49 protein-coding genes, 1 tRNA gene and 2 pseudogenes (1 of these 52 only partly in view) are annotated in these 51899 nt (G+C 69.7%); 27 read left to right on the forward strand and 25 right to left on the reverse strand.

Annotation, left to right across the window (positions count from 1 at the left end; all coding sequences use genetic code 11):
* The 6 genes in view from ACLQ2T_RS16385 to ACLQ2T_RS16410 are tightly spaced (at most 3 nt apart) and all read right to left on the reverse strand, a layout consistent with a single transcriptional unit that may run on beyond the window.
* Positions 1–52: the 5' end (the start) of a type II secretion system F family protein gene (locus ACLQ2T_RS16385; RefSeq protein WP_425767050.1), read on the reverse strand. The gene continues 851 nt to the left of window position 1, outside the view; only the first 52 of its 903 coding nucleotides appear in the window; the start codon lies at positions 50–52; the stop codon falls past the left edge of the window.
* Positions 53–55: 3 nt separating this feature from the next.
* Positions 56–1591 (reverse strand): CpaF family protein, encoded by a 1536-nt coding sequence (locus tag ACLQ2T_RS16390; RefSeq protein WP_425767052.1) that lies wholly within the window; start codon positions 1589–1591, stop codon positions 56–58.
* Positions 1581–2381: a ParA family protein gene (locus tag ACLQ2T_RS16395; RefSeq protein ID WP_425767054.1), complete on the reverse strand. Its 801-nt coding sequence runs from the start codon at positions 2379–2381 to the stop codon at positions 1581–1583. The genes ACLQ2T_RS16390 and ACLQ2T_RS16395 overlap by 11 nt, the downstream gene beginning before the upstream one ends.
* Entirely contained in the window at positions 2381–3043 is a 663-nt protein-coding gene (locus ACLQ2T_RS16400) for an SAF domain-containing protein (RefSeq protein ID WP_425767055.1), read from the reverse strand. Before ACLQ2T_RS16400 ends, ACLQ2T_RS16395 begins: the two co-directional genes overlap by 1 nt.
* Positions 3040–3984, reverse strand: coding sequence for a hypothetical protein (locus ACLQ2T_RS16405; protein ID WP_425767057.1), 945 nt, complete (start codon positions 3982–3984; stop codon positions 3040–3042). The genes ACLQ2T_RS16400 and ACLQ2T_RS16405 overlap by 4 nt, the downstream gene beginning before the upstream one ends.
* Entirely contained in the window at positions 3978–4547 is a 570-nt protein-coding gene (locus ACLQ2T_RS16410) for a hypothetical protein (RefSeq protein ID WP_425767059.1), read from the reverse strand. The genes ACLQ2T_RS16405 and ACLQ2T_RS16410 overlap by 7 nt, the downstream gene beginning before the upstream one ends.
* Positions 4548–5242: 695 nt before the next feature.
* On the opposite strand from ACLQ2T_RS16410, the gene ACLQ2T_RS16415 reads away from it, so the two are divergent.
* A complete protein-coding gene (locus ACLQ2T_RS16415; protein WP_425767332.1) occupies positions 5243–5950 on the forward strand; it encodes a prepilin peptidase in 708 nt (235 codons plus the stop codon).
* A 56-nt stretch (positions 5951–6006) separates the two neighbouring features.
* Positions 6007–8376 carry a glycoside hydrolase family 65 protein gene (locus tag ACLQ2T_RS16420; RefSeq protein ID WP_425767061.1) on the forward strand — a complete coding sequence of 790 codons (2370 nt, stop codon included), beginning with the start codon at positions 6007–6009 and terminating at the stop codon, positions 8374–8376.
* Positions 8377–8384: 8 nt separating this feature from the next.
* Here ACLQ2T_RS16420 and ACLQ2T_RS16425 read toward each other — a convergent pair whose 3' ends face one another.
* Entirely contained in the window at positions 8385–8852 is a 468-nt protein-coding gene (locus tag ACLQ2T_RS16425; RefSeq protein ID WP_425767062.1) for a hypothetical protein, read from the reverse strand.
* Positions 8853–8995: 143 nt separating this feature from the next.
* On the reverse strand, positions 8996–10153 hold the full coding sequence (locus ACLQ2T_RS16430; RefSeq protein ID WP_425767063.1) for an FAD-dependent oxidoreductase: 1158 nt from the start codon (positions 10151–10153) through the stop codon (positions 8996–8998).
* Between the two features lie 82 nt (positions 10154–10235).
* Here ACLQ2T_RS16430 and ACLQ2T_RS16435 point away from each other — a divergent pair, with 82 nt between their 5' ends.
* The 6 genes from ACLQ2T_RS16435 to ACLQ2T_RS16460 all read left to right on the forward strand — a co-directional run bounded on the left by ACLQ2T_RS16435 (position 10236) and on the right by ACLQ2T_RS16460 (position 15124).
* Positions 10236–10832 carry a TetR/AcrR family transcriptional regulator gene (locus ACLQ2T_RS16435; protein ID WP_425767064.1) on the forward strand — a complete coding sequence of 199 codons (597 nt, stop codon included), beginning with the start codon at positions 10236–10238 and terminating at the stop codon, positions 10830–10832.
* 113 nt (positions 10833–10945) lie between these two features.
* Positions 10946–13048 (forward strand): hypothetical protein, encoded by a 2103-nt coding sequence (locus ACLQ2T_RS16440; protein ID WP_425767065.1) that lies wholly within the window; start codon positions 10946–10948, stop codon positions 13046–13048.
* 167 nt (positions 13049–13215) lie between these two features.
* A complete protein-coding gene (locus ACLQ2T_RS16445; RefSeq protein WP_425767067.1) occupies positions 13216–13500 on the forward strand; it encodes a type II toxin-antitoxin system Phd/YefM family antitoxin in 285 nt (94 codons plus the stop codon).
* Positions 13497–13751 carry a Txe/YoeB family addiction module toxin gene (locus ACLQ2T_RS16450; RefSeq protein WP_018829754.1) on the forward strand — a complete coding sequence of 85 codons (255 nt, stop codon included), beginning with the start codon at positions 13497–13499 and terminating at the stop codon, positions 13749–13751. The genes ACLQ2T_RS16445 and ACLQ2T_RS16450 overlap by 4 nt, the downstream gene beginning before the upstream one ends.
* A gap of 747 nt (positions 13752–14498) precedes the next feature.
* Positions 14499–14753, forward strand: a complete 255-nt coding sequence (locus tag ACLQ2T_RS16455) for a type II toxin-antitoxin system Phd/YefM family antitoxin (protein WP_425767334.1) — start codon at positions 14499–14501, stop codon at positions 14751–14753.
* Positions 14750–15124, forward strand: coding sequence for a type II toxin-antitoxin system VapC family toxin (locus tag ACLQ2T_RS16460; RefSeq protein ID WP_425767069.1), 375 nt, complete (start codon positions 14750–14752; stop codon positions 15122–15124). Before ACLQ2T_RS16455 ends, ACLQ2T_RS16460 begins: the two co-directional genes overlap by 4 nt.
* 388 nt (positions 15125–15512) lie before the next feature.
* Here ACLQ2T_RS16460 and ACLQ2T_RS16465 read toward each other — a convergent pair whose 3' ends face one another.
* On the reverse strand, positions 15513–15953 hold the full coding sequence (locus tag ACLQ2T_RS16465; protein WP_425767336.1) for a hypothetical protein: 441 nt from the start codon (positions 15951–15953) through the stop codon (positions 15513–15515).
* A 451-nt stretch (positions 15954–16404) separates the two neighbouring features.
* On the opposite strand from ACLQ2T_RS16465, the gene ACLQ2T_RS16470 reads away from it, so the two are divergent.
* Complete coding sequence (locus ACLQ2T_RS16470) at positions 16405–17826, forward strand: helix-turn-helix domain-containing protein (RefSeq protein WP_425767070.1); 1422 nt, start codon at positions 16405–16407, stop codon at positions 17824–17826.
* On the opposite strand, the gene ACLQ2T_RS16475 is transcribed toward ACLQ2T_RS16470, so the two are convergent.
* Complete coding sequence (locus ACLQ2T_RS16475) at positions 17827–18393, reverse strand: NUDIX hydrolase (RefSeq protein ID WP_425767072.1); 567 nt, start codon at positions 18391–18393, stop codon at positions 17827–17829.
* 459 nt (positions 18394–18852) lie between these two features.
* Positions 18853–19200, reverse strand: a pseudogene (locus tag ACLQ2T_RS16480) (hypothetical protein); the annotation flags it as partial.
* A 159-nt stretch (positions 19201–19359) separates the two neighbouring features.
* On the opposite strand from ACLQ2T_RS16480, the gene ACLQ2T_RS16485 reads away from it, so the two are divergent.
* Positions 19360–19761: a GntR family transcriptional regulator gene (locus tag ACLQ2T_RS16485; RefSeq protein ID WP_425767074.1), complete on the forward strand. Its 402-nt coding sequence runs from the start codon at positions 19360–19362 to the stop codon at positions 19759–19761.
* 635 nt (positions 19762–20396) lie between these two features.
* Positions 20397–20945, forward strand: coding sequence for a hypothetical protein (locus ACLQ2T_RS16490; protein ID WP_425767075.1), 549 nt, complete (start codon positions 20397–20399; stop codon positions 20943–20945).
* A gap of 1025 nt (positions 20946–21970) precedes the next feature.
* Here ACLQ2T_RS16490 and ACLQ2T_RS16495 read toward each other — a convergent pair.
* Positions 21971–24823, reverse strand: coding sequence for a DNA methyltransferase (locus tag ACLQ2T_RS16495; RefSeq protein ID WP_425767338.1), 2853 nt, complete (start codon positions 24821–24823; stop codon positions 21971–21973).
* A gap of 126 nt (positions 24824–24949) precedes the next feature.
* Between ACLQ2T_RS16495 and ACLQ2T_RS16500 the strand changes: the two are divergent.
* Positions 24950–25407: pseudogene (locus tag ACLQ2T_RS16500) on the forward strand (tyrosine-type recombinase/integrase); the annotation flags it as partial.
* Between the two features lie 81 nt (positions 25408–25488).
* Here ACLQ2T_RS16500 and ACLQ2T_RS16505 read toward each other — a convergent pair.
* Positions 25489–25560, reverse strand: a tRNA-Lys gene (locus tag ACLQ2T_RS16505).
* Between the two features lie 149 nt (positions 25561–25709).
* Here ACLQ2T_RS16505 and ACLQ2T_RS16510 point away from each other — a divergent pair.
* Together ACLQ2T_RS16510 and ACLQ2T_RS16515 are read left to right on the forward strand one after the other, a co-directional pair.
* Positions 25710–26195 (forward strand): DUF1772 domain-containing protein, encoded by a 486-nt coding sequence (locus ACLQ2T_RS16510; RefSeq protein ID WP_425767077.1) that lies wholly within the window; start codon positions 25710–25712, stop codon positions 26193–26195.
* Between the two features lie 156 nt (positions 26196–26351).
* A complete protein-coding gene (locus tag ACLQ2T_RS16515) occupies positions 26352–27434 on the forward strand; it encodes an NAD-dependent epimerase/dehydratase family protein (protein ID WP_425767078.1) in 1083 nt (360 codons plus the stop codon).
* Between the two features lie 135 nt (positions 27435–27569).
* Here ACLQ2T_RS16515 and ACLQ2T_RS16520 read toward each other — a convergent pair whose 3' ends face one another.
* Complete coding sequence (locus ACLQ2T_RS16520; protein ID WP_425767079.1) at positions 27570–28289, reverse strand: PP2C family protein-serine/threonine phosphatase; 720 nt, start codon at positions 28287–28289, stop codon at positions 27570–27572.
* Positions 28290–28351: 62 nt separating this feature from the next.
* Here ACLQ2T_RS16520 and ACLQ2T_RS16525 point away from each other — a divergent pair, with 62 nt between their 5' ends.
* Positions 28352–29506: a LuxR C-terminal-related transcriptional regulator gene (locus ACLQ2T_RS16525; protein WP_425767081.1), complete on the forward strand. Its 1155-nt coding sequence runs from the start codon at positions 28352–28354 to the stop codon at positions 29504–29506.
* Positions 29507–29749: 243 nt separating this feature from the next.
* Here the strand turns inward: ACLQ2T_RS16525 and ACLQ2T_RS16530 are convergent, their stop codons facing one another.
* Positions 29750–30337, reverse strand: a complete 588-nt coding sequence (locus ACLQ2T_RS16530) for a helix-turn-helix domain-containing protein (protein WP_425767082.1) — start codon at positions 30335–30337, stop codon at positions 29750–29752.
* A 55-nt stretch (positions 30338–30392) separates the two neighbouring features.
* Between ACLQ2T_RS16530 and ACLQ2T_RS16535 the strand changes: the two genes are divergently transcribed.
* Positions 30393–31646, forward strand: coding sequence for a benzoate/H(+) symporter BenE family transporter (locus ACLQ2T_RS16535; protein ID WP_425767084.1), 1254 nt, complete (start codon positions 30393–30395; stop codon positions 31644–31646).
* A 20-nt stretch (positions 31647–31666) separates the two neighbouring features.
* On the opposite strand, the gene ACLQ2T_RS16540 is transcribed toward ACLQ2T_RS16535, so the two are convergent.
* The 4 genes from ACLQ2T_RS16540 to ACLQ2T_RS16555 form a co-directional block, all read right to left on the reverse strand.
* On the reverse strand, positions 31667–32041 hold the full coding sequence (locus tag ACLQ2T_RS16540) for a hypothetical protein (RefSeq protein WP_425767086.1): 375 nt from the start codon (positions 32039–32041) through the stop codon (positions 31667–31669).
* Between the two features lie 186 nt (positions 32042–32227).
* On the reverse strand, positions 32228–32461 hold the full coding sequence (locus ACLQ2T_RS16545) for a hypothetical protein (RefSeq protein ID WP_425767088.1): 234 nt from the start codon (positions 32459–32461) through the stop codon (positions 32228–32230).
* Positions 32462–32545: 84 nt separating this feature from the next.
* Positions 32546–33019, reverse strand: a complete 474-nt coding sequence (gene mscL / locus ACLQ2T_RS16550; protein WP_425767090.1) for a large conductance mechanosensitive channel protein MscL — start codon at positions 33017–33019, stop codon at positions 32546–32548.
* A 38-nt stretch (positions 33020–33057) separates the two neighbouring features.
* Positions 33058–33741, reverse strand: coding sequence for a FadR/GntR family transcriptional regulator (locus ACLQ2T_RS16555; RefSeq protein ID WP_425767092.1), 684 nt, complete (start codon positions 33739–33741; stop codon positions 33058–33060).
* Between the two features lie 146 nt (positions 33742–33887).
* On the opposite strand from ACLQ2T_RS16555, the gene ACLQ2T_RS16560 reads away from it, so the two are divergent.
* Positions 33888–35087, forward strand: a complete 1200-nt coding sequence (locus ACLQ2T_RS16560; protein WP_425767340.1) for an MFS transporter — start codon at positions 33888–33890, stop codon at positions 35085–35087.
* Positions 35088–35097: 10 nt separating this feature from the next.
* Here the strand turns inward: ACLQ2T_RS16560 and ACLQ2T_RS16565 are convergent, their stop codons facing one another.
* Positions 35098–35454, reverse strand: coding sequence for an STAS domain-containing protein (locus ACLQ2T_RS16565; protein ID WP_425767094.1), 357 nt, complete (start codon positions 35452–35454; stop codon positions 35098–35100).
* A gap of 165 nt (positions 35455–35619) precedes the next feature.
* Between ACLQ2T_RS16565 and ACLQ2T_RS16570 the strand changes: the two genes are divergently transcribed.
* The 7 genes from ACLQ2T_RS16570 to ACLQ2T_RS16600 all read left to right on the forward strand — a co-directional run bounded on the left by ACLQ2T_RS16570 (position 35620) and on the right by ACLQ2T_RS16600 (position 41761).
* Positions 35620–36480 (forward strand): STAS domain-containing protein, encoded by an 861-nt coding sequence (locus tag ACLQ2T_RS16570; RefSeq protein WP_425767095.1) that lies wholly within the window; start codon positions 35620–35622, stop codon positions 36478–36480.
* On the forward strand, positions 36480–36890 hold the full coding sequence (locus ACLQ2T_RS16575; RefSeq protein WP_425767097.1) for an STAS domain-containing protein: 411 nt from the start codon (positions 36480–36482) through the stop codon (positions 36888–36890). The genes ACLQ2T_RS16570 and ACLQ2T_RS16575 overlap by 1 nt, the downstream gene beginning before the upstream one ends.
* Positions 36887–37306, forward strand: a complete 420-nt coding sequence (locus tag ACLQ2T_RS16580; RefSeq protein ID WP_425767099.1) for an ATP-binding protein — start codon at positions 36887–36889, stop codon at positions 37304–37306. The genes ACLQ2T_RS16575 and ACLQ2T_RS16580 overlap by 4 nt, the downstream gene beginning before the upstream one ends.
* Positions 37294–38313: a SpoIIE family protein phosphatase gene (locus tag ACLQ2T_RS16585; protein ID WP_425767101.1), complete on the forward strand. Its 1020-nt coding sequence runs from the start codon at positions 37294–37296 to the stop codon at positions 38311–38313. The genes ACLQ2T_RS16580 and ACLQ2T_RS16585 overlap by 13 nt, the downstream gene beginning before the upstream one ends.
* Positions 38313–39662 (forward strand): sensor histidine kinase, encoded by a 1350-nt coding sequence (locus tag ACLQ2T_RS16590; protein ID WP_425767103.1) that lies wholly within the window; start codon positions 38313–38315, stop codon positions 39660–39662. The genes ACLQ2T_RS16585 and ACLQ2T_RS16590 overlap by 1 nt, the downstream gene beginning before the upstream one ends.
* 1 nt (position 39663) lies before the next feature.
* Positions 39664–41199, forward strand: coding sequence for a SpoIIE family protein phosphatase (locus ACLQ2T_RS16595; protein ID WP_425767104.1), 1536 nt, complete (start codon positions 39664–39666; stop codon positions 41197–41199).
* 181 nt (positions 41200–41380) lie between these two features.
* On the forward strand, positions 41381–41761 hold the full coding sequence (locus ACLQ2T_RS16600) for an STAS domain-containing protein (protein ID WP_425767106.1): 381 nt from the start codon (positions 41381–41383) through the stop codon (positions 41759–41761).
* Between the two features lie 19 nt (positions 41762–41780).
* Here the strand turns inward: ACLQ2T_RS16600 and ACLQ2T_RS16605 are convergent, their stop codons facing one another.
* On the reverse strand, positions 41781–42434 hold the full coding sequence (locus ACLQ2T_RS16605) for a response regulator (protein WP_425767107.1): 654 nt from the start codon (positions 42432–42434) through the stop codon (positions 41781–41783).
* Complete coding sequence (locus ACLQ2T_RS16610) at positions 42431–43720, reverse strand: histidine kinase (RefSeq protein WP_425767109.1); 1290 nt, start codon at positions 43718–43720, stop codon at positions 42431–42433. The genes ACLQ2T_RS16605 and ACLQ2T_RS16610 overlap by 4 nt, the downstream gene beginning before the upstream one ends.
* 132 nt (positions 43721–43852) lie before the next feature.
* Between ACLQ2T_RS16610 and ACLQ2T_RS16615 the strand changes: the two genes are divergently transcribed.
* Entirely contained in the window at positions 43853–44545 is a 693-nt protein-coding gene (locus tag ACLQ2T_RS16615) for a DUF998 domain-containing protein (RefSeq protein ID WP_425767110.1), read from the forward strand.
* Here ACLQ2T_RS16615 and ACLQ2T_RS16620 read toward each other — a convergent pair.
* Entirely contained in the window at positions 44489–44635 is a 147-nt protein-coding gene (locus tag ACLQ2T_RS16620; protein ID WP_425767112.1) for a hypothetical protein, read from the reverse strand. The two genes, ACLQ2T_RS16615 and ACLQ2T_RS16620, sit on opposite strands and share 57 nt — an antisense overlap.
* A gap of 100 nt (positions 44636–44735) precedes the next feature.
* On the reverse strand, positions 44736–46832 hold the full coding sequence (locus tag ACLQ2T_RS16625; RefSeq protein WP_425767113.1) for a S9 family peptidase: 2097 nt from the start codon (positions 46830–46832) through the stop codon (positions 44736–44738).
* Positions 46833–46913: 81 nt separating this feature from the next.
* On the opposite strand from ACLQ2T_RS16625, the gene ACLQ2T_RS16630 reads away from it, so the two are divergent.
* Positions 46914–48260: an FAD-binding oxidoreductase gene (locus tag ACLQ2T_RS16630; RefSeq protein ID WP_425767115.1), complete on the forward strand. Its 1347-nt coding sequence runs from the start codon at positions 46914–46916 to the stop codon at positions 48258–48260.
* 24 nt (positions 48261–48284) lie between these two features.
* On the opposite strand, the gene ACLQ2T_RS16635 is transcribed toward ACLQ2T_RS16630, so the two are convergent.
* On the reverse strand, positions 48285–50339 hold the full coding sequence (locus tag ACLQ2T_RS16635) for a SpoIIE family protein phosphatase (protein WP_425767117.1): 2055 nt from the start codon (positions 50337–50339) through the stop codon (positions 48285–48287).
* A gap of 153 nt (positions 50340–50492) precedes the next feature.
* Between ACLQ2T_RS16635 and ACLQ2T_RS16640 the strand changes: the two genes are divergently transcribed.
* A partial coding sequence (locus tag ACLQ2T_RS16640; RefSeq protein WP_425767118.1) for a HAMP domain-containing protein occupies positions 50493–51899 on the forward strand: 1407 nt, incomplete at its 3' end.

Raw genomic sequence — 51899 nt, forward strand, 5'->3', positions numbered from 1 at the left:
CCACGCAGGCCGCCCCGGAGACCACGGCGAGAAGTTCGATGTTGTCGAGCACCGCTCACCGCCGACCTAGTCGGGTCTGCTTGGGGCGGCGCCAGGCACCCTGCCCGGCCTCGATCCAGCGGCTCAGCAGCCGGGCGTCGTAGCCCACCCGCAGCAACTGGTCCCGGACCCGTTCGGGCAGGTGCCGGGGTACCGCCCGACCGTCCGGACCGGGTGCGAACACCTTCGTGGTGGTGATCCGGTTGCCGTCACCGACCCCGATCACCTCCTCGATGTGCGAGACGAACCGGTGCTTGCGCCCGCCGATGCCGGTCTCGTCCTCGACGGTGACGTAGACGATCAGGTCGAGGGCGTTGCCGGCCATCCGGCGGGCCTGGTCGACCGTCATCTCCCGACCGTGGGCCAGGGCCAGCTCGATGATCCGTTCGCTGACCCCACCCGGGGTACGGGCGTGGATCGTGCACATCGACCCCCGGCTGGTGGTCATCGCCTGGAGCATCGGCACGATCTCCCGGGACCGCACCTCACCGACGATGATCCGCAGTACCCCCATCCGCAGCGACACCGGGATCAGGTCGGCGATGCTGATCTCACCGGCCGGTCGGCCGTCGGGCCCGCGTTCACCGTGCCCCTCGCGGGCCTCGAAGCTCATCACCGCCCGGTGCCGTCCGGTCCGGCGGGCCGGCAGCAACTCGCGGCTCTCCTCCAGCAGCACGTACGGCTCGTCGGGCGGGATCTCGCTCATCAGGCCCCGGATGACCGTGGTCTTACCGGCCCCGGCCAGCCCCGCGACCATGATGTTCAACCCGGCCCGCATCGAGGCGCGGAGGAAGTCGCGCACCAGGGGGTCGATCATCTCGTCCAGGTCGGCTCGACTGCCGGCCAGGTCGTCCAGGGTCACGTCGAGGGTGTTGTGCTTGCGGATCACCGCGTACGGGCGGTGGCTGACCAGGAACACCGCCGCCAGTCGGCTGCCGTCGGGCAGTTGCAGGTCCAGGGTCGGTTTCGAGGTGGACAGGGAGCGTTCGGTGGCCCCGGCCCGGCGGGCCGCCGCCTGGAGGATCTCCACCAGCTCGTCGTCGCTGTCCGCGATCGGCTCGACCCAGTCCACCCCACCCCCGTGTCGGGTGATGCGCACCTGGTCGCAGCCGAGGATGTGGACCTCCTCGATGGTGTCGTCGACCAGCAGGGTCTGGAATCGACCGAGACCGGCCAACTCGGCGGTGACCTGGTCGAGCAGCAGCCGTTCCTCACCGGCGGCCATCGGGGTGCCGGCCCGGCGCACCGAGTCGGCGTACTCGGCGACCAGCAGCACCGCCAGCCGGGCCCGCTCGGTGTCCTCCTCGTCGACGCTGAACTCCCGGCCCCGCTGCCATCGGGTGAGCTCCTCGCTGAGCTGGCGGCGCAGCTCCCGGACCACCTGGAAGTCCACCCGTGCCCGGGGTGCGGGTTCGGTCGCCGCCGGCACCGCCGACACCGGCACCGGCGGGGCGGAGTGGGGCCGACCGTTGGGCGGGGGCAGCGGCGGGGCGATCGAGGTGGCGCCGGGTGGCTGCCGACGGGGATCCGAGGAGACCGGCTCAAAGCGCATCGGGCACCCCCTGCGAGACCGGCCAGGCCAGGCGGGCTCGGCGCCGTTCCAGCAGGGCCCCGACCGGCACCTCCAACTCGCGGGCGGCCCGCAGCAACGGCCGCCCGGCCCGCACCGTGCCGCCCAGGCTCAACACCCCGGCGGTACGCGGATCGTGCGGCAGCCGGGCGATCACCGGTAGCTGGAGGGCCTTGCTGATGTCGCCCTTGCCGTGGCCGTCGCCGATCAGCAGCAGCCGCAGGGTGCCGGGCTCCACCCGATGCTCGGCGAAGTCCCGTTCGAGGGTCTTGAGCATGGCCCGGGTGGCGGACAGGTCGGGTAGCTGAGCCCGGGTGACCACCAGCACCACCGAGGCGGCCCGCAGCAGGGGCCAGGGCGGGCCGACCACCTGGAGCCGACCACAGTCGACGATCACGTCGTACGGGGGGTCGCCGTGTTCCAGCCCGGTGAAGAAGTCCGCGAACCGCTGCCACAGCGGGATGACACTGCCGGCCTGGGCCGGGTCCACCACGCCGGGCAACAGCAGGCGTTCCCGGCGCGGCGCGTCCAGATCGACAAGCTGCGACCAGAAGGCCGTGTCCAGGTTGCCGTCGCGCAGTTCCCCGACGGCCAGTTCACCCAGGCCGCGGGGGCCCTCCAAGGCACCGCCGAGATAGCCGGCCAGGATCGAGCCGCCGGCCGGATCGCACTCGGCCAGGACCACCCGACGATGCCAGCTCAGCGCGCAGGCCAGCGCCGTGGTGGTCACCCCCGGGGAGCCCTTGGCCGAGACCAACGCGATGAGCGCCATCAGGCCGCCTTGGTCAGCACGACCGCGAGCCGGTCCTGCGCGGCCAACGCCACCACCGCCGGTACGTCCCGGACGGCCAGGGCCAGGTAGACCACCACCTCGTCGCGGCCGTCCGTGCTGACCGCGTCGGTGACGGTGGCGGTGAACCGGGTGGTGCCGGAAGAGGAGTTGCTGCTGTTGTCGTCGCGGGGGGTGCTGACCAGCAGAATCTGGTCGCCGGGGCGAAGCTTGGGGGCCGGCACCTGGGCGGTGCGCAACCCCAGGGCGATCTGCTGCTGACCCGGGCCGAGCAGGGGCTTGTCGGTGAGCTGCGCCATGGTCAGCAAGGTGCCGGGGGCCAGCGAGACAGCGGCCCGCATACCTACCACCTCGGCCAGTCGACCGGCCGGCACCGGGTCGAGCCCCTGCCCACCGGCCACCTGCACGGAGACCAGGTCACTGGCGCTGAGCACGCCGCCGACCTCAACCGTCCGGGCGATCGCCAGGTAGCTGCCGGTGGCCCGGACGGAGGTGACCGCGAAGGCCGAACCCAGCCCACCCAGGGCGATCAGCAGTACGGCCAGCCCGAGCAGCCCGGGGCGGACCCGGCGTTGCCGGACCACCTTGGGTGGGGCGACCGGTGCGTCCACTGGAGAGGGTCCGTTGCGGGTCGCCACGCTCATCGGGTCACCACCTGAAGTTCGTTGATCTGGATTTGCACCGGGCCGGTGGTGCGGGTGACCCCACCGATGCTCCCGGTCGTGCCGCTGCTGCTGCGCCAGGTGACGCTCCAGTGCGTGGTGGCCTGAACCTCGTAGGTGTCGGCCTTGGTGTAGCCGTTGTGGTAGCCGCAGTCGGGGGAGCGCTGCCCGGCGTGCCGACCCCGCCGGTCGTACGCGGTGCCCGGACCGTCGCAGGTGACCTTGTCGCCGTTGCCCATGTCCCAGACGATCCGGTCGACCTCTGCCTGGATGGTGACCGTCAGGCCCCGGTCGGAGGCGGAGGCGCTTTGCGGGCCGAAGTAGGTGGCACCTCGGCTGGCCCACATCCAGACCGGCAGCCCGACCAGCCCGGGGCCGATGTCCTTGCGGGGGGCGACGGCCGCTCGGGGGGCCAGCAGGGTGATCGAGGCGAAGGCCCGGCGGGCCAGTTCCTCCGGGTCCGGCGGAGCACCGAAGCCCGGCGGCGGCTCCTCCAACAGTTCGGTGTGTGTGCTGCCCAGCGAGATGGCGTCACAGGTGATCGTGTACCACTGCCACCCCTCGGGTGCCTCCTGCTGGGGCACGGAGAGCTGGTAGTAGCAGCCGTTGGAGCTGTTGAACCAGCCCAGGTCCGCGTCATAGCAGGGGACGGTCTGCCCCCGCCACTGGCAGACGCCGCTGCCGCCACTTCCACCACCGTTGTTCCCGCCGTCGTCGCCACCGTTGCCCCCGCCACCGGGGGTGCCCGGGTCGTCGTCCCAGACGTTGCAGTTGGGTTGGGCCGGAGGGCATTCGCCGCCGGGGTCGGCCGCACCGGCCGGCACCTGCGGGCCGGTGACCAGCAGCAGGGTCAGGGTGGCGCCGAGCAGCACCCGGCGCAGAGCCCTGCGGGGTGGCCGGTGGTGTGCCGCCCGGGTCAGCACGGCTGGTCCGGGTGGGCGGAGCCGCTGCTGATCAGCCAGCGACCGTCCGGATAGCGGGTGGCCGTGGCGGTGGCCAGGTGACGGGTGCCCCGGGTGCCCGGCACCACCTTCTTCTTGTCGGCGACGTAGACCAGTCGGTAGCCGGTGGCGTCGACGCAGTCCTGTATCTCCACGGCTGGTGGTTTCCCGTCCAGATCGATCGAGATGACCTCGGGATCGGAGCGCAGGGTTCCCGCGCTCACCGCGCCGTTGGCGCGAGCCTGCACGAGGCTCAGCCGGACCCGGGTCAGCAGGGGATCGGCCAGGAACCGGGTGAGTTCCGGATGTTGCGGGTCACTGTTGCGGCTGGCCGCGCGGGAGGCGGTCAGATAACCGGCGTACGCCTTCAGGGCCGCCTTCTCGGCGGCCTTCTCCTCGGCGGCCCGCTCGTTGCCGGTGGGCCGGTTGCGGTCCGGTAAGGAGGTGCCGGTGGCCTCCGGTGGGCCGGCGCAGGCGGTGGTCGCGCCGACCGTGGCCACCGCGACCAGGCCGGCCGTCCAGCGACTCAACTGCCGTGCTCGCACCGTGCCTCCTCGGTACCGACCCGGCGACCGCCGTCGCCGAGGTTTCGGGCGTGCGGCAGCGCGACCGGATGTTCCTCTCCAGGCCGGTCCGATACGCAGTCGCATTTGCCCTTATGGATCTTCCACAAATGCACTGTCCTGGGTGGTTATGGCCGTCGGACGTGGGTTGCGTCACATCCAAGGGGCGAGCATAAGCTGACGCCGGCCGATGCAACAGAGGCAATTCATGTGACTACTCTGAGTCATGAACGGTGGTGGTGCTCGATGGTTACCGCAGGGTTGCCCAGGCCGGTCGGGGAGGTGTTGAGAGGGCTGGGGGCCGGGCGGCGCCCGGCGGGATCCCGGCTTGGTGGACAGGGCGCGGAGGCCCTCTGGGGTGGGGTGGGAAGTGGCTTGTGGCCCGATCCGTCCCCCGATCGGGCGCGGATAATCGGCCGCCAATTGCGCGCCATGGGAATTCCATCAATGCCGGGAGGGTCGGTCGGCCCAGTCGAGATCGACCGTGAGGGTTCCGTTTCGCAACCTCCGGTTGACCACGGCGTCCGAGCGGCCAGACTACGTACCGTGTTCACTTCGGCGGGGAGGCCGGCGTGACCCGGCCCTCCGCCACCGAGCCGACGCGCTCCGACAGCCCGGCCCGCCGACCGGGCACCTCCGCCCGCCGACCGGGCACCTCCGCCCGCCGCTGGTCCCGGATGGTGGCCGGGCTGACCCTCACCCCCCTGCTGCGGTACGCCGTCGCCCGGCACGCCGTACCGTCGGGAACCGAGCGCCGCAGCGGCTGCGACGCCTGCGGCACCCCGATCCGCCTGGACCAGCCCTGGCCGGCACTGGGCCCGACCGCCCGCTGCGGCACCTGCCGCGCCCGCGTCGGCGCCCCACCGGTCACGGTGGAACTGGTCACCCTGGTCGCCGTGGCCCTGCTGCTGGTCGGTCCGCCCGCCGGAGAACTGATCGCCACGGCCTGGTGGCTGGTCTTCGCGGTGCCGCTGATCTTCATCGACCTGGCGGTACACCGGCTGCCCGACCGGCTGACCCTGCCCGCCGCCGCCGGCACCTGGCTGCTGCTCGGCCTCACCGCCCTGATCGACACCGGGCCTACCCCCTGGCTGTGGGCCACCGCCTCGGCCCTCGGCCTGGCCGGCTTCTTCGCCCTGACCACCCTGCTGTTCGGTGCCCGGGGCTTCGGTATCGGGGACGCCAAACTGGCCCTGGGAGCGGGCGCCCTGCTCGGCTGGTACGGCTGGGCGATGCCGGTGCTGGGGCTGCTGCTCGCGGTGACGATGTCCGGCCTGGTGGCCCTCGGGCTGCTGGTCACCGGTCGGGCCCGCTGGTCCTCCCACCTGCCCTTCGGGCCGTACCTGGTGCTCGGCACCCTGGGGGCACTGCTGCTGGTGTGGTGAGCGGGGCGACGGGGAACTGGGTCTCCCACCCTTTCGAACCCCCGTCAGGAGGCGTAGTGCAACGCACCCCCGACCGCTCGTCGGATCCGGACGAGTGCTGGCGGATCCGGCGTACCCACGAGGACCTGGATCGGCTCGGTGAGACCGAGTCGGCGTTCGCGTTGAGTAACGGCTGGCTGGGCTGGCGCGGCACCCTCGACGAGGGCCGACCCTGCGACATGCCCGGCAGCTACCTCAACGGCTTCTACGAGCGACGCAAGCTGAACTACCCCGAGGACGGCCACGCCTTCCCGCAGCTGTCCGACACGGTGATCAGCGCACCGAACGCCACCCTCATCCGGCTCTGGGTCGACGGCGAACCCCTGGACGTACGGACCGGGACCCTGCACGACCACGAGCAGGTGCTCGACCTGCGCGCCGGGGTGCTGCACCGCCGTACCGAATGGACCTCCCCCGGCGGGCATCCGGTCCGGATACGCAGCACCCGGCTGGTGTCCCTGCGACGTCGCCGGGTGGGGGCGGTCGAGTGGACGGTCGAAGCCCTGGAGGAGCCGGTCGAGCTGAGGATCTGCGCCGACCTGGTGGCCAACGAGTCCATCCCGGACCGCGCTGATGACCCGCGAGCCGCCGCCGTCATCGACGATCCGCTGGTCGGCGAGCTGCACCACGCCGACGGCACCACGGGGGTGCTGGTGCACCGCACCGAGCACAGCGGCCAGCGGGTCGCCGTGGCGGTGGCACACCAGCCGACGGCACCCGATCACTTCACGGACAGCGTGGACGCCACCGAGGACCGGATCCGGCTCAGCCTCACCGGTACCCTGCCCCCCGGTGAGCGGGTCACCCTGACCACCTTCGCGGCATACGAGTGGCAGCCAATCGACGGCACCTCGCCCAGCGACCTGGCCGACCAGGTGATGACCGAGGCGCAGGCCGCCCGGACGGACGGCTTCGCCGCCCTGCGCGCCGAACAACGGGCCGCCCTGGACGCCGCCTGGCGTACCGCCGATGTGCTTCTCGACGGTGACGACAAGCTGCAACAGGCGATCCGGTTCGCGATGTTCCACCTGATCCAGGCGGGCCGCCCCGACGGGGACCGGACCATCCCCGCCAAGGGGCTGACCGGCAACGGGTACGACGGCCACGTGCTCTGGGACACCGAAGGCTACGTCCTGCCGGTGCTCACCTATGTGGCGCCCGAGGTGGCCCGGGCCGCCCTGCGCTGGCGACACGCCCACCTGCCCCAGGCTGTGGAGCGTGCGGCGGAGCTGCGGCTGACCGGAGCCACCTTCCCGTGGCGCACCATCGGGGGACAGGAGTGCTCCGGGTACTGGCCCGCCGGTACGGCCGGGCTGCACGTCAACGCCGACATCGCGGATGCGGTGCTGCGCTACGTCACCGCCACCGGCGACGAGGAGTTCCTCGCCGGCCCCGGACTGGAACTGCTGGTGTGCACCGCCCGGCTGTGGGCCGGGTACGGGCACCACACCGACGACGGCCGCTTCCACATCACCGGGGTCACCGGCCCGGACGAGTACTCGGCCCTGGTCGACGACAACCTGTTCACCAACCTGATGGCCCGGCGGAACCTGCGCGGTGCCGCCGACGCGGTGCGACGCCACCCCGAGGCGGCAGGTCGGTTGGGGGTAGACCCGACGGAGGTGACCGCCTGGCGGGCCGCGGCCGACGCCATGACCCTGCCGTACGACGCCAAACGGGGGGTGCACCAGCAGTCCGCCGGCTTCACCGAGCAGCCTGAGTGGGACTTCGCCGGCACCAGCGAGGAGGACTACCCCCTCCTGCTGCACTTCCCCTACCTGGAGCTGTACCGGCACCAGGTGGTCAAGCAGGCCGACCTGGTGTTGGCGATGCAACGCTGCCCGGGGGAGTTCACCGCCGAGGAGAAGGCCGCCAACTTCGCCTACTACCAGACCCGCACGGTCCGGGACTCCTCCCTGTCCGCCAGCCCGCAGGGGGTGCTCGCCGCCGAACTGGGTCACCTGGACCTGGCGTACGACCTGTTCACCGAGTCGGTGTTGCAGGACCTGGAGGATCTTGGCGACAAGACCGGCGACGGCCTGCACCTGGCCTCCCTGGGCGGCGCCTGGCTGGCCCTGGTGCAGGGCTTCGGCGGGATGCGCGACGACCGGGAACTGCTGTCCTTCGACCCCCGGCTGCCGGACCGGATCGAGCGGCTGGCGTTCAGCCTGTGCTGGCACGGGCATCGGCTGCTGGTCACCCTCACCGCCGACCAGGCCCGCTACGAACTGCCCGACGCCCCCGCCGGAACCACCGTCGAGCTGTGGCACCACGGCGAACGGCTACGGGTCACCGCCGGAGAACCGGTGACCCGCCCGATGCCCCCGGTGCCCGACTTCGGCCCCGAACCCCCCTCCCCGGACGGCCGCCGCCCCAAGGGCCAGTAAGGCTGTCGCTACTCGCCGAGGGCTGAGCCGCCCGCCATCCGCTCCCGTACGGCGGTGAGTTCCTCGAAGGCGTACGCCCAGTTGTGGCACTTGAAGCTGCGCAGGCCTTCGATCGGGGTGCGGCAGTCGGCGCAGCGTACGCCCGCGATGGCGTCGGGGAGACCGGTGTTGACGTAGCGGCGCTCGCCGAGGATCACCGTGGCGATCATCATCGGGTCGTGCACGCCCTTCAGGGCGGAGGAGACGATGTCGTACCAGGTGATCCGGCGATCGCACTTCGGGCAGTCCGGCTGGTCGCCGCTGACCCACAGCGGAGCACCGATGGTGCGCGGTGGCATGCCGAGCAGCTTCTCGATCCGGCGTACGTCCGTCTCCGGGGTGGTCCAGCGGTGTCGGCCCGGCAGCGAGGCGGGTGAGTCGTAGACGGCCTGGAACAGCTCGGGGTCGACCTCGACGGTCTCGCGTTCGCTGGTCACGGCGTACCTCCCGGGGTTGTCGACGCCCTCACCGTGGCCACCGGCGGGCAACGGGCACAACCGGATCAACGACACGGCACCCCTACCGGCGTCGGCAGCATCTGACCGGGCAACCGGCTGCCCGCCCTCGGCGACCGGACGGGTCAGCGGTTCTGCCGTTCGACCGCGCGCCGCAGCACACCACGTACGCCGGGCAGGGTGATCGCGCGCATCGTGACCTCGTTCAGCCACACGTGTACGCGGCTGGGTGGGGCGTACTGGTGCATGCCGCGACGGGCGAGGGCCTGCCGCTTGACGACCTCCGGCCGTAGGGTGGCCTCCCAACCGGCCAGGGCGGCGGGGATGTCCTGGTCGGGTCGACTCAGGGCGGCACCGAGCCGGTCCGCGCCGGTCAGGGCCAGGGCGGCGCCGTGCCCGGCGAAGAGGGTGACGCACCAGGCGGCATCTCCGAGCAACACCACCCGACCGTCGCTCCACCGTGGCATGACCACCTGGCTGACCTGGTCGAAGTAGGCGCCGGTCGGATCTTCGGCCAACTGCCGCAGCGCCTCGGGTACGCCCCCGCCGAGGTCGGTGAAGGCCGCCGCCAAGGCGTCGGGGGCACCCTGCGCCACCTCCCGCCCCGGATCCTGGCAGCGGTAGGTGAAGAAGGCCGAGGATCGGCCCGGCCCCAGGTTGATGATCGCGGCCGTCCGGCCGGGCCCGATGAAGGTCGTCGCGGATGACTCGGGCACCTGCGCCACCGGCTCGGCGAGCGGAACCGCCGCCACCACGTACGGCAGGTCGACGCGATACTGCGCGCCGAACACGGTCGTCCGGGTGGCGGAGTGCACCCCGTCGGCGCCGACGAGCAGGTCGACCTCCTCGGTGCTGCCGTCGCTGAGCGTGACCCGTACCCGGTCAGGGTCCTGGTGGATCGCGGTGATGGTGGTGCCGAAGCGGAACTCGGTGTGTTCGCGGGCCGTGTCGTACAGCGCGGCCTCCAGGTCGCCCCGGAACACCGTCAGGGCGCGCGGACCCAGGGCGGCCTCGGCCAGGGCCGCCGGCACGGTGAACTTCGGTCGCCCGTCCGCGTGGACCAGCACGGTGGAGAAGGAGCCCAGCGCGCGGTCGGAGAGTGCGGGGAGCAGGCCGAGCCGCTGCGCGGCGTCGTACCCCGACCCGAGCAGGTTCACCAGATAACCGCTGCTGCGCCGGCCCGGGGCCCGCTCCACCACGGTCGTCCGCCAGCCGTCGCGGCCCAGCCGCGTTGCCGCGGCCAGACCGGCGATGCCCGCCCCGACGATCACCACTCGCCTCATCCGTCCCCCTTCCGAGACCCAGGAATGAGCGTACGCTCATTCCTGGCATTGTGGGCTCCGGACCGGGCCTAAGATCGCAGGTATGCCGCGCGGAGTCGCCACCCCCGAGCCTCGGCAGCACCTCTTCGCTGCCGTGGAGCGGGTCATCGTCGGCGAGGGGCCGAGCCGGCTGACCAGCCGGGCCGTGACCCGGGAAGCCGGGGTCGCCACCGGGCTGCTGTTCACCCACTTCACGAACTTCGACGACTTCCTCGTCGGCTACGCGGTCGACCGCAGCTTCCAACTAGCCAGCGCGGTGGCCGGGCTGACGGCCCGCGCCGGGACCGCGACGGTCACCGAGAACCTCAGCGAGATCGGCCAGGTGCTCCCGCCGATCACCCTGGTGACGATGACCCGGCTGATGGCGTACCGACCCGGCATCACCGCCGACGTCGAAGCGGTGCTGGGCCCCGGGAACGCCGGCCTGCAACCGGTCGAACGGGCGATCGCCGGATACCTGGCCGCCGAGCAACAGTTGGGCCGGGTGCCCGCGAGCGCCGACCCGGAGGCGCTGGCCCTGGTCGTCACCGGGGTGCTGCACCACCTGGCTTTGACCGACGGCACCGGCCCGCTGGCCGCCGGGCGTTTGCACCGCGCCATCGCGGCGCTCACCGACGGATTCCCCACCGTCGCCCAGTGACCACGGCCGGCCGAAGGGACGGCGGACAAGCATCCGCCTTGATCGGACCCGCTGGCGTCTGTCAATATCATCTCCCCCGGGTGATCATCGCCCGGTCGGTACCTGGGGGACGGATGCGCATCGGCTCGCGCTCGGCTCGACGGATCGTGGCACTGCTGACGGTCACGGCACTCGGCGGCTCCGGCGGTGCCGTAGCGGTGGTCACCCCCGTCTCGGCCGTCGGGACCACCCTGCAATCCGAGCAGACCGTACGCCCACCAACGGTTACGTCGGACGGGTATCCGATGTATCCCAACCCGCCCAAACTCGACTACACCATCGGGGTGGCGGGCACCTTTCGCTTCCTGACGCACCGCACCGACACGGTGGCCTTCGCCTGGCGGCTCGGCGACGACGGCCCCTCCGGCACCGTCCCGGCCGTCGATCGCCTGGGGTACGTGTCGATCGCCCCAACTCAGGCGGGCCTTCAGACGCTTCACGTCCGGGACGTGACCCCCGAGGGTCCGCAACCGAGCGAGACCGCCTACACGTTCGAGGTAGACGACGGCCCACGGCTGGTTGATCGCGGCGAGGACGGCGCGAAGGTGGTGGTCGGCGAGTCGCGGACGGTACGCCTGCGGCCGGGGCGGCCGGACGTCGTCTCCTACACCTACAGCCTGCGCGACCGGGTGCACGCGACGTACCGCACCGGCACGGTGGCCGCGCGCCCGGACGGGACCGCGGACCTCACCTGGACAGCCGTCCACCACCAGATCGACAACCTCCTGGTGCACAGTGTCAGCGCCGACGGCACCGTCTCCGCCAGCCGGTACGTCTCCTATTCCGTCGACGGTGCCGCGCCTACCGTGTCGCGCATCCCCGGCGTGGGCTGGGTGACACCGACCACCTTCATCGCCCGTACCCGGATGGCGAACCCCGTCGAGTACGTGGTCACCGTCAACTCCGACGAGAACAGCCGGCAGATCCTCACGCCGGCGGCCGACGGCAGCGTCACCTTCCAACTCATGCCCACCGTCAGGGGCACCCACTACATCAACGTCTTCGCCCGCGACGCCGCCGGGGTGCAGACGAACAGCGCCATCATCCTCTGGTCGGTCTCCAACCGTCCGGTGGTCACCTCGACCGACTTCCCCTCGAACGGCGTCGGCCGGGTATGGCCCGGCACCTTCACCTTCACCGCCGGCATGCCCGGCACGACGGAGTTCCGGTACCGGATCAACGGCGCCCCGTCGATCGCCGTGCCCGCCGGCCCGGACGGAACGGCGACCGTGTCCTGGACGCCGCCGACGGACGGCGCCCACGAGGTGCTCCTCTGGAGTGTGACGGCCACCGGCGCCACCTCCGACGTCACCGAACACCGCTTCCAGCTCAAACGCCGCCCGATCGCCCTCGACCACGTGGAACCGGGTTCGGTGACCACCGGCGCGGTGCACCTGCTGGAGCTGACCGGCTACGGCATGCACAGGCAGGACCTCATCGAGGTCATCCCCTCCGACGGCAAGCCGGTACCCGCGCAGGTCCACCATCTGACCGGCGGCGGCTCGATGATGCTGATCTACGCCGACCTGACCGGCGTGGCGACCGGTCCGGCGACGGTGCGGCTCACCCCACACGACGAACTCGGCCGCTCGGTGACGTGGGCCAGCAGATTCCAGATCGTCGCACCGCCCGCCCCGAAGGCCACGAAGCTGCCGACGATCACCGGCACGGTGGCCGTCGGCCGGGTCGTGAAGGCCAGCACCGGCACCTGGACCCCCAGCGCCACCTCGTACAAGTACCAGTGGGCGGCGAACGGCACCGCGATCAAGGGCGCCACCAGCGCCTCCCTCACCATCCCGGCCAAGCTGCGCGGCAAGAAGCTGACGGTCACCGTGACAGCGATCCGGCCCGGTCACCCGAACGGCAAGGCCACCTCCAAGGCCACCGTCGCGGTCGCCACGGGCAAGGCCCCCAAGGCGACCAAGAAACCCAAGATCAGCGGTACGCCCAAGGTCGGCCGGAAGGTCAAGGCCCTGGTCGGCACCTGGTCGCCGAAGGCGGACTCCTACAAGTACGAGTGGCGGCTCAACGGAAAGCTGATCAAGGGAGCGACCGGCAAGACGCTGAAGCTGACCTCGAAGATGCGCGGCAAGAAGCTCACCGTCACGGTGATCGCCCGCAAGGCCGGCCACGCCAACGGCAAGGCCACCAGCGCGAAGGTCACCGTACGCCGCTGACACGCCAACTGGTTCGCCGCGTCTGCGCTGCACCTCTCCGACGGTCTTCGGCCCGATCAACCCGCAACTGCTGGACCAGCTGGTCCAGGGTCAGACGTTGAACCATCTGACAAGCAGCCCGGCAGGGTTGTACAATTTATTGTACGTAACGTTTGGGAGGCGGCAGCATGCGCATCGTTCCCTACTCGGAAGTCCGGCAGAACCTGGCCAAGATGCTCGACCATGTCGTGGACGATGCCGAAGAAGTGGTGGTCACCCGCTCAGGCAGGGAGGCCGCGGTCATCATCTCGCTGCGTGAGTATGAGTCGTTGAAGGAGACGGCCTACCTGATGGCCAGCCCCGCCAACGCGCGTCGTCTGAATGAAGCCGTCGAAGAGCTGCGCAACGGGGGTGGGGAGATGCACGACCTGATTGACCCCGACGCCAGTTCAGGCGAGGCGTCGGCAGCGTGAAGGTCCAGTTCGCCGGCCGAGGCTGGGAAGACTATCTGACCTGGCAACGAGATCGCCAGATGCTCAGACGAGTGAACGCCTTGATCGAGGACATTCGACGCAACGGCCACCAAGGCATCGGCAAACCGGAGCAGCTCCGCGGAAACTGGGCGGGATTCTGGTCGAGGCGAATCGACCAGGAACACCGCCTTGTATACCGGATCATGGACGACACAGTGCAGATCGCGCAGTGCCGCTACCACTACGAATGAGGTACCGGACCAGTCCTTCCGCCGAGGGACACGGCCCCTGCCGTGGTCTGCGTGCCGTCGTCATGCAACTGGCCGCAGTACAACATCCCGGCCCGTCCAGCACCGCGCCGCCGTGGCCAGCCACAGTCCCGGCGAGAAGTCGAGCCGAGCGTCACGACAGGCCGCAATCAACTGGGCCACATGAAGATCAACAAGGTGGCCGCCAGGGACTCGAACCATGAACCTATGAATTGCCGGCGAACCGGCCTCCTGGCGTGTGGTGCGAGGTCATCGGGGCTGCTGGCGCGCTTCTCAGCCTGGTTGGGCTGGCACGGTTGCTGTACTTCGCTGCTGTACTGCTGGCGGTTGTCTGGTCCAGCCGATGAAGCGTCGGTGTAGTGCGCCGGCTGGTGCCCAGGGCATGTCCTCGGCGGCTTGGACGAGATAGGCACCGAGGTAGAGGGCCAGTGACACCGGAGCGCCCGCGTACTCCGCGCGTAGCTCTCGCCTGCGGGTTGGGCAGGGCCAGGGTAGATCGCAGCCGCCGCAGCTCCAGATCGGCATGACGGGGCCGTGGGTGGTCACCGCACACTGCCGAGGAACCGGGCGAGGCTCGCCTGGGCCTGGCGGCTGGTCGCCCACTCCACCTGCCAGCACGGGTACGGGGCGAGCCGCGACCCCTGATGGGTTTGGCTGGTTTTCTGGTGGCGCTCGGTGACGGACCCGGTCGGGTTGGCTAAGCTGTTAGCTAAACGAGGGGATCGCATGATGTCGGCTGAAGCTGCGCACTACAACATGCACGATGCCAAGACTCACCTGTCGCGCATCATCGAACGGGTGGAACGGGGCGAAGAGATCATCATCGACCGGGCGGGAACTCCGGTGGCGAAGGTGGTGCCGCTTGTCCGACGGGTCAACCGCACGGCAATCGGCTCCCTCGCCGGGCAACTGGACCTCTCGGGCGACTGGGACTCGCCCCAGACCAACGCCGAGATCGCCGCCGACTTCGGCATCGGCGCATGACTCTGCTGCTCGATACCCACGTCGCACTCTGGGCCATCACCGGCGACGCGACCCTTGGTACCGAACTCCTCGATCAGCTACGCCACGAGCCAGACATCTTTCTCTCCCCGGTCAGCCTCTGGGAGATCACTATCAAGCAGAGCGCCGGGAAGCTTGGAGGTCCCTCTGACCTCGCTGAGCGAGTAAGGGGCATGGGTTTTCGTGAACTTCCAGTGACCCATGCCCACGCCATCGCAGCCGGCCGCCTGCCACCCCACCACCGCGACCCCTTCGATCGCATGCTCGTGGCACAGGCGATCAGCGAGGGCCTGACGCTCGCCACTCGCGACGCGTCGATACCGCTGTACGAGGTGGACGTCCTCAAGGTGTGACCGAACGGCCCTCTCAGCGCCGGCTGATTCCGTCCGCAGGCAACCCTGAACTCTGGGATTGCCGGCGAACCGGCCTCCTGGCGTGTGGTGCGAGGTCATCCGGGCTGTTGGCGCGCACCTCGGCCGGGTTCGGCTGGCGCGGTAGCGGTACTTCGCTGCCGTACTTCCGCAGGCTGTCTGGCCCAGCCGATGAATCGTCGGTGCAGCGCGCCGGCTGGTGCCCAGGGCATATCTTCGGCGGCTTGGACGAGGTAGCCACCGAGGTAGAGAGCCAGCGACACGGGCGCGCCCGCGTACTCCGCGCGTAGCTCTCGCCTCCGAGTGGGGCAGGGCCAGGGCAGGTCGCAGCCGCCGCAGTTCCAGATCGGCATGACGGGGCCGTGGGTGGTCACTGCACACTGCCGAGGAACCGGGCGACGCTCGCGCGGGCCTGCCGGCTGGTCGCCCAGTCCACCTGCCAGCACGGGTACGGGGCCAGCCGCGCCCACCATGCCCGGCAACCGGCGCACATGCCGTCGAGCCCACGGATGTGTACGGCGAGGATCGCGTGCTCCTGGTCGTCGTTCACTGCTCCTCCTCTCCCGGCCAGTGGCCACGGTTGATGGGAATGCGGTGCCGGGCGTGGCAGGGCAGATCGGCTCCGCACCGGCAGATCCGCCGCCACTTCTGCCAGGACCAGACCGGCCGATGCCGCCGCGCGAACGTCAACGCGGTGGCGGAGAGGTACTCGTCGAACGAGACGCGCTGGCCTCTGGGAGTTGGCCGGCCGGCTGAATCGGCCACGGTTCGGCTCACCGGAGTTTCCGCCGCCCAGGCCCGTCGTACCGATCGGTCGACATGTTGAATCTCGGCCTGGGGCTGCAGGGGGAGCGCAGGCGTGCCGCCTGGTCGAGCAGCCGCCGCCGGGCCGCCGCCTGCTCGGCGTCTTGGTATCGCTGTCCGGTCCCCGGCGGGGGTGGTGACTCGGGCTGCCGCAGTAGCCACCGGATCAGCACGTACAGGTGCGGTCGGAGCGTCACGATGATCCCGCCTCCTCGCCCATTACCGGAAGGCGGACCAGACAGGAGCCTCTGAGTTGTGGCGAGTGCCCGCCCACGCCAGCCCCAGCCGCCTTGTCGGCATCGAAGAACATGTCCGAGACGATTCCGTCGGACTAGGCGTGGCGGCCATGTCGGCTGGTCATGTCACGGTGACATGGGCGGCCTCGACCTGCCCGGACAACATCCCTAGGCTCCAGATTGAGCACCATGAGTAGTCGTCCGACGACGCTTGGAGCCGCTGTGCCGCTCGATCATTTACGGATTCCCGAAGACCTCTGGTCGCACCAGGACATACGCGCGGCTCTAGCTGCCCGCGACATCGGCGCCCTGTTCCGGCTGCTTACTCGGCACACCGGCGCGAGTCAGACCCGCATCGGGGCCGCCGTCGGCCTGGAGCAGGGCTATGTCAGTCGGATCATCGCTGGCCGGAAGGTGGCCTCCATCGATGTGCTGGAGCGCATCGCCGACGGCTGCGCCATGCCTGACGAGGCACGGATGACGCTCGGCCTCGCGCCTCGCCAGCGGTCATATCGCGCGGACATGGCCGACCACCGGAACACCCGGCACAGTGATCTGCCGGCCAACCGCTCCTGGCGCGAGGATGTCCGCGCTGCCGCGCAATTGTGGGAAGGCGACGTGAACCGTCGAGAACTGCTCCGCCAAACCGTATTCAGCTCCGCCGCGTACACCCTGCCCGCCCTGCGCTGGTTCACCGCAACCAGCACGCAGCCCGTCGCGCAGGAAGGTCGCCGAACGGTCGGTCAGCCCGACATCGACACCATCCGAGAAATGACCGCCACCTACCGGCGACTCGACAACCAGCACGGCGGCGGCCACGCCCGAGCCAACGTCACCCGCTACCTCCACCACGAGGTCACGCCCTTGGTGACCGAAGGCCGATACGATCCGGCGATCGGCCGCAAGCTGCTCGCCGCCGTCGCCGAGTTGACGCAACTCGCCGGCTGGCAGGCGTACGACATGGCCGAACACGGTCTCGCCCAGCGCTACCTCACCCATGCCCTCGACCTGGCCCGAAACGCCGACGATGCCGGCCTGGGCGCCGAGATCCTCGCCGCGATGAGCCACCAAGCCACCTATCTCGGCCATACCGCCACCGCTGTCGACCTCGCCTGCGCCGCCCGGCAGACCGCCCAGCGCGCCGGAATCACCGTGCTGGCCGCCGAAGCGCTGGTCATGGAAGCCCATGCCCACGCCGCTGCCCGCGACGAACACGCCTGCGCCACCGCACTACACCAGGCAGAACAAGCCCTCGACCGGGCCGACCGCACCGACGATCCGCAGTGGCTCGGCTACTTCGACGAGGCATACCTGTCCGCCAAGTTCGGCCACTGCTTCAACGCCCTCGGCCAACACCGCCAAGCCGAACGCTTCGCCGCCCGATCCCTGCACATGGACGAACGCTACGTACGCGGCAAAGCCTTCAACCTCGCACTCCTGGCCACCACCCAAGCCCGCCACGGCGAACCCGACCGAGCCAGCGTCATCGGCGGCCAAGCCCTCACCCTGGCCACCCAACTGAAGTCCGCCCGCGCCGTCCGCTACATCCGCGACCTACAAACGGACCTCATGCCACACCGCCGCCGACCAGCCGTACGACACTTCATCACCCGGATCGATGCGGCCCTCGGCCAACGCCGCTGACTACAACTCGCCCCGGGCCTCACGCGCGACCAGCTCCAACACAGCGATCACCGTACCGGCACCTACGATCTCACCCCGGGAGACGAGATGCCGAGCCTCCTCCAATGGAATCCAGGCGACTTGCTCGGCCTCGTTGACATCCACCGGAGCATCGATGTGCTCAGCGCTCCTGGCAAGGAACAACAGGTTCTCCGCGTCCGCGGTCGCCACCCACGGCTGGAACGCCAGCAATGGCTCCACCGCACCCGGACGCCACCCGGTCTCCTCCTCAACCTCCCGGACCGCACACGCCGTCGGATCCTCGCCCTCATCGACGTAGCCGCCCGGCAGCTCCCACACCCACCGGTCGAACACAAACCGGTGCCGCCGGATCAGCAACAGTCGCCCCTGATCGTCAAGCACCGCGACCATCGCCGACCGAGGCGCCCGAATCACGTACTGCTCGAAGCGGACCCCATCCGGCAACTCCACATCAGCAACGCTCAACCGCGCCCGCCGACTACCATCCACCACCCGCTCACCGTGGATCGTCCACCGCGTCGACCCGACATCCTGTCCCTCCACCATCCGGCCAGTATCCGACCAACGGCACGAAGGCGCTTCCGCAGGCAATCCGCCGATTAGATTCCGTGCGTGACGACCTTCGCTGACCTGTGGGTTGTGGGCCGCCAGAGACTCGAACCCTGAACCTATGGATTGCCGGCGAACCGGCCTCCTGGGGTGTGGTTCGAGGTCATCCGGGCTGCTGGCGCGCTTCTCGGCCTGGTTGGGCTGGCACGGTTGCTGTACTTCGCTGCTGTACTTCCGCAGGCTGTCTGGCCCAGCCGATGAACCGGCGGTGCAGCGCGCCGGCCGGTGCCCAGGGCATGTCCTCGGCGGCCTGGACGAGGTAGGTACCGAGGTAGAGGGCCAACGAAACGGGCGCGTCCGCGTACTCCGCGCGTAGCTCTCGCCTCCGAGTGGGGCACGGCCAGGGCAGGTCGCAGCCGCCGCAGCTCCAGATCGGCATGACCGGGCCGTGGGTGGTCACCGCACACCGCCGAGGAATCGGGCGACGCTCGTGCGGGCCTGGCGGCTGGTCGCCCAGTCCACCTGCCAGCACGGGTACGGCGCCAGCCGCGACCACCAGGCGCGGCAGCCGACGCACATGCCGTCGAGCCCTCGGACGTGTACGGCGAGGATCGCGTGCTCCTGGTCGTCGTTCACTGCGCCTCCTCTCCCGGCCAGTGGCCACGGTTGATGGGGATGCGGTGCCGGGCGTGGCAGGGCAGGTCGGCTCCGCAGTGGCAGATCCGCCGCCACTTCTGCCAGGACCAGACCGGCCGGTGCCGCCGCGCAAGGGTGAGGGCGGTGGCTATCAGGTACTCCTCGTACGAAACGCGCGGCACCAGATCTCCCCTCGGGCGCGGGTCGACGGCGCGGCGGCCGGGCCTGAGCTGGTCATCCGACCGCCGCACCTGCTCGTTCACCGTACCGACGTAGCACTGTAGATACAATAAGATGTAGAACTGTTGGACACGTAGCGTCACATTCGTGATCGACCCCAGCGCGGATCGGGCCGTGTTCCGGCAGCTCGCAGACCTCCTGCGAGACCGAATCACGTCTGGCGACATCGCGCCCGGTGCGTCACTGCCAAGTGAACTGCGGCTGGCTCAGGAGCACGGGCTGAGTCGCACGAGTGTGCGGCAGGCGATAGCGATACTGCGGTCGGAAGGGCTCGTGATCGTAGAACCGCCACGCGGCACCTTCGTCCGGACCATCGAGCCGACCGAGACGGTGAAACTCCTCAAGGGCGACACCGCCTCCGCCCGCATGCCGACGCCTGCTGAACGCCGTGAGCTGGAGATCGGCGAAGGCGTCCCGGTGCTCGTGATCTTCCGCGCCGACGGCTCCCGCGAGCTATACGCAGCCGACCGCGTACGCGTGGGTCGCTAGTCCGCTCTTCGCTTGTAAGTCGCCGACCCCCACTGAGGGCATGCGGACCGGAGTTGTGGCTGCTGCGGCCTCGTGGCGGTTCATGCCGGGGAACACTTGGGAACTGTCGCCGTTCGACGTTCGGCATCGGTCCGGATCAGGGCTCCCGCTGCTTTCTCGCTGCCTTGCTGCTGCCCGACGCCTCGCCTAGAAGCTCTGTCCAGCGGGTGTGTCCGTGTCCGGCAAGTCGGCAACTCGGAGCGGCCTCCGTCGCTGCACCGCGGCCCACCAGTCTCCAGCGTGGTCGCCGGCGCATGTGCTCGGCGGAATCCTGATGCCTCGCTTACAAAGCTCTGCGCAGCCCGTCTGCGCTGGTCGGGAGCCTGCCATGCGGATTGAACGACGGCCAATGCCGGCTTGGTGCACCAGATGGAAGCGCGTCATCATGCCCAGCCGGACTCTCTGCCCGATACCGTGCTGGCCAGACCGCTTGATACCGGAGACACTGGGTGCTCATGGGGAACATATCGAGGCCCACAGTAGGCCTCCTCGCCGAGGTTGCGACTGCCCTCTACACGCGCACCGAGTTCGGGCGTCTCTTCGACCGATGCGGTCTTGAGTACGACGAGCGTGGAAACTTGGCTAAGGATGCACTGGTGCATCAGACGCTTCGGCGGGCGCAAACAAAGGCAGCCAAAGCCGACTCCCGGGCACGGAAAGGTTTGCTGGCATTCGTGCGGATCATCATCGAACAAAAATACGAGCCCGGCTCCACCAGTTGGAGCGGCCGGATCTCAGAGAACGGGCTAGCGGAAATTCGTGAGGCATTCTTCGCAGATGGCTATGACTTGCGAGTTGAAATCATCGAGAACCTGATGCCCGGCGAATCGAGCCGCATAATGGCACAGATTCTCCCCACTGACTCCGTAACCTTGCCGCTAGGAGACGAAATCACGTCCCTGGAGGCGCAGCTAGGCGAAAGAGGATACACGGTTGCGGCGACTCACTATCGGCAGGCTGTGAGTAACCTTACAGATCACCAGTACGAAGCGGCCAATAGCCAACTCCGCTCAATGCTTGAAGAACTGGTCATCCGGGTGGCCGTTGATCACACCGGCTACAGGGATTCGGGCAAGGCCAGCCAAGGTAGCCTAGCCATAGCACATATGCTCGGGAATGGCCTACCGGGTAAATGTGTTTGTTGACTAGCGTCGCTCGCCTCCTCATGAACCACTACTCCTGATATCGGGCCAGGAAATGGCAGTCTGCCGCACGCCACCTCAGACCAAAGATGCCGATTAAGCAGAGGTTCGATCAATAATGTCCACGTTCATTGCTACGCTTGGCCCCAAAAAAACTTACAACTGGGAAATCTGCAAGCGGGAGCAGCTTTGGGGAGTAGTCGGCAGAGGCTCGAATTGGAGGAAGAACGCCAGCCGCCTAAAGGCCGGAGACCGGGTATTTGTTTGGAGGGGCGGGGAGCGAAAGGGATTCATCGCGGAAATCGAGGCCCTTGGTCCTCTCAAATTCTCCGACGAGCCGGGTGTAACGGTCCCTTGGCCAGAGCCCGAGTGGTTCGGCGGAGTGTTCCCAATGAGGGTCCGCAGGGAGGTGGATCCGCCGATCACCGACCACTTCCCAAACGCGAATGGCCGCGTCGGCCTTCGGTTTGGGTTCAACAATACAGCCCTCCAACACATATTCGAGGAAATATCGTTGGAGGTTGCGTCTCGCATCGAGGCGGCGTTTGCGGCGGTTGTCCCATCCAGCACTCCAGTTGGCTTTCCGCATGCTCCGGGCCCCCTCCCCTCGCCCATTTCCAAGGCCGAGCCCTTCGAGGTGGATCCCGACCTGGTTGACCGAGGGGTAGCGGCTCACCACACCACGGTGACTGCGTTGGCGAACTGGGTCCGCGCCCAAGGCCATACGCCTCTGGTTCCTGCTCCAGGTGACCCCTTGTTTGATCTGGCCTGGCTTTCAGGGGGTGTGTTGAATGTGGCAGAGGTCAAAAGCACGACCTCTGCCAACGAAGAGTCACAGCTGCGCCTCGGTCTGGGTCAAGTTCTCCGCTACCGTCAGCAGCTCAGTGCACCCGGACGCGAGGTCGTCGCCTGGCTCGTGCCCGAGAGCGAGCCGAGCGACCCCACGTGGACCCAGGTTTGCGTAGGTGCTGGGGTCCATCTGTCATGGCCCGCCTTGTGGCGGGGAAAAACGATCAGAATCTGACTCGTCACAAGATGGTGGGCGGCAGCTTCCAATCACTTACACGGCACGCCACTCCGGGCGGAGGACCTGGGGGAGTTACCTCCTCTTTCCCGGCCTCCTTTTCCGCGATCTGAAGGTTCAGGGAGAGCAACTGAGCAAGTAGATCTACCTCTGGGTCAAATCCATATGCAGCCACCACCGCATCGTCCAGTCGCTCGTGCAGGGTGCGGAGATGAGATCGTCCCGGCCGACGTAGCACGTCGTACTGAGCGGCAAGTGTGACGCCGTTTCCCAACGCCTTCGCACGGTGCTCAATAATGGCTGCTGCCGCCTCGGCTACCGCCAACACAGCCGACTCGCTAGGTCCTTGCGGCCAAGGGAAGGTGTCAAAGACGTTGCCGGAGGTGTATGTCAGGCGGGTCTCTAGCGTCGTGCAACGCTCCCTGAACCATGCTACGTGGGGGCTAGCCTGCAAAATGCCAAAGCTGTAGTCGTCATCGAAGGCGAAGGCAACGCCCGAGTCGCCGAGGTGAACCGCCGAGTCGAGGAAGGTAAAGACAGGCCCCCGGAGTTCGCTAGACGTTCGCGTGATGGCGATAAAGCGGTCCGAGCCTTGGAGTGCTTCTAGCATCTCCTCACGGCGGTACGACAAGCGCCACCATTGCTGTAGAAAGTTCCGATAGTGCCAGTTTACCCGCGCTCTAGAGTTTCTGCGCAACGCAACATCGTTGCGCTCCTGCTCAGTCGATGCGGCTTCCTGCCGCTTCGGCAGAACTGTCTCCTCTAGGTGTTTCATTACCTGAGGCACGCAAGCCCAGGCCGCACCCGCCTCGCCAAATGGGACGTCAATGATTCGTCGTTTAACTGCCAGCGCCTTCAGGAGGTCGCGCCCGCCCAAGAATGGGTGTATAACTTCTCCCGCTCGCGCATCCGCTTTCAGTAGGCGAACGCTCAGATCCTCATTTATCTCGAATCCAGTGGAAACGCCGGGCGTCTGCCCTTGGAATACTCGCTTTGGCTTGGTGTTGCTCTTCAGCTTAGCTGCGCGTTTCAGGTCCACGTTGAGCGAGAGCGAAGAGTTGATCTCTGGAACCTCTAGTCTGCTTTCGCCATTTCTAGTCCAGAGCACGCCCGGCCTACTATAAGACGAGTCTTTGATCCAGTTGACAATCGAGACCGTGACGGCGGCGTCACCAGACCAGGGCTGCATATCGACCGCTTCGGTGATCACGCCGCCATGGCTCTTGATGTAATCGAGTGTGACCTCGCGACCGGATCCTTGCTTGATGCTCTTTGTTGCAACCAGTCCAGCCCTACCCCCCGGCGGAAGGTGCTTGTGAGCGAGGGGAAACCAGTAGCACACGAAGTCGGAAACGCCGCCTACGTCGGGATGGCGGTGTGCAAGACGAGCACAATAATCCGCCCCAAGCTCGCTGACCATCTTCCGTCTGCCGAGAAACGGCGGGTTGCCGATAATGACGTCCGCCTTCGGCCATGTATCGAAAAGAGCGTCGCCAGCGATGATGACTGCGTCGAGATTATCCAATGGAAGGACCTGTTGCTCGTCCCCGAGCTCGTCCGCGGCTAGCTTCTTTGCGAGTGACAGCGTGACCTTTGCTACCTCAACCGCGAACGGGTTGACGTCCATTCCATGGAAGTTGTTTGGGGTTACATAAGACAGCGCCCTTTGGGCGAACTTGGTGTTGCGCCGCCGCTCGTTGATTCTCTGAATTACCTCATTCTCAAGACGCCGCATTTCTCTGTACGCGACATAGAGAAAGTTCCCGGAGCCACAGGCCGGGTCCAGCACCCGATAGTTGTACATATCAGCCAAGAGCCGTTCCAGTTCGGCAATAGAGCCAGCAGCACCAATTCGCTCCCGCCAAGGGTCGACGATACTCGGTATTACAATCTTGGCGATGTCCGTCTGGCTCGTAAAGTGAGCGCCACTCGCGTGGCGCTCACCTTCGCTCATGGATTGCTCAAATAGCGTGCCGAATATTTCCGGCCGTACCGCAGACCAGTTGTTGGATGATGTCGTTCTCAAAAGATCAAGCTCACTCGAAGTCGGCTCAACAGGACGAACTGAACTGAAGAGCCCTCCGTTGAAGTAGGGCGTACCACGAAAACGCCCGCCAGTGGTGGTGCCAGGGGTATTCATTTCTCGAAAAAGCCCGAACAGTAGATCGTAGGCTCGGCTGCCGTCGTTGCTGTCATTGAGTGCGGCCGTAAAGAGGTGTGAGGGAAGGAGCCCGATGTCCTCAGCAAACATCGCCATCACACATTGCAACGTGAATCGTTGCGCGGTTTCGCGGTCGACTCCCCGGTCATGCATGGATCGAAAGACTGCTGCAACGGAAGCCGCTGCTTCTCTCGTAACCTCAACCAGGTCATTGCCGAAGATAGGCGTTTGCGGTACGGGCAGGAGGAAGGCGAGGCTTTCCCAACGCTGCGGTAGATCTTCGAGCTTCAACCTATCGATGGGAGCATCGAGCTGACGGTCGAAGTCATAGATCCAGAATTCGTCAAAGTTGCAGAGGACGACGTAATGCGGCCGATCCGGAACGGCGCGGATCCAGTAATCAAAAGCTTGCCGGAAGTGTTTATTGAGGGGAGTTCCGGCCTTCTTCATCTCAATCAAGCATCGAGGCTTGAACATCAAGTCCGCGAAGGAGGTTCCCTTGTCGTCCCGCTTCTTGATCCGGTATTCCAGACTTGCGCCCGCTTCACGCACCCCGGCATGCCCAAACCCACGAAAGAGCCGCTCCAGGAACAGCTGGGCCTCGCCCTTCTCGTCGCCGTCTAGGTGCTCGCGTCGGTACCTGACGAGATCCGCAAGGCCTGCGGACAAGCCGCTCGGCAACCCGTGGTCGACCATGAGGAAGGACAATAGCGCCGCCGTTCGGCGTCCACATCCTCTGAAGGTCTGCAGGGCTCCGACGGTGACGCCCTGCTCGCCAACACCGCTGCCCGACAGCGACGGGAAAGCAGACGCGTCGGCCAGGCGGGGGAGTTGACCATCGATCGGCAACTTCAGCGGGTCGGTACCGAGCTGCTGCACCGGGAGACGAAGACGGCCGCCACGGACGCCACCCTGCCGCTGCCGGACATCTGAACCGTGGCGCTCGGCCGCCGCCGCACCGCGCAGACTGCCGCCCGGGATGGCGCCGGTCCGGCCTGGCAGGCGTCGGATCTGATCTTCACCGTCCGCTACGGGCGGCCGGCGAGCCGCGTAGCTTCAACCGCTTCTGGGACCGGCGCTGCGACGCGGCGGGAGTCCGGCGGATTACCGTGCGGGACGCTCGGCGTACCTGCGCCTCGCTCCTGGCGGACCTGGACGTGCACCCTCGGGTGGCGATGCAGATCCTCCGGCACGCCCAGTTCGCCATCACCATGGAGATCTACACGGTGGTGTCCTCGGCGGCCACCCGTGACGCGCTCAAGCGGCTCGGCAGCGCGCTGGACCGGCGAACTACCTACTGCTGTACCGGCCCTGATCGCGGCGTTCAGAAGCTCGGGCAGGGCCGGTGTCCTGCGGAGAAGTGGGCCGCCAGGGACTCGAACCCTGAACCTATGGATTAAAAGTCCACAGCTCTGCCATTGAGCTAGCGGCCCGCGGCCCACAGGCTACCTGACCCCCGTGGCCCGGCGCGCGATGCTCAGACCCCCCGGATCGGGCCGGAGGACAGTGCCGCGCCATCAGCGACTCGCACCCGGCTGGCAGGATCGGGCGGTCGTCACTTGGGATGCGGGGGAGGTTGATCATGTCGGAGCCGATCCGCATCGTGGTGCTGGCTGGGGCGACGTTCAGCACCGGGCTGGTGGCCGGGTTGTTCTTCGCGTTCGCCTGCTCGGTCATGCCGGGTCTTGGAGCGACCGATGACCGGACCCTGGTCGGTGCCATGCAGTCGATCAACCGGAAGATTCTCAACGGCTGGTTCCTGTCGGTGTTCCTCGGCGGGCCGCTGCTGGTCGTGGCGGCGGTGCTCGGTCACCTCGGTGCCGGCGGTGCGGTGCTCGGTTGGCTGGTTGCCGCACTGGTCTGCCATCTGGTCACCTTCGCTGTGACAGTGCGGTCGAACGTGCCGCTCAACGATCAATTGGACGCCGCCGGGTCGGTCGACGCGAGCACGGATCTGGCGGCGATCAGGCGGCGGTTCGAGGGGCCCTGGGTGCGGTGGAACCTGGTCCGTACGGTCAGCTCGGCCGCCGCCTTGGCCTGCTTGATCGGAGCGCTGCTCGCTCGGTAAGGCCGAGCTGAGGTGTGGGCGGACCTGTGCTCAGTGCAGGGCGGGGTCCGAGGCAAGATCGTCGTCGACCTCGCCTGAGCAAACCCGGATCGGTGTGGTTCCTGACGCCGTGATCCGCGCAGGCGTGGACGGCGACTTATCGGGTACGGGCCGGGCATGCGCATCGTGGTGGTGGGGGCGAGCGGGAACATGGGTACGGCGCTGCTGCGCCGGTTGCGGCGCGAGCGGGACGTCCAGGTGGTCGGGGTGGCCCGGCGGCTGCCTCCGGCGGGGGCGGGGGAGCCGTACGACGGGGTGGAGTGGCACTCGTGTGACATCGGTCTGCCCGGTGCGGCGGACGAGCTGACCGAGGTTTTCGCTGGGGCGGTGGCGGTGGTGCATCTGGCCTGGCAGATTCAGCCCAGCCACGACCGGCGGGTGTTGCGTCGTACCAATGTGGAGGGTAGTCGGGCGGTGGTCGACGCGGTGTTGCGTGCCGGGGTGCCGGCCCTGGTGTACGCCTCCTCGGTCGGCGCCTACGCTCCGGGGCCGAAGAACGCGCCGGTAAGCGAGCGGTGGCCGGCGACCGGGGTGCCGGCCTCGTCGTACAGCCGGGACAAGGCGACCGTGGAGGAGATGCTCGACGGGATCGAGCGGACCCATCCGGGGTTGCGGGTGGTGCGGCTGCGTCCCGGGCTGATCTTTCAGCGGGAGGCCGGTACGGAGATCAGCCGGTACTTTCTCGGGCCGCTGGTGCCGGTGGGGCTGCTGCGGTTCGGGCGGCTGCCGCTGGTGCCGGCGAACCGGCGGCTGCGGATGCAGGCGGTGCACGCCGACGACGTGGCTGACGCGTACGCCCGGGCGGTTCTGGGTGATGCGCGCGGTGCTTTCAATGTCGCCGCGGACCCGGTGCTGACCCCGGAGCTGGTGGCTCGGCACTTCCACGGCTGGACGGTGCCGGTGGCTGCTCCGGTGCTGCGTACCGCTGCGGCGTTGACCTGGCGGGCCCGGCTGCAACCGGTCGACGCCGGGTGGGTGGAGTTGGCGCTCAACGCGCCCCTGATGTCCAGCGAGCGGGCCGAGACCGAGTTGGGGTGGCGGCCCCGGGTCACCGCGATCGAGGCCCTCAAGGAGCTGTTCGCGGGCATGGCCGAGCGGGCCCACACCGACGGCCCGCCGCTGTCCGCCGCCCCCACCCTGCCGGGGCGTCCGGCCGCCCTGACCCGGGCCCGGGTCGCCGGTCACGGCAACCCCTACTGACCTCAGGTCAGGGGTACGTGGTGCAGGTGTCGGCGTCGCCGCAGGCGGACCCCGAACACCCCGGCCACCGTGACGATCAGCAGGGCGATGACCCGATGGCGTGCAGCAGCCCTCGGGTCATGAACCCGGGCGGCCTCAGTCGTCGATCACGTCGGAGATCACGACTGTGACGTTGTCCGGCGCACCGGCCTGGTGGGCCAGCTTGACCAGTTGCTCGCCGCACTGGTGGCGGTCGGCGTGCAGCCCCAGGGTGGCCGCAATCGCATCGTCGGTCACGTAGTCGGAGAGCCCGTCACTGCACAGCAACAGCCGGTCACCGGCGGCTACCGTCAACATCCCCATCGTCGGCGGGGCGTCCGCGCCCTGCACCGCGCGGGTCACCAGGGAACGCTGCGGGTGGTGCCGGGCCTGGTCCCGGGTCAGCGCCCCCTGATCGACAAGCGCCTGCACGAAGGTGTCGTCACGGGTCAACTGGCTCAGGCGACCATCCCGGAGCAGGTAGCAGCGGGAGTCCCCGACCTGTGCCAGCACCAGCGTGTTCCCGGCCAGCAGGGCCGCGGTCAGGGTCGTACCCATGCCGTCGCGGGCCGGCTCGGCGGCGATCGCGGCGTGGATGCGTTGGTTGGCCGTGCTCACCACCGCGCGCAGCGCGTCGGCGGCGGCGTCCGGGGCGGTGGGCGGGATCAGCTCGTCCAGGATCCGGATGACGATCTCGCTGGCCACCTCACCGGCAGGAAGTCCACCCATGCCGTCGGCCACCGCGACGAGGCGCTCGCCGGCGAGCGCGGAGTCCTCGTTGTTGGTCCGAACCAGGCCGATGTCGTTGAGGATGGCCGAGCGGAGGATCAGCGTCATGGGTCAAGCTTGCCAAGAAGACCTGTCCCGCGTCTCTACGCACTACTGCGTAGGGTTGAGGAATGTTGCCCGTGTCCATGGTCGGGCGCGCCGGTGAGCTCGCTGAGCTGGGCCGAGCGTGGTCCACCGTGGTGGACGGCAACCGTCGGTCGCCGGCTGTCGCGGTCGTCACCGGCGGCGCGGGCGTGGGCAAGAGCCTGCTGGTCGCCGCCGCCCTGGACGGGTTCACCCCCCGGCCCGAGGTGGTGCTCAGCGGAGCCGCCCGACTGCACAGTCCCGCCCCGTACGACTGGTTGGCCGCCGTACTGAGCGGGCGCGACACCAGCCGACTGGACCTTCCGGCCGACGCGCTGGCCTGGCTGGCCCAGCAGCCCACCGCCCCGCCGGAGCGCTACGCCCCCGGCACCCTGCTCCGGCTGGCGGTACGGACCGTCCGGGCCCTGGTCGGCGCGGGCCCGGCGGTACTCGTCGTGGAGGACCTGCACGCCCTGGACCCGGCCAGCCTCAACCTGATCGGTGAGTTGGCCACCGCCGACGGGCTGCCGGCTCTGCTGATGGTGGCGACCAGGCCCGCGGCCCACGCGGTCGCACCCGCCCTCACCGGCCGCACCCTGGCCCGCCTCTGCGGGGTACGCGGCGTCGTGCGCCAGCATCTCGGCCCGTTGCGCCCCGCCGAGGTCGCCGAGGTGCTCGACCAGGTGTACGCCGGGTCGGCCGCCGACCCCGGGCTGGTGCACCGGGTCTGGCAGCACACCGGCGGCAATCCGTACGCCCTCACCGAACTGCTGGCCGCGCACGCCGGAGCGGATCCCGCCACCCTGCTCGCTGCCGTTCCCGCCGCTGTCGCTGTTCCCGCTGATGCGGTTCCGGCTGCTGTTGTGCCGGGCGCTGGTGTGTCGGCTGTTGCTGTTCCCGCTGCTGTTGTGCCCGCTGCTCGGATCGCTGCCGGTCCTGATTTTCCGGTCGCCGCCACCATCGAGTTGACCGGCCGGGAGGTCGAGGTGCTCGACTGCCTGGTCGCCGGGATGTCCAACAAGCAGGTGGCCCGCGCCCTCGGCATCTCGGTACGCACGGTCACGGTGCACGTGTCGAACCTGCTGCGCAAGACCGGTGCGGCCTCGCGTACCGAGGCGGCGCTCTGGGCGGTACGCCAACGACTCGCCGTCGCCGCCCCGACCACCAGCCTCGCAGCCCCGACCCCCACCCGCGACAGCTGAGCCGCTGATCGACCTGCTGGCGGGTCGCCGAGCCCGCTGATCGACCCGGCGGCGAGTCGCCGAGCTCGGAGATCAACTCCGTTTCGGCGATACGGCGGTATCCCGCTGCTCCGTACCCCGCCGTTTCGGCGAAACGGCGGGGGCCTACCGGCGGGGGCCTACCGGCGGGGGCCTACCGGCGGGGGCCTACCGGCGGGGGCCTACCGGCGGGGGCCTGCCGGCGGGGGGCCTACCGGCGGGGGCCTACTGGCGGGGGTAGCGCAGGAGGAGGCTGGCGGTGACCTCCTCGTCGCCGACGGCGGCGTACATGTGTGGCACGTCGGAGGTCCAGCGCAGGTGGCCACCGGCGGTGGCGGTCAGCGGGGCGTCGACCGGACCGGCGCGCAGCACCCCGGTGAAGACCGTGACATGTTCGGTCACCCCGGCCTGGTGCGCCGGGGAGAGCTGACCCGGCCCAGGGGCGACCCGCATCCGGTACAGCTCGTAGGTGACCTCGGAGTCCTCGAACACCTCCAGCAGGGTGGCGCTGACGGCCGCCCCCCGTACGGTCGGTTCGCTTGTCGCCTCGGAGAGCACGGCGGCCAGCGGTACGCCGAGGTGAGCGGTGATCGCGTACAACGTCTCCAGGGTGGGGTTGCGGAGGCCGTTCTCCAGTCCGGAGAGGGTGGCCTTCCCCACCCCGGCCTGCCGGGCCAGCGCGGACAGCGAGATCCCCCGGGCCTCGCGCAGGGCACGGACCCGGCGGCCGATCGCCGCGGGATCCGCCTCTGTCGCCCCGGGCTGACCGGAGCCGGCGACCGGCAGGGGGTCTGATGCTGCTGAGTACGGCACCCCGCTATCGTGCTACACGGTCCTGTTCCGTAAACGGAACGATTGAAGGTGGGGTATGGCGGGTCGAATGCAACCGGTGCTGGCCGGCGCGGTGGCCGCGCTGGTCGGGTTCGCCAGTTCGTTCACCGTGGTCCTGGCTGGCCTGCGGGCGGTCGGGGCCACCGAGAGTCAGGCCGCCTCCGGGCTGCTCGTACTCTGCCTGATGTCCGGCCTCTGCGCCGCCTGGCTGGGCCTGCGGCACCGGCTGCCGATGAGTGTGGCCTGGTCCACGCCGGGCGCGGCGCTGCTGGTCGCCACCGGCCCGATGCCCGGCGGCTGGCCGGTCGCGGTCGGCGCGTTCCTCGTCTCCGGGCTGCTGATCGTGGCCGCCGGCCTCTTCCCGGTGCTGGGCCGGGCCGTAGCGGCGATCCCCAAGCCGATCGCCGGGGCGATGCTCGCCGGGGTGCTGCTGCCACTGTGCACCGCGCCGGTACGCGCCCTCGTCGAGGTGCCCCGGTTGGCCGCCCCGGTGCTGGTGTGCTGGTTGCTGCTGCACCGCTTCGCCCGCCCCTGGGCGGTGCCCGGGGCCCTGGTGGTGGCGGCCGGCGCGATCGCCCTGACCACTTCGGGCGGTGGTGGCGGTGGACTACGCCCGGTGATCGAGGTCACCGTGCCGCAGTGGAGCCTGACGGCGATGGTCGGATTGGCGCTGCCGCTGTTCCTGGTCACCATGGCCGCGCAGAACGTGCCCGGCACGGCCGTCCTGGTCGGCTACGGCTATCGGCCGCCACTCAGCTCGGCCCTGCGGGCCACCGGGCTGGCCAGCCTCGTCGCCGCCCCGGCCGGTGGACATGCGGTGAACCTGGCCGCGATCACCGCCGCCCTGGCCGCCGGACCGGAGGCCCACCCCGACCCGAATCGTCGGTGGATCGCCTCGGTGACCAACGGTGTCGGGCTGGCCCTGCTCGGGCTGGGTGCCGGTGCGGTCACCACCCTGGTCGGCTGGGCGCCACCGGTGCTGATCGAGGCGGTCGCCGGGCTGGCCCTGCTCGGTGCCCTGGCCACCTCGTTGACCTCGGCGCTGGCCGACCCCGACGCTCGGGAGGCGGCGGTCGTCACCCTGGTGGTCACCGCCTCCGGCGTCTCCCTGGCCGGCATCGGCGGCGCCTTCTGGGGCCTGATCGCCGGCTGCCTGATGCTGCTGATCTTCCGTCGCCGACCCACCGTCACACCCTCCACCCCCACGCCATCCACCTCTCCGCCCGCCATGCCCTCCACTCCTCCTCCGACCCCGCGTCAGGAGAGCGTCGACCGCGTGATCGACCGCTAGGCCGGACGCGGAGGGTGGGGTCAGTCCTCGGCGGGGAGGTCGGCGGTCAGGGCGCTGAGGAGGACCTCGCGGTCGGTGACGGTGGCTATCTGGTCGGCGAGCACGTAGACGGCGCCGGTGGGTACCAGGTCGGTGGAGACCTTGAGGTAGCCGGTGCGCAGCAGGCGGGCGGCCAGGTCGGCGGGGACGTCCGGTTCCTCGGTGCTGGCGGCCTCGATCAACTCGTCCAGGCTGCCGCCGGGGTCGGCGGTCGGCGCCTGCACCGTCACCGCATGGGGGTCACCCCGCTGCACGAGATCCACCGTTCCCACGTCCCGCCCGGCGACATCCACCACCCGCATCCCGGTGGTCACCCGCGAAACGATCCCCTGCTGATCGATCCCCTGCCTCTCCATCCCCCACCCCTTCCCGCCCCCCAACCCCCCTAAACCCACCCCACCAACCCCCTCCAGGCCGAGTTGATCAAGAGGTTTGCGTCGCGGATGCGGCAAATCCAGACGCAAACTTCTTGATCAACACGTGCAGGGAGCGCGGGGTGGGGAGCGCGGAGCAGGGGGTGGGAGGGAGGAGGGGGGGTGGTGTTAGGGGGATGGGGGGCGGGGGGAGAGTTCGCGCCAGGGGTCGGCGGGGTGGAGCAGGGCGCGGACGGTTTCCTCGGCGTCGTCGAGGGTGTCGTGCTCGTAGAAGCGGGAGACGCCCTCGGCGCCGCCGGCTCGTTGTTCGACATACCACCGGTCGGCGTCCGTTCGGAGGAAGACGTCCCGCCGGGCCAGCCGCCCCCATTTCCCGTTCCACCAGTGCTTTCGCTGCTCCATGGCCACGGACTCTATCGAACATGTGTTCGATTCAGGATGGCGCCTGGTGGCATTCCCCGTACGGGTGACCTGCGGGTGTCGGGTTCAGCGCCCGCTGGGCGGTTCCTCCCGCGAGCCGAGTACGTCGTCCAGGGCGCTGCGCTGCTGAGCCGGGGTGGTCCGGCCGGACGCCACCAGAGCGTCGCGGATCTCGGTGAGCAGCTTGACCTCCTCGCTCGGCGCGGAAGGCGGCGGCTCCTCGCCCCGCTTGCGGCGCTCGGCGAGCTTGTTCATCGGGAAGACGACCAGGAAGTACAGCGCCGCCGCGGTGAGCAGGAAGGTGATCAGGGCGTTGACGAAGGCGACCCAGTCGAACGGGATGCCCTGGATCGTCGGTGCGCTGCCCTCCAGCCCCTTGTCGCTGCGGGTGATCAGGACCACGAAGAGCCGGATCAGCGGCTCCAGGAACGACTTGGTGAGCTGGGTGACCACACCCGTGAACGCGGCACCGATGACGACACCGACCGCCAGGTCGACGACGTTGCCGCGCATGATGAAGTCTTTGAAACCCTTGAGCATTCGTACTCCTGAGGTGTCCCGGGTTCGTCAAGGACAACCTATGCCCCGGGATCGGGCTCCAGAAATGCGCCGGCCTCCCGGGCGGCGAGATCCGGGTCACCAGCCCGGATCGCGGCCACCAGGCGGGCGTGGTCGACGTGCCGGTCCGGGGTCAGGGCCCCGCCCATCGCCTGGGTGACGGTGCTGCGCATGGCGGCGCCGATGGAGGCGTACAACTCGGCGAGCATGTCGTTGTGCGCCGCCGCGACCACCGCGGTGTGCAGCGCCGCGTCGGCCTCGACGAACTCGGCGACCCGGCCGCCGCGCCAGGCCGCCTCGCGGGCGGCCAGCGCCTCGTCGAGGGCGGCCAGGTCCTCAGGCGTACGCCGACGAGCGGCCAGCCGGGCGGCCTCCACCTCGAAGGCACGCCGTACCTCGATCACCTCGGTCATCCGGTCGTCGGTGAGCCGTCGGGCCACCACGGGTGCCAGTTCGTCCGTGGAGATGACGTACGTGCCGGAGCCCTGCCGGCATTCCAGGACCCCGGCGTGGGCCAGGGCCCGGACGGCCTCCCGTACGGTGTTGCGCCCCACGCCGAGGGCCTCGACCAGTTGCGGCTCGGTCGGGATCCGGCTGCCTACCGGCCACTCGCCGGCCAGGATGCGCTGCCGCAACTGCGTGATCGTCTCCTGGATCCGCCGTCCCCGGGGCGGCACCGGGGCGGAATCGACTGCCGGTGGCACTGGTCACCACCTCTCGCCGGAATTCATCCCATGATTGTAGGTTCGAAGTCATGCCTCCGTCACCCGTCCCCGCTGCGGCCACCACCACCGCCGACGGGTCGACCACCCCGGACAAGACCACCGCCGACGGGTCGACCACCCAGGGCATGACCACCACGCCGCGCCTCCACGGTGGCCTGCTGGTGCTGGTCGGGATGCTGCTCGTGGCGCTCAATCTGCGGGCCGCCGTCACCAGCCTCGGTGCCCTGCTCGACGAGGTACGCGTCGGCCTGGCCCTGTCCGGCACCCTGGCCGGCTTCGTCACCACCCTGCCCACCATCGCCTTCGCCGCGCTGGGGGCGGCCACCCCCTGGCTGGTCCGCCGACTGTCCGCAGCCCGCCTGCTGGTCCTGGGGATGCTGGCCCTCGCCGTCGGTCAGGTGTGGCGGGTGGTCACCGACTCCGCGGTGGTGTTCCTGCTCACCAGCGCGCTCGCGCTGGCCGGCATCGCGGTGGCGAACATCCTGATGCCGATGCTGGTGAAGCAGTACTTCCCGCACCGCACCGGGCTGGTCACCGGGGCGTACACGATGGCGTTGGTCACTGGCACGACGGTGGCCGCCGCCGCGGCGGTGCCGGTGGCGCACGCCTTCGGCTCCTGGCGGGCAGGGCTGGGGGTCTGGGCGGGGATGGCGGCGGTCGCCGTACTCCCGTGGTTGCCGGCGGCGCTGCGTAGCCAGGGCGCGGCGCGGCGGGCGACCCGGGGTACCACCGGCGCCCGACTGATCGTCCGCCCCGGCCGTACCCGGCTCGGCTGGGCGATGGCGGTCTACTTCGGCACCCAGTCGCTCAGTGGGTACGCGATCATGGGCTGGCTGGCCCAACTCTTCCGGGACTCGGGTTTCCGGGCCCAGGACGCCGGACTGCTGCTCGCCGGGGTGACCGCCCTCGGGGTGCCGATCGCGATGTTGATGCCGACCCTGGCCGGCCGGATGAGCAACCTGCGTCCGCTGGTGTTCGCCCTGACGGCCGCCTCGACGGCGGCCTATCTGGGCCTGGCGTTCGCGCCCCGGGACGCGGCCTTGCTCTGGGTGCTGCTGTTGGCCTGCGGTCAGGGGGCGTTTCCGCTGATCCTGACCACCATCGGGCTGCGGGCCCGTACCGCCGACGGCACGGTCGCCCTGTCGGCCTTCGCGCAGAGCACGGGATATGTGATCGCCGCGTTGGGACCGCTACTGGTCGGCATCCTCTACGAGGCCACCGGAGGCTGGACGGCGCCGCTCGGTCTGCTGCTGCTGGCTCTGGCGGTGCAGACGGGTGCGGGAATGGTCATCGCTCGTCCCGGATACATCGAGGACGAGCGATGATGGGTCGGAGTCAGGAGGAGGCCGGTGTGGCCTCGCCCGCCACCGCCTGGTCGACCGTGGGGTAGGTGTGCAGCACCTCTACCAGGCCGCTGACCTCAAGGATGCGCAGCACCCCACGCTGCGGTGCGGCCAGCCGGACCACTCCGCCGGCCTCGTCGCAGCTGTTCTTGGCACGAACGAACACCGACAGACCGGTGGAGTCGCAGAACGAGACCTCCGACAGGTCGAAGACCAGCCGGCTGCGCCCCTTGTCGAGCAGGTCGGTGATCTGGTCCTGCAACTGCGGCGCGGTGGCCATGTCCAGTTCGCCCGCGACCGCCACAACGACCATGTCACCGCGCTGTTCCGTGTGCACCGTCAAGGACATTCGCCAGACCTCCTGTTTATCGGTGGAACGGTATCCCACCGGAGCCCCGGTACGCAGAACGGGCACGAGATCGAGTGCCCCGCCGGCCTTCACTTGCTGTGGGGCAAGTAGTTTTCGGGTCGGCGGTGATAGAGTCCGGCCGGTCCGGATCGAGGGGGTTATGTCATGGCGTTGAGCACTGACGAAAGCGGCCGGCTGGCTGGCCTGCTAACCAGCCATGTCGATCAGGTCACGCAACGGTGGACCGAGGTCGTCGCGGCGCAACTGCGTGGCCGCCTCAGCCAGACCGAACTGCGTCAGCAGGTGCAGGAAATGCACCGCGCCCTGGTAGAGGCGCTGGGTAAGGGCGCTGCCGACCTGGCCGCCGAGGAGGCCACCGAGCTGCGCGCGGTCCTCGTCGAGCTGTCCCGGGGACAGGCCCGCCAGGGCTTCTCCGCCGCCGAGACCGCTACCGGTGTGTTCGCTCTCAAGGACGCCCTGTTGAGCGCGATGGAGGCCGACGAGAGCGCCGGGACCCTGCGCGACTACGTCGCCTTCGGCACCCTGGTCGACCAGATGGGCCTGTTCACCTTCGAAAGCTTCGTACGAACCCGGGAAAGTCTGATCGCCGACCAGGCCGAGCAGTTGCTGGAGCTGTCCACTCCGGTGGTCAAGCTCTGGGAAGGCGTGGTGGCGGTGCCGCTGGTCGGCACCCTCGACTCGGCACGCGCCCAGGTGGTCATGGAGCGACTGCTACAGACCCTGGTGGACACCGGCTCGCCGTACGCGATCATCGACATCACCGGGGTGCCGGCGGTGGACACCCAGGTCGCGCAGCACATCCTGAAGACCGTGGTGGCCGCCCGGCTGATGGGCGCCGACTGCATCATCTCCGGCATCCGACCCCAGATCGCCCAGACCATCGTCGCGCTGGGCATCGAGTTCGGTGACATCGCCACCAAGGCCAGTCTGGCCGACGCGCTGCGCCATGTGCTGCGGCTCACCGGCGTCGAGACCGGTCGCCGCCAGCCGCGTCGGGAGGCGTGATGGACCGGGTGCCGATCCTCAAGATCGGCGACATCCTGCTGGTCTCCATCCAGGTAGACATGTCCGACCAGACGGCCATCGCCCTCCAGGAGGACCTGGCCGAGCGGATCGTCGCCACCGGCTGCCACGGGGTGATCATCGACATCACCGCGCTGGACATCGTGGACTCCTTCGTCGGACGGATGCTGTCCACCATCGCCTCGATCTCCCGGGTGCTCGACGCGGAGACGGTGGTCGTCGGGATGCGTCCGGCGGTCGCCATCACCCTGGTCGAGTTGGGACTGTCCCTCAACGGCATCCGTACTGCGCTGAACGTCGAGCGGGGCATGGAACTCATCGCGGCCAACCGCGACGACCAGTACGACGAGCACGACGAGGGTCTGGACACCGAGCTGACGGCGTCGCCGTGACCAGCGGCGTCGACCTGAGCCGGCCGCAGGCGCAGACGGTCGGCAGCGACGAGGACGTGGTACGCGTCCGGCAACTGGTGCGTACGGTGGCGGTGGCCGTCAAGCTCTCCCTGGTCGACCAGACCAAGGTGGTCACCGCGGCCAGCGAACTCGCCCGCAACACCCTGGTCTACGGCGGCGGTGGCACGGTCGAGGTGGCCGTTGTGGACAACGGCCGCCGTCCCGGCATCAGCATCGTCTTCGCCGACTCCGGGCCGGGCATCGTCGACCTGGACCTCGCCCTGACCGACGGGTACACCACCGGTGGCGGTCTGGGCCTGGGCCTCAGCGGAGCCCGGCGGTTGGTGGACGAGTTCGACATCCAGACCGCCCCCGGCCAGGGCACCAGGATCACCATCACCAAGTGGTCCCGGTGACGGCCGAACCGGTCTCCGACCGGGGCACCTGGTTCCGGGTGGAGACCGGCAGCACCGGCAGCGCGGTGCGACGGGCCGCCGAACGCCTGGGCGGGCAGTTGGGGCTGCCCAACAGCCGGATCGCCGACCTGGCCATCGTCGCGGCGGAGTTGACCAGCAATCTGATCAAGCACGCCGAGGACGGGGTGTTGCTGGTCCGGCCGGTACGCCGCGAACTGGACGCCGGGGTGGAACTGATCGCGGTCGACTCCGGGCCCGGCATGGCCGATCTCACCGACTCCGCCCGCGACGGTCATTCGACCACCGGCACCCTCGGCATCGGTCTGGGGGCGATCGTCCGGCAGTCCAGCTGGTTCGACGCGTACTCGCGGCCGGGCCGAGGAACGGTCATCGTCGTGCAGGTGTTCGCCGACCCGGTGACCGAACGGCCCTGGGCCGGCGGCCTCACCCGGCCGCTGACCGGGGAGACGGTCAGCGGAGACGGATACGCCTGGCGGATCGTCGGCGAACGCCGTCAGCTGCTGGTCACCGACGGCCTGGGGCACGGGCCGTTGGCCGCCGCCGCCACCGACGCCGCCCTTGCCGCCTTCCGGGCCGCCCCGGCATCCGCCCCGGCCGAGGTGGTCGGCCATCTGCATCAGGCCCTGTCGCACACCCGTGGCGCGGCGCTGGCCGTGGCCGAGCCGGACCCGGCGACCGGGTTGCTGCGCTACGCCGGACTGGGCAACATCAGCGGGGTGGTGGCCACCGGGGACGGTCGGCAGCGGGGACTGGTCTCCCTGCCCGGTATCGCCGGACATCAACGCCCGACAATCCGCCAGTACGAGTATCCGTTCGACCCCGGCAGCCTGCTGGTCATGCACAGCGACGGGGTGGTCGACCGCTGGCGGCTCGCCGACCACCCCGGACTGGCCGGGCGGTCACCGTTGGTGGTGGCCGCCACCCTGTTGCGCGAGGCCGGCCTCCGGCGCGACGACGCCGGGGTGTTGGTGGCGAGGTCCTGGTGATGGGTGACGAACCGCTGTTGCAGATGACCCTGCGGGTGGAGCAGGACATCTTCGTGGTTCGCCAGCGCGGCCGGGAGGTCGCCACCGCGGTCGGCCTGGAGCACCAGGACCAGGTCCGGATCGCCACCGCCCTGAGCGAGGTGGCCCGGGATCTGCTACGCAGTGTCGGCGGCGCCGATGTGGTGTTCGCCATCGCCGACACCCCGGATGGGCGACACCACCTGCGGGTCGACCTCATTCCGGTCGGTCCACTGCCACAGGGGCGGTACGAGCCGCAGTCGGGTGCGGTGGCGCGCCTGGTGGACACGTTGACCGTGATGGCTCCGGCGGGGGATACGGTCGTGAGAATGTCACGACGTATCCCGGTGACCGCGCAAGCGCTCACGCCACCGCGTCTCGAGCGCCTGCGTACCCAACTCGGGCAGAGTGCACCGGGCACTGCGGAGGAGGAACTCGCCGCCCAGAACTCGCAGCTGATCGCCGCCCTGGACGAGGTACGCACCCAACGCGACGAACTGGCGCGGCTCAACGAGGAACTGGAGCAGACCAACCGGGGCGTACTGGCGCTCTATCATCAGCTCACGGACGAGCTGGAGGAGACCAACCGGGGTGTGGTGGCCCTGTATGCCGAGTTGGACGAGAAGTCCGTGCAGCTGCGCTCGGCCAGCGAGTCGAAGAGCCGGTTCCTGGCCAATGTCAGCCACGAGTTGCGGGCCCCGGTGACCGCGATCATCGGGCTGGCCCGGTTGCTCACCGATTCCGCCTCCGACCCCCTGACCGTGGAGCAGGAACGCCAGGTCGGCCTGATCCGATCCTCGGCCTCGGATCTGCTCTCGCTGGTCAACGAGTTGCTGGATCTGGCCAAGGCGGAGTCGGGTCGACTGGAGCCGAACTGGACCGAGGTGGATCTGCGGGCCCTCTTCGGCCAGCTACGTGGCACCCTACGGGCCCTGCACGCCGCCTCCGAGGTGGAGTTGGTGGTGGAGGAACCACCCGCCCCCGCCACCATCCGCACCGATGAGATGCTGCTCGCCCAGGTGCTGCGCAACCTGCTGCACAACGGTCTGAAGTTCACCACCCGGGGTGAGGTGCGGCTGCGCGCCGCGCGTTCCGGCGACAACTGGAAACTCGTCGTCTCCGACACCGGCGCAGGCATCCCCGCAGAGTTGCAGGACCGGGTGTTCGAGGAGTTCTACCAGGTGCCGGGCCCCTCCCGAGCCGGCGGCACCGGCCTGGGTCTGCCGTACGCCCGACGGTTGGCCACCCTGCTGGGCGGCACCCTCGAACTGTCCAGTGAGGTGGGCCGGGGCAGCACCCTGACGGTCGCACTGCCGGCGAACGGGATGTGACATGGACTCCCCGCCGACCGTACTGGTGGTCGACGACAGCCGGACCAAGCGCTACCTGTTGGTGAACTGGCTGACCCGGGCCGGGTTCACCGTTATCGAGGCCCAGAACGGCAGCGAGGCCCTGCGCCAGGTCGAGGTGGATCCGATCGACCTGGTAGTCCTCGACGTTCGGCTGCCGGACCTCAGCGGGTTCGAGGTCTGCGAACGGATCAAGTCGGTCCGCCCCGCCCTGCCGGTGATTCACGTGTCGGCGCACGCCATCGACACCGCCGACCGCGCCCAGGGCCTCACCCGGGGGGCGGACGCGTATCTGGCGGAGCCGATCGACCCGGAGGAACTCGTCGCCACCGCCCACGCGGTGCTGCGCTACTACCAGGCCCGGCAGCGCGCCGAACTGCTCGCGGAACGACTCACCGGGCTGGCGGACACCACGGTGGCGGTACATGCCGCACCGAACTTCGCCCGGCTGCTGGAGCAGGCGGCGGCCGGCACCGCGGAGATCTTCAAGAGCCCCGCTGCGGTGATCGCCGAGACCTTCGACGGTGACTGCATCGCCGGGGTCTGCGCCGGCCCGGGTGCCCCCAGCCGCATCGTGCCGTGGACCGTCGACGACAGCGACACACCGGTCGGCGCCACCGTCCGGGTGCAGGACCCGGGCGACTGGGCCCTGGTGGACTGGCCGGCGGGGGACTCGGTGACGGTGGCCGCCGGTCGGCTGCGCGATGACCGGGCCCCGCTCTACGTCGTGGTGCCGACCGCCACCCAGACCGCCCGTACCCCGGTGCTTCGTCAACTGGCCCAGGCGGTGGCCTCCGCTGTCGAGGCCCAGCGCTCCTTCGACGAGGAGCACCGCATCGCGGTGACCCTGCAACGCAGTCTGCTCCCGCAACGCATCCCGACGATCGCCGGGCTGGATCTGGCCGTCCGCTACGAGCCTGCCAGCGCCCGTACCGAGGTGGGTGGCGACTTCTACGAGCTGGTGATGCTCGATGGTCACCTGCTGATGGCGATCGGCGACGTGGCGGGCCACTCGCTGCACGCCGCGACCGTGATGGCCGAGCTGCGGCACGCACTGCGGGCGTACGCGGTGGAGGGGCACCAGCCGGGTGAGATCCTGCACCGGGTCAACGAGCTGATGCGTACGCTGCTGCCCACCGAACTGGCCACCATCTGTGTACTGCTGCTCGACCCGGCCACCGGGCAGGTCAGGCTGGCCAGCGCGGGCCACCTGCCGCCGTTGATCAGCATGGACGGCAAGACCGAGTACGTGCACCACTCCGCACCGTTGCTCGGGGTACGGGCACCGCGCCCCGCCGACCTGGAGTTCGTGCTGCCGCGCGGGGCGACGATCGTCTTCTACACCGACGGCCTCATCGAACGGCGCGACGTCACCATCGACGAGGGCCTGACCGCATTGGCGGCCTGTGCTGTGCGGGTGGACGCCGACCTTGACCGATTCTGTCAGCGCCTGCTTGACGAACTGGCCCCCGACGAGATCCAGGACGACGTCGCCGTGGTGGCACTCCGTCGGCATTGAGTGACCAGGGCAGGCTCAAGTGGCAGGAAGGGTCAGGGGCGGGTAGCGTCGCTTACGGTGTCCGAAAAACACCACGTCGAGGTTGGCATGTTCCGCTCTGTCCTCCCCGGCGCCGGATTGACGGTGGCAACCTCTCCGGCCCACAAGACGCCCTTCGCCAGGGCAGGGACCGAGTCATCACATGAACGAACTGCTGCGATTGGATCACCACGATGTGCGGCCGGGCATCCGGCACGTGACCCTGACCGGCGAGGCCGACCTTTCCACCATCGAGCAACTTCAGCATGACCTCGGACGGCTGTCGGCACCCCGGTGGGTCAGGCACCTGAAGCTCGATCTGAAGATGTTGCGGTTCCTCGACTGCGCCGCGTTCGCCGTCCTGTTGAGGATCAGAGAGACGGCCCTGATGCGCGGGCAGCGGGTGACCGTCACCGCCGCCCGAGGCGGCCCGGCGCGGGTCATCACGCTCAGCGGCAGCGGGCACCTGTTCAGCCACTCCGACGTTGTCCAGATCAGCCTTTCCCACCGACCCGCCGGCCGTGACCTCGTCGCGCTCGCGTGAACCGCCGACAGGCCGAGCTTCAGCCGGGGTTGGCCCGCAGGTAGGTAAGCGCGGCCAGTACCCGCCGGTTGGTGTCGTCGTCCGGCGGCAGGCCGAGCTTGGCCAGGATGTTGCCGATGTGCTTGCCGACGGCGGCCTCGGTGACGTGCAGCCGGGCGGCGATTGCCGCGTTGGACCGGCCCTCGGCGACCAGCACCAGCACCTCCCGCTCCCGTGCGGTCAGGGCGGCCAGGGGGTCGCGGGGGCGGTTCAGCAGCCGCCGGACCACGTCCGGATCGACCACCGTGCCGCCCGCTAAGACGGTCCGCAGGTTGTCGACGAACTCGGTGACCTCGGCCACCCGGTCCTTGAGCAGGTAGCCGACCCGGCGGCCCTCGGCGCTGTCCAGCAGGGCGGCGGCGTACTCCGGCTGCACATGCTGACTGAGCACCACCACGGCCAGGTCGGGCTGCTCGGCGCGGAGCTCGACGGCCGCGCGCAGCCCATCGTCGCGGTGCCCCGGAGGCATCCGGATGTCGGTGACCACCAGGTCGGGCCGGTGCGTGCGGACCGCCTCCCGCAGCGCCGGGGCGGTGCCGACGGCATCGAGCACCTCGAAGCCGAACCGGGCGAGCAGCGCGGTCAACCCTTCCCGCAGCAGCACCTCGTCCTCGGCGAGCACGACCCGGATCACCCCGACCACGGTAGTTCCACCCGCAGCACCGTCGGGCCGCCGGTCGGGCTCGACAGCAGGAGTCGCCCGTCGGCGGCGGCTACCCGGTCGGCCAGCCCGGTCAGGCCGGTGCCGTGGGCCGGATCCGCGCCACCCCGCCCGTCGTCGGTGACCTCGACGACCAGATCGCCTGCGGTGTCGGTGAGCCGGACCTGAGCGCGGGTCGCCTCGGCGTGCCGGGCGACATTGCCGAGCGCCTCCGACACCACGAAGTACGCCGTCGTCTCCGCCGCCTCCGGCAGGGGTCCCGGCAGGTCGGCGTGCACCTCGACCGGTACGGGCGAATCCTCGGCGAGTTCCCGCACCGCACCGGCCAGCCCGAGATCGGTGAGGCTCTGCGGGCGGATGCCCCGGACGATCTGCCGCAACAGCACCATCAGGCTCTTGGCCTGCTCATGCGCGATGTCCAGGGGCCGGGCTGCCGGCGAATCATCGGGTACGTCCAGCCGGGCCAGGCCGATCTGAAGGCCGAGGTTGGTAAGCCGAGGCTGGGCGGCGTCGTGCAGGTCGCGCTCGATGCGCCGACGTTCCGCCTCGTACGCGTCGACCAGGCGCGCCCGGGAGCGGGTCACCTCGTGCAGCGCCGCGCCGTCCGGGTCACGCCGCAACAGCCACCGGGCGGCGGCACCCTGGCCTGCGGCGAGCGCACCGGCCGCGTACCACAGCACCGGCAGCAGCAGCACGCCGACGATCGCGTACGGTGCGGCCTGCGCGGGTGTCTCCGCGGTGTTCCAGAGCACCACCACCGTGTCGCCCGGCCTGACCATGAACGGGCTGACGATCAGCAGGACGTCCAGCGTCACGAGGCCAGCGAACAGCCAGTACGCCACGGGCACGGCACCGCCGAGGAAGAACAGGTAACCGGCCTCCCGCCAGGCCGCGCTGGTGGTGTACCGGGCGGTGAGACCAGGCCACGGCACTCGCGGCAGCGGACGGTCGTCGATCAGGCCGAGCCGGTAGCGTTCGAACGCCGACACCGGGACGCTGAGCAGCGGTGCCAGCGCCAGTATGGTCAACGCGCCGATGGCCAGGGCCACGCCGAGCGCCAGCGACACCTGCCGCCCGTCGCGTACCGCATTCATAGCGGCAACCAGCGGCGCCAACACCACGAGCAGCCCGAGCGAGAGTACGCCGGCCAGCGGCACGCTGGTCAGCAGATAGGCCAGGGCCCGCCACGGCCAGCCGGTCAGCGGATATCGGCGATGGCGCAGGGCCTGGGCGAGGTGGGTCGCCGGTACCGGTGTCATGCCGACGACGCTAGTGATGCGGCCGGGCCAGCCCCAGCCGACTGGATCCACTTCTTGGGTATACCTGGCCCCACCCCGGCTCCGGTCCCCAGTGGTATGGCGCGCCCGGCCGGTGAGGGCTGGACTGGCGGCATGTTCTCGCACCGATTCGGTTCCTGTGCCCTGCTGCTGGCCGGGCCGCTGTTCGCCGTGGGTAACGCGGTGACCGCCCTGGCCTGGCGGCAGCCGCCCTTCGACTGGCGTACCCACAACATCAGTGACCTGGGGCATGTCACCTGCGGCCTCTGGGACCCCAGCCGACCGCGGCAGGTCTGCTCGCCGTGGCATCCGCTGATGAACGGCACCTTCATCCTCACCGGTCTGCTGATCGCCGTCGGCCTGCTGCTCACCTGGTCGGCGCTCGGTGGCGGGCTGGCCGTACGGGCGGCTCAGCTCGCCGCCCTGGCGGCTGCCGGCGGGTACGTCCTGGTCGGGGTCTATCCGTCGGATGTCGACGAGAACCTGCACGTTCTCGGCGCGGCCCTGGTGTTCGGGGCGGGCAACCTGGCACCGCTGCTGGCCGCGCGGCCGCGTCGCGCCGCGGTGCCGGGGTCGGTGTGCCGACTCGGCCTGGTGCTGGGCCTGATCGGGCTGGCGGGGACGGTGCTCTTCCTGGCCCAGGTGGATCTCGGGTTCGGGGTCGGTGGGATGGAGCGGGTGGCCGTGTACCCCTTCCTGATCTGGCTGGTCGTGCTCGGCGGCTGGTGGCTGTCGGGGCGGCGGGGGCCCTCAGTTCGGGCTGAAGAGGCCGGCGGACCAGGCGATGGCCAGCCCGACCAGCCCTGAGCAGCAGCAGACCAGCAGGGCGGCGGTGGCCAGGCCGAGACTCAACCAGACCGGCCCGCGCCGCGCAGGGGTCGGCTCGGTGTCACTCATCCGGGTGAGTCTATGCACCGGTACGCGGGGGTCTGTCTCCCTCAGCGAGCCTGTGCCGACCCGTCCGGGCCCTGGGATCGGGCCCGGACGGGCGGTCAGGTCAGGCGCGGCCGAAACGGTCCAGGATCCAGGCGTTGATGAACGCCTCCTCCCGCCAGGCGTCGTAGCGCCCACTGGGGCCGCCGTGACCGGCCTCCATCTCGGTCTTGAGCAGGTAGTCGCCCCGGGGGGCGACGGTGCGTAGCCGGGCGATCCACTTCGCCGGCTCGTGGTAGAACACCCGGGTGTCGTTGAGGCTGGTCATCGCGAGGATCGCCGGATAGTCCAGGGGCGCCACGTTCTCGTACGGGGTGTACGACTTCATGTAGGCGTACACCTCCGGGTCGGCCAGCGGGTTGCCCCACTCCTCCCACTCGGTGACGGTCAATGGCAGCGAGGGGTCGAGGATCGTGTTGAGGGCGTCCACGAAGGGCACCTGCGCGACGATGCCGGCGAAGGCGTCCGGGGCCAGGTTGGCGACCGCGCCCATCAGCAGCCCCCCGGCGGAGCCGCCGCGCGCTACCAGCCGGTCCGGTGCGGTCCAGCCGGCCTTCGCCAGGTGCCGGGCGCAGGCTACGAAGTCGGTGAAGGTGTTCTTCTTGGCCAGCATCTTGCCGTGGTCGTACCAGCGTCGGCCCAGTTCACCGCCGCCCCGGATGTGGGCCACCGCGAAGATCACCCCACGGTCCAGCAGGGACAGCCGGGCTACCGAGAACCAGGGGTCCATGCTGGCCTCGTACGACCCGTAGCCGTAGATGACGCAGGGGGCCGAGCCGTCGCGGGGGGTGCCCCGACGGTAGACCAGCGAGATCGGCACCCGGGTACCGTCGTCGGCCAGGGCCCACTCCCGCTGCTGCTCGTAGTCCTCCGGCTGGTAGGGCCGCCCGTCCGGGCCGGGCAGCACCGGACGGCGCCGCAACAGGGTCAACTCCTGGGTGGCCAGGTCGTAGTCGTACACCGAGTCGGGGATGAGCAACGAGGTGTAGCGCAGCCGGAGGCGGTTCGTGCGGTACTCGGGGTTGCCGTCCAGAGCCACGGTGTGCAGCGGTTCCGGGAACTCGATGTCGTGGGCCTCGCCGCCGTCGAGCGGCACCACCCGCAGGCCGGTCAGGCCGTTGCTGCGCAGCGTGACGACCAGGTGGTCGGCGAAGGCGTCGACCGATTCCAGTCGGGTGCCGGGGGAGTGCTCGATCATGGGCACCCAGTCGCCCGGGGCGTCCGCCGAGGTGTACGCCAGGGCGAAGTCCTCGGCGCCGTCGTTGTGCAGGATCAGGAACCGGTGCCCGTGGTGTTCCACGGAGTACTCGACGCCCTGCCGACGGGGTGCGATCACCGCAGGTTCGCCGGTCGGGTTGTCGGCCGGGATGACCCGTACCTCGCTAGTGATCTTGCTGGCGATGTCGATCAGGATGAACCGCTCCGAGCGGGTCAACTCGACCCCCACCCAGAAGCGTTCGTCCTCCTCGGCGTGCACCACCACGTCGTCGTCGGCGGCGGTGCCCATCAGGTGGCGCCAGACCCGGTGCGGCCGCCAGGCCTCGTCCACGGTCACGTAGAACAGCACCGAGGCGTCGGTCGACCAGGCCGTGCCGTAGAAGGTGCCCGGGATCTCGTCGGGCAGCAGTTCCCCGGTGGTGAGGTCCTTGATCCGCAGGGTGAACCGCTCGTCGCCGGAGAAGTCCGTGGAGTAGGCCAGGAAGCGCCCGTCGGGGCTGACGTCGAAGGCACCCAGGGCGAAGAAGTCGTGCCCCTCGGCCAGCAGGTTGCCGTCGAGCAGGATCTCCTCACCCTCCAGCGGGGCGCCGTCGGCGCTGATCGGGGGGGTGGTCTCGCCGTCGCGGACGGCCCGCCGACAGTGCACGCCGTACTGCCGGCCCTCCACGGTGCGGGTGTAGTACCAGTACCCGCCCTTGCGGGTCGGTACCGACAGGTCGGTCTCCTGGGTACGCCGACGGATCTCCTCGAAGAGTTCGGTACGAAGCCCGGACAGGTGGGCGGTGCGCTGCTCGGTCCAGGTGTTCTCGGCCTCGAGGTAGGCGATGGTGTCCGGGTCGTCCTTCGCGGCCAGCCAGGCGTACTCGTCGACGACGGTGTCGCCGTGGTGGACTCGCTCGGTGGGAACCCGCTTTGCCACGGGTGCGGGGGTCTCGGTGGTCACGGCGTCACGTTACCGGCCCTGCTCGGCTCCCGTACGCAGCAAAGACCTTCCGAATCGTTCGAACAGATGTACGATCACGGCATGGTGCCAGCACGTTCGACCGGTAGTTCCGGTGCCCTGGACATCGCCCGCCGCCTGACCGAGATCTGCGGTCCCCGCTTCGCCCGGTTCGCCGGCCCGGCCGACGAGGTGGCCGGGCGCCCGGCCCGCTGGGTGGCCGTGCCCGGCAGTGCCGACGCGGCCGCCCGGGTGCTCCAACTTGCCGCACGACACGACCTGGCCGTGGTCCCCCGGGGCGCGGGGACCAAGATCGACTGGGGTGCCCCGCCCGAGCGGTTGGACATCATGCTGGACACCGGGCGACTGGCCGGCATCGGGCACCGGCCGCCCGACCAGCGCACCGCCGAGGTCGGTGCCGGCACCCCCCTGCGCGCGGTCCAGGCCACCCTGGAACGCACCGGTCAACGTCTGGCGGTGGACGCCCCCTCGCCCGGTGCCACCGTGGGTGGGGTGCTCGCCGCCGACGAGGCAGGCCCGCTGCGACACCGGCACGGCACCGCCTGCGACCAACTCGTCAGCCTGCGTTACCTGGCCGCCGACGGGCAGTTGACCGAGGTCGACGGCGGGGCCGCCGGGCTGACCCAGGCCCGGCTGCTGTGCGGATCGGAGGGGGCGCTGGGCGTCCTGGTCAGCGCAACCCTGCGGGTTCAGGCCATGCCGGCCAGCCGGGTCTGGGTGACCCGACCGGTGTGGACACCACTGGAGGTGCACGACCTGATCCGGGCGGTGCTCGCCGCCCGCCTGGAACCGGCCGCGATCGAGCTCGACCTGCCGGCCGGGGGCAAGGACCGGCCACAGTGGGACCCTCGGACCGCCGCGATGGCCCGCCATCCCTCCATGACCGGTCGGTCCCCGGCCAGCCCGGGAGGAGCCGGGTCGTTGGTGGTGCTGCTGGAAGGCGGCCCCTCCGACGTGGCGGAGCGGAGCGAGCGACTGGTCTCCCTGCTAGGTGCCCGCACGACCGTGGCCCGGTCGGCTCCCGCCTGGTGGCGCAGCTATCCCTTCGCCCCGGGCGACACCGCCCTGCGGCTGGAAGTGCCCATCACCGATCTGCACGCGGCGGTGTACGCGCTGCGTGACGCGGCCGGGTCGCCGATCCCGGTCCGTGGCTCGGCCGGTCTGGGGGTGGTGCACGCCGCCCTGCCCGGGGTGCTGCCACCCGACCGGGTGGCAGCCATCCTGGCCGCCGTCCGCAGTGTGCTCCTCGCCCGCCAGGGCCGCTGCGTGGTGCTCTCCGCACCACCGGCCGTCCGGCGAGCCGTCGACCTCTGGGGCGAGTTGGTCGGCCTGGCCCGGCTCCGCGCGGTCAAGCAGCACCTGGATCCGGCGCACCGGCTGGCCCCCGGCCGCCTGCCCGGTGGCCTCTGAGCTGGGCCCGGGGTGGGGACCGAATCAGCCGGCGTCGTTGCGCAGGACGAGGATGGCGATGTCGTCGCGGGGCTCCTCCACGGAGAAGTTGATCGCGGTGGCGCGCAGCCGGGCCGCCACCACGTCGGCGGGGTAGCCGGCCAGGGGGGTGGCGGCGTCGCGCAGCCGGCCGATGCCGAACAGCTCCCGGCCGCGACGGCGCTCGGTCACCCCGTCGGTGTAGAAGACCAGGCAGTCACCGGGGCCCAGGGTGATCTCCGAGGATGGTGAGCTGATCGTGTCGAGCAGGCCCAGCGCGGTGCCACCGCTGCCGACGAAGGTGGCCGGGCCGCCACCGGAACGCAGCAGCAACGGCCGATCGTGCCCGGCCAGGTGCAGCCCGACGTCCAGCCGGCCGTCCGCACCGGGCGCGACCACGGCCAGCGCCAGGGTGCAGTACCGGCCGGCACCTCGCTCCACCAAGGTCTCGTTGAGCCGAGGCAGCAACTCCGGCAGCGGCTTCCCGTCACCGGCCAGCACCCGGATCACGTTCCGGACCAGCCCGGTCACCGTCGCGGCCTGCACCCCCTTGCCGGAGACGTCGCCGATCACCACCAGCCAGCACCCGTCCGGCAGCGGCACCACGTCGTAGAAATCCCCGCCGACGTCGGCGTCCCCGCCGGTCGGGACGTACTCGGCGGCGAAGCCGATGCCGTCCACCACCGGCAGCACCGGCGGCAGCAGGGACTGTTGCAGAGCCTGGGCTATCCGCCGCCGTTCGGCGTGGATGCGGGCGTTCTCGATGGCCAGAGCCGCCCGCCGGGCCACATCCTCCAGCACCGCGATCTCGTCCGGGTCGTGTCGGTGCCGCTGGTGTCGCCCCACGGCCAGGGTGCCGAGGCGCTGACCCCGGGCGATCAGGGGTACGGCGAAGCCCTCCATCGGCACACCCAAGGGGGTCTGGGTGCCGTTGCGGCTGGCCTCGCGCAGCCGGGCCTGGACGGAGTCCGGACCGGTCTGCCGCAGGATCGCGTGCAACTGCGGCAACATCGCCTCATCGGCGTGGGTGGCGGCGGCCAGGCGCAGCCGACCCCACTCGTCGGTGGTGTGCACCGCGCACCACTGGCCGAGTCGGGGCACCACCAACTGCGGGACGAGGGCCATGGTCAGCTCCACGTCCAGGGACTGGGCGAGCAACTCGCTGGCCTCGGCGAGGAAGGTGAGCCAGGCCTGTCGGCGTACGTCGGCGCGGCGCAGCCGGTCGTTCTCCAGGTGCAGCGAGAGCCGCTCGGCGGTCAACACCGCCAGCGGGCGGGCGTACGCGGTGGGCGCGGCATCAAGTTCCAGTTCCCCGGCGTACGGGCGGTGCACCGCCAACGGCACCCGGAGCAGGTCGTGACCGGTCCTTGGCGGCCGGCCGTAGCGGGCCAGCACCTGGAGTCCCTGCCCGTCCCCGCGATCCAGCCGCACCACCCCTCCGGCGGCACCGACCATCTCCGCCACCCGGGTCAGCAGGTTCGTGGCGAAGTCGGGCAGCGGATCCTCGGCGTAGGGATCCGGCAGGGTCTGCATCAGCAGACTCATCGCCCCGGCACTGGGGGCGGTGGTCGCTTCGGTACCGACCGGGTCGCCGGCCGTCGTCGTGGCGTCGTCCTCCGGATTGTGCCGGTCCAGCCGGAACCACACCCCCTTGCCGCTGGGCAGGTAGGTGGTGCCCCAGCGGCTGGCGAAGTGATCGACCAGCAGTAGTCCCCGGCCGCGTTCGGCCACTTCGTTGATCTCCGTTGCCGCGTTGCGTACCCCGACCGTGAGGTCGTCCACCGGGCCGGCGGCGAAGTCGGACACCGTCACGGTCAGCCCGGTAGCGTCGGCGCTCACCTCGACGTCCAGTTCGGTACGGGCGTGCTCGACGGCGTTCGTGGACAGCTCCGTGGTCAGCAGCAGTGCCTCGTTGAGCAGTTCGTCCAGGTTCGCCCCGGCGAGCACGGAGCGTACGACGGCACGCGCGGCTGCCGGCGTACGACGATCAGCCGGCAGCCGGACACGTCGCACATGCTCGTCTGGGCCTCCGGTCGCCGCGGGCCCCGCCTCCGCTGCCACCCTCGTATCCTCCACCGACACCCGTCCAGTACCAAACCGATCGGGGGTTCGCGTCCGCAACCGGGCGCGACGCGTCGTGGCGGTTTCGCGCTCACGGGGACAATGATGGGGTGGCCGGCGCAGGCCGGTTGACCCCGAGGTGAGCGAGGAACGATGACCACGGCGAAACAGTCGGCGACCGCGGAGATGAGCGTCGCCGACCACGAGGCGGTCCTCACCGAGCTGGCTGAGGCGCTGCGCCGGGTGCGCGGCGGTGACCTCAAGGTCCGGCTTCCCCGGCGCTCCGGCGCGGCCGGGGAGGTGGCGGACGCCTTCAACGACGTGGTGTCGCTCCAGGAGCGGCAGCATCTGGATCTACGGCGGATCAGCCGGATCGTCGGTCGTGACGGCCGGCTGACCGAGCGGCTGGACGAGGAGGGGTTGGACGGTTCGTGGGCGGAGGGCCAGCGGGCGGTCAACTCGTTGATCGACGACCTGGGTCGGCCCACCACGGAGATCGCTCGGGTCATCGTCGCGGTAGCCGACGGTGACCTCTCGCAGCACATGGCGCTGGAGATCGACGGCCGCCCACTGCGTGGTGAGTACCTGCGCATCGGCCGCACGGTCAACACCATGGTCGATCAGCTTTCCTCCTTCTCCAACGAGGTGACCCGGGTGGCCCGCGAGGTGGGCACCGAGGGCAAGCTGGGCGGCCAGGCCGACGTGCGCGGGGTCGCCGGCACCTGGAAGGACCTCACCGACTCGGTGAACACCATGGCCTCGAACCTCACCGGGCAGGTGCGGTCGATCTCCCAGGTGGCCACGGCGTTCGCCAAGGGGGACCTGAGCCAGAAGATCACCGTTAGCGCCCGGGGTGAGGTCGCCGAGCTGGCCGACACCATGAACTCGCTGACCGACACCCTGCGTCTCTTCGCCGAGCAGGTGACCCGGGTGGCCCGGGAGGTGGGCACCGAGGGCAAGCTGGGTGGTCAGGCCGAGGTGCCCAACGTGGCCGGCACCTGGAAGGACCTGACCGACAGCGTCAACTCGATGGCGTCCAACCTGACCGCTCAGGTGCGCAACATCGCCCAGGTGTCCACGGCGGTGGCCCGGGGCGACCTGTCGCAGAAGATCACCGTGGCGGCGCAGGGGGAGATCCTCGAACTCAAGGACACCGTCAACACGATGGTGGATCAGTTGTCGTCGTTCGCCGACGAGGTGACCCGGGTCGCCCGGGAGGTGGGCACCGAGGGCAAACTGGGCGGTCAGGCCCAGGTACGCGGGGTCTCCGGCACCTGGCGGGACCTGACCGAGAACGTCAACCAGCTGGCCGGCAACCTGACCAGCCAGGTGCGCAACATCTCCCAGGTGTCCACCGCGGTTGCCAAGGGTGACCTGTCGCAGAAGATCACGGTGGACGCCCGTGGCGAGATCCTGGAGCTCAAGGACACCGTCAACACGATGGTGGATCAGTTGTCGTCGTTCGCCGATGAGGTGACCCGGGTGGCCCGGGAGGTGGGCACCGAGGGCAAGTTGGGTGGTCAGGCCCAGGTGAAGGGGGTCTCCGGCACCTGGCGGGAC

The organism is Micromonospora sp. DT229, assembly GCF_049844505.1.
Taxonomy (GTDB): domain Bacteria; phylum Actinomycetota; class Actinomycetes; order Mycobacteriales; family Micromonosporaceae; genus Micromonospora.

What these genes read in the sequence shown, in the direction of transcription:
- ACLQ2T_RS16390 (WP_425767052.1), bottom strand. Translation starts at nt 1,591, where the DNA reads ATGCGCTTTGAGCCGGTCTCCTCGGATCCCCGTCGGCAGCCACCCGGC.
- ACLQ2T_RS16395 (WP_425767054.1), bottom strand. Translation starts at nt 2,381, where the DNA reads ATGGCGCTCATCGCGTTGGTCTCGGCCAAGGGCTCCCCGGGGGTGACC.
- ACLQ2T_RS16400 (WP_425767055.1), bottom strand. Translation starts at nt 3,043, where the DNA reads ATGAGCGTGGCGACCCGCAACGGACCCTCTCCAGTGGACGCACCGGTC.
- ACLQ2T_RS16415 (WP_425767332.1), top strand. Translation starts at nt 5,243, where the DNA reads ATGGTGGCCGGGCTGACCCTCACCCCCCTGCTGCGGTACGCCGTCGCC.
- ACLQ2T_RS16430 (WP_425767063.1), bottom strand. Translation starts at nt 10,153, where the DNA reads ATGAGGCGAGTGGTGATCGTCGGGGCGGGCATCGCCGGTCTGGCCGCG.
- ACLQ2T_RS16435 (WP_425767064.1), top strand. Translation starts at nt 10,236, where the DNA reads ATGCCGCGCGGAGTCGCCACCCCCGAGCCTCGGCAGCACCTCTTCGCT.
- ACLQ2T_RS16440 (WP_425767065.1), top strand. Translation starts at nt 10,946, where the DNA reads ATGCGCATCGGCTCGCGCTCGGCTCGACGGATCGTGGCACTGCTGACG.
- ACLQ2T_RS16445 (WP_425767067.1), top strand. Translation starts at nt 13,216, where the DNA reads ATGCGCATCGTTCCCTACTCGGAAGTCCGGCAGAACCTGGCCAAGATG.
- ACLQ2T_RS16455 (WP_425767334.1), top strand. Translation starts at nt 14,499, where the DNA reads ATGTCGGCTGAAGCTGCGCACTACAACATGCACGATGCCAAGACTCAC.
- ACLQ2T_RS16460 (WP_425767069.1), top strand. Translation starts at nt 14,750, where the DNA reads ATGACTCTGCTGCTCGATACCCACGTCGCACTCTGGGCCATCACCGGC.
- ACLQ2T_RS16475 (WP_425767072.1), bottom strand. Translation starts at nt 18,393, where the DNA reads ATGGTGGAGGGACAGGATGTCGGGTCGACGCGGTGGACGATCCACGGT.
- ACLQ2T_RS16495 (WP_425767338.1), bottom strand. Translation starts at nt 24,823, where the DNA reads ATGGTCGACCACGGGTTGCCGAGCGGCTTGTCCGCAGGCCTTGCGGAT.
- ACLQ2T_RS16510 (WP_425767077.1), top strand. Translation starts at nt 25,710, where the DNA reads ATGTCGGAGCCGATCCGCATCGTGGTGCTGGCTGGGGCGACGTTCAGC.
- ACLQ2T_RS16515 (WP_425767078.1), top strand. Translation starts at nt 26,352, where the DNA reads ATGCGCATCGTGGTGGTGGGGGCGAGCGGGAACATGGGTACGGCGCTG.
- ACLQ2T_RS16520 (WP_425767079.1), bottom strand. Translation starts at nt 28,289, where the DNA reads ATGACGCTGATCCTCCGCTCGGCCATCCTCAACGACATCGGCCTGGTT.
- ACLQ2T_RS16525 (WP_425767081.1), top strand. Translation starts at nt 28,352, where the DNA reads ATGTTGCCCGTGTCCATGGTCGGGCGCGCCGGTGAGCTCGCTGAGCTG.
- ACLQ2T_RS16535 (WP_425767084.1), top strand. Translation starts at nt 30,393, where the DNA reads ATGGCGGGTCGAATGCAACCGGTGCTGGCCGGCGCGGTGGCCGCGCTG.
- ACLQ2T_RS16540 (WP_425767086.1), bottom strand. Translation starts at nt 32,041, where the DNA reads ATGGAGAGGCAGGGGATCGATCAGCAGGGGATCGTTTCGCGGGTGACC.
- ACLQ2T_RS16545 (WP_425767088.1), bottom strand. Translation starts at nt 32,461, where the DNA reads ATGGAGCAGCGAAAGCACTGGTGGAACGGGAAATGGGGGCGGCTGGCC.
- mscL (WP_425767090.1), bottom strand. Translation starts at nt 33,019, where the DNA reads ATGCTCAAGGGTTTCAAAGACTTCATCATGCGCGGCAACGTCGTCGAC.
- ACLQ2T_RS16560 (WP_425767340.1), top strand. Translation starts at nt 33,888, where the DNA reads ATGACCACCACGCCGCGCCTCCACGGTGGCCTGCTGGTGCTGGTCGGG.
- ACLQ2T_RS16565 (WP_425767094.1), bottom strand. Translation starts at nt 35,454, where the DNA reads ATGTCCTTGACGGTGCACACGGAACAGCGCGGTGACATGGTCGTTGTG.
- ACLQ2T_RS16570 (WP_425767095.1), top strand. Translation starts at nt 35,620, where the DNA reads ATGGCGTTGAGCACTGACGAAAGCGGCCGGCTGGCTGGCCTGCTAACC.
- ACLQ2T_RS16575 (WP_425767097.1), top strand. Translation starts at nt 36,480, where the DNA reads ATGGACCGGGTGCCGATCCTCAAGATCGGCGACATCCTGCTGGTCTCC.
- ACLQ2T_RS16590 (WP_425767103.1), top strand. Translation starts at nt 38,313, where the DNA reads ATGGGTGACGAACCGCTGTTGCAGATGACCCTGCGGGTGGAGCAGGAC.
- ACLQ2T_RS16595 (WP_425767104.1), top strand. Translation starts at nt 39,664, where the DNA reads ATGGACTCCCCGCCGACCGTACTGGTGGTCGACGACAGCCGGACCAAG.
- ACLQ2T_RS16600 (WP_425767106.1), top strand. Translation starts at nt 41,381, where the DNA reads ATGAACGAACTGCTGCGATTGGATCACCACGATGTGCGGCCGGGCATC.
- ACLQ2T_RS16610 (WP_425767109.1), bottom strand. Translation starts at nt 43,720, where the DNA reads ATGACACCGGTACCGGCGACCCACCTCGCCCAGGCCCTGCGCCATCGC.
- ACLQ2T_RS16615 (WP_425767110.1), top strand. Translation starts at nt 43,853, where the DNA reads ATGTTCTCGCACCGATTCGGTTCCTGTGCCCTGCTGCTGGCCGGGCCG.
- ACLQ2T_RS16620 (WP_425767112.1), bottom strand. Translation starts at nt 44,635, where the DNA reads ATGAGTGACACCGAGCCGACCCCTGCGCGGCGCGGGCCGGTCTGGTTG.
- ACLQ2T_RS16630 (WP_425767115.1), top strand. Translation starts at nt 46,914, where the DNA reads ATGGTGCCAGCACGTTCGACCGGTAGTTCCGGTGCCCTGGACATCGCC.